This is a genomic window from Streptomyces sp. CB01249, assembly GCF_001905735.1.
Classification (GTDB): Bacteria; Actinomycetota; Actinomycetes; order Streptomycetales; family Streptomycetaceae; genus Streptomyces.
Genome location: NZ_LISW01000004.1, coordinates 397,379 through 454,304 on the forward strand (window position 1 = coordinate 397,379; position 56,926 = coordinate 454,304).

Genomic DNA, 56,926 nt, shown 5'->3' on the forward strand with positions numbered 1-56,926 from the left:
CCGAGTCTCCGGTGCACTTCTCGTCGCCGCCCATGATCGCGAACTTGACGCCCGCGATGTGCAGCAGCTCCGCGAAGGCCTTGGTGGTCTTCTTGGCGCGGTCCTCCAGGGCACCGGCGCAGCCGACCCAGTAGAGGTAGTCGACCTCGGTGAGGTCCTCGACGTCCTTGCCGACGACCGGGACCTCGAAGTCGACCTCCTTGGTCCACTCGACGCGCTGCTTCTTGGCGAGCCCCCAGGGGTTGCCCTTCTTCTCCAGGTTCTTGAGCATGGTCCCCGCCTCGGACGGGAACGCGGACTCGATCATCACCTGGTAGCGGCGCATGTCCACGATGTGGTCGACGTGCTCGATGTCGACCGGGCACTGCTCCACACACGCACCGCAGGTGGTGCAGGACCAGAGGACGTCCGGGTCGATGACGCCGTTCTCCTCGACCGTGCCGATCAGCGGGCGCTCGGCCTCCGCGAGGGCGGCCGCGGGAACGTCCTTCAGCTGCTCCTCGGTGGCCTTCTCCTCGCCCTCCATGTCCTTGCCGCCGCCGGCCAGCAGGTAGGGGGCCTTGGCGTGCGCGTGGTCGCGCAGGGACATGATCAGGAGCTTCGGCGAGAGCGGCTTGCCGGTGTTCCAGGCGGGGCACTGCGACTGGCAGCGGCCGCACTCGGTGCAGGTGGAGAAGTCGAGGATGCCCTTCCAGGAGAACTGCTCGACCTGGGAGACGCCGAACACGGCGTCGTCGGCCGGGTCCTCCCAGTCGATCTCCTTGCCGCCGGTCGTCATCGGCTGGAGGGCGCCCAGCGCCACCGCGCCGTCGGCGTTCCGCTTGAACCAGATGTTCGGGAAGCCGAGGAAGCGGTGCCAGGCGACACCCATGTTGGTGTTCAGCGACACCGTGATCATCCAGATCAGCGAGGTGCCGATCTTGATCATCGCGACGAAGTAGATGAGGTTCTGGAGGGTGCCGAGGGCCAGTCCCTTGAAGGCGAGGACCAGCGGGTACGAGACGAAGTACGCGGCCTCGTAGCCGTCGACGTGGTGGATCGCGCCCTCGAGACCGCGCAGGGAGAGGATCGCCAGGCCGATGATGAGGATGACGTACTCGACGAAGTACGCCTGCCACGCCTTGGAGCCCGCGAAGCGGGACTTGCGGCCCGCCCGGGACGGGAGGTTCAGCAGCCGGATGGCGATCAGCACGAGAATGCCGACCGTCGTCATCAGGCCGATGAACTCGATGTACAGCTCGAACGGGAGCCATTCGCCGATGATCGGCAGCACCCAGTCGGCCTTGAACAGCTGCCCGTACGCCTGGAGCAGCGTCGGCGGCAGGGTCAGGAAGCCGATGGCGACGAACCAGTGGGCGAAGCCGACGATCCCCCACCGGTTCATCCGGGTGTGGCCGAGGAATTCCCTGACCAGGGTGATCGTGCGCTGCTTGGGGTTGTCGGTGCGGCTGCCGGCCGGGACCGGCTGTCCGAGCGTGACGAACCGGTAGATCTGCGCGACGGCTCGGGCGATGAGCGCAACGCCGACCACGGTCAGCACCAGCGACACGATGATCGCGGCGAGTTGCATTGGGGGCTCCTCGGGCCTGCGAGGTGGGATCGATCCAGCGTCTAAGGGCGAGTACTGCGTCTCCAGTGACCACTGGGACTACGAGTATCGCTACTACTAAGCAGTAACTTAATCAGTCTGTGCCGACACTACCCACTTATTCCGCCGTGCTGTAGCCGGGCAGGCGGTGATCTGTGTCGCTCAGGCGTGCCTTGCCGGGCCGCGGCAAGGTGTGGGCCGCCTCGCGCAGGGGTACGCGTACGGCCTCGGCGAGCACCGCGAGGTCCAGCCGCAGCCCCTGGTGCTCGGCGTAGTGCTGGTCCAGGAGGTCCGCCTCGTCCCAGGGCATCGCCGACCGGTGCCGCACCTGGGCCAGACCGGTCAGCCCGGGCTTCAGCTCCTGCCGCCAGTGCCGGGCGCCCCCGGTGCCGTTCCGTGCGTCGCCCGGGGCGAGCGGCGCGGGCCCGACGAGGGAGAGCTCGCCGCGTACCACGTGGTGCAGGCGCGAAACCACGTCGAGCTTCAGCCACCGGGTGTCCAGGTAGTACAGGACGAAGGGGCTGCCGTGCAGGCCGGTGCGCGGGGAGCGGCGCGTCACGCGGCGGCCCTGTGCGGCCAGCGCCAGGGCGGCGGCCGCCAGTAAAGGGGACGCGAGGAGCAGCAGGGCCGAACCGAGGAGCAGGTCGAGGGTGCGTTTGGCGCTCGGGCGGGGGAGCCGGGGCGGGCGCCGGAGGCGCGGCAAGAGCCCGCCTCCCCACTGTTTCTGCGTACGCATCGTTCGCACCTGCCTGCACTCGGCGGATCGAATGCCGCTTTTGTGCTGCTCACGGCATTTTGTGACAGAACGATCCCATGCGGCCATGATGGGGGAGGGCTGTGCGGCGCATGGGGCGCCAGGTGTCGCCGATGGCGCGTATAGGGAGCACCTAAGTTGAGTCGAGCCGACTCAGGTCTGTTGACTCCGGGAGGGGAGTCGTGCATCCTTGAGTCAGATCCACTCAAGTAGTCAGTTGGAGGAATCGAAATGGCACGTGCGGTCGGCATCGACCTGGGCACGACTAACTCCGTCGTCAGCGTTCTCGAAGGCGGCGAGCCCACCGTCATCACCAACGCAGAGGGCGCCAGGACCACGCCGTCCGTCGTCGCCTTCGCGAAGAACGGCGAGGTGCTGGTCGGCGAGGTCGCCAAGCGCCAGGCTGTGACCAACGTCGACAGGACCATCCGCTCCGTCAAGCGCCACATGGGCACTGACTGGAAGATCGACCTGGACGGCAAGAGCTTCAACCCGCAGCAGATGAGCGCCTTCATCCTGCAGAAGCTGAAGCGCGACGCGGAGTCCTACCTGGGCGAGAAGGTCACCGACGCGGTGATCACCGTCCCGGCGTACTTCAACGACTCCGAGCGTCAGGCGACCAAGGAGGCCGGCGAGATCGCGGGCCTGAACGTCCTGCGCATCGTCAACGAGCCGACCGCCGCCGCGCTGGCGTACGGGCTCGACAAGGACGACCAGACGATCCTCGTCTTCGACCTCGGTGGCGGCACCTTCGACGTGTCGCTCCTGGAGATCGGCGACGGCGTGGTCGAGGTCAAGGCCACCAACGGTGACAACCACCTCGGTGGTGACGACTGGGACCAGCGCGTCGTCGACTACCTGGTGAAGCAGTTCGCCAACGGCCACGGCGTGGACCTGTCCAAGGACAAGATGGCTCTCCAGCGTCTCCGCGAGGCCGCGGAGAAGGCGAAGATCGAGCTGTCCTCCTCGACGGAGACCACGATCAACCTGCCGTACATCACGGCGTCGGCCGAGGGCCCGCTGCACCTGGACGAGAAGCTCACGCGCTCGCAGTTCCAGCAGCTCACCGCGGACCTCCTGGACCGCTGCAAGACCCCGTTCCACAACGTCATCAAGGACGCGGGCATCCAGCTCTCCGAGATCGACCACGTCGTTCTCGTCGGTGGCTCCACCCGCATGCCGGCCGTCGCCGAGCTCGTCAAGGAGCTGACCGGAGGCCAGGAGGCCAACAAGGGTGTGAACCCGGACGAGGTCGTCGCCATCGGCGCCTCGCTCCAGGCCGGTGTCCTCAAGGGCGAGGTCAAGGACGTCCTGCTCCTCGACGTCACCCCGCTGTCCCTCGGTATCGAGACCAAGGGCGGCATCATGACCAAGCTCATCGAGCGCAACACCACGATCCCGACCAAGCGGTCCGAGATCTTCACGACGGCCGAGGACAACCAGCCGTCCGTGCAGATCCAGGTCTACCAGGGCGAGCGCGAGATCGCGGCGTACAACAAGAAGCTCGGGATGTTCGAGCTGACCGGTCTGCCGCCGGCCCCGCGCGGTGTCCCGCAGATCGAGGTCTCCTTCGACATCGACGCCAACGGCATCATGCACGTGACGGCCAAGGACCTCGGCACCGGCAAGGAGCAGAAGATGACCGTCACCGGCGGCTCCTCGCTGCCGAAGGACGAGGTCAACCGGATGCGTGAGGAGGCCGAGAAGTACGCGGAGGAGGACCACGCCCGCCGCGAGGCCGCCGAGTCGCGCAACCAGGGCGAGCAGCTCGTCTACCAGACCGAGAAGTTCCTCAAGGACAACGAGGACAAGGTCCCGGCCGACGTGAAGACGGAGGTGGAGACCGCGGTCACCGAGCTGAAGGAGAAGCTCAAGGGCGAGGACTCCGCCGAGATCCGCACGGCCACCGAGAAGGTCGCGGCCGTCTCCCAGAAGCTGGGCCAGGCGATGTACGCCAACGCCCAGGCCGAGGGTGGCCCGCAGGCCGACGCGCAGCCGGGTGCCGAGCAGGCCCAGGGCGACGCCCAGGACGATGTCGTCGACGCCGAGATCGTGGACGACGAGAAGGACTCCAAGGGCGGTGCGGCGTGACCGAGGAGACTCCGGGCTTCGAGGAGAAGCCCGACGTCCCCTCCGGCGCCACCTCTGACGACGCCGAGCCGAAGGCCGCCACCCCCTCCGAGGAGGAGGCGGCGGCCCCGGCCGGGGACGCGAACGAGAACACGGCCCTGACCGCGCAGCTGGACCAGGTCCGCACGGCGCTCAGCGAGCGCACCGGCGACCTCCAGCGACTTCAGGCCGAGTACCAGAACTACCGCCGCCGGGTGGAGCGGGACCGGGTCACGGTCAAGGAGATCGCCGTCGCGAACCTCCTGTCCGAGCTGCTGCCCGTCCTGGACGACGTCGGCCGGGCCCGGGAGCACGGCGAGCTCGTGGGCGGGTTCAAGTCGGTGGCCGAATCGCTGGAGACGGTCGTCGCGAAGCTGGGCCTCCAGCAGTTCGGCAAGGAGGGCGAGCCCTTCGACCCGACGGTCCACGAGGCCCTGATGCACAGCTACGCGCCGGACGTCACGGAGACGACCTGCGTGGCGATCCTGCAGCCCGGCTACCGGATCGGCGAGCGCACCATCCGCCCCGCGCGGGTCGCGGTCGCCGAACCCCAGCCGGGGGCGGCTCCCGCGGCCGCGAAGGAAGAGAAGGCAGACGACGAGGAGAGCGGTGGCGGCGAGGAGGTCTGACATCCTGTCCGATCACCTGGCAGCACACCGCCCGGCCACCAGGGCCTCGCGTCCGGTCGGTGCCAGGGCCTACGGGCCCGGCGCCGACCGGACGGGGGGCTTCCGGCCGGTCGTCCGGAAGGAGGGACGTCGATGAGTACGAAGGACTTCGTCGAGAAGGACTACTACAAGGTTCTCGGCGTCCCCAAGGACGCCACCGACGCCGAGATCAAGAAGGCGTACCGGAAGCTCGCCCGCGAGTTCCACCCGGACGCCAACAAGGGCGACGACAAGGCGGAGGAGCGCTTCAAGGAGATCTCCGAGGCGAATGACGTCCTCGGTGACGCCAAGAGGCGCAAGGAGTACGACGAGGCGCGCGCCCTCTTCGGCAACGGCGGCTTCCGCGCCGGGCCCGGCGGCGCCCAGGGCAACTTCAACTTCGACCTGGGGGACCTCTTCGGAGGCGCCCAGGGCGGCAGCCAGGGCGGCGCCGGCGGTTTCGGCGGCGGCGGCCTCGGCGACGTGTTCGGCGGCCTCTTCAACCGCGGCGGCGGCGCCGGTACGAGGGTGCAGCCGCGGCGCGGCCAGGACATCGAGTCCGAGGTGACGCTCAGCTTCACCGAGGCGGTGGACGGGGCCACGGTCCCGCTCCGGATGTCCAGCCAGGCGCCCTGCAAGGCGTGCTCCGGCACCGGTGACAAGAACGGCACGCCCAGGGTCTGCCCGACCTGTGTCGGCACCGGTCAGGTCTCGCGCGGCAGCGGCGGCGGCTTCTCGCTCACCGACCCGTGCGTGGACTGCAAGGGCCGCGGCCTCATCGCCCAGGACCCCTGCGACGTCTGCAAGGGCAGCGGCCGGGCTCGCTCCTCGAAGACCATGCAGGTGCGCATCCCGGCGGGCGTCTCGGACGGGCAGCGCATCCGGCTGCGCGGCAAGGGCGCCCCGGGCGAGCGCGGCGGACCGGCCGGCGATCTGTACGTCGTGGTCCACGTCGATGCCCACCCGGTCTTCGGCCGCAAGGGCGACAACCTCACCGTCACGGTGCCCGTCACCTTCACGGAGGCGGCGCTCGGCGGCGAGGTGAAGGTGCCGACGCTCGGCGGCCCCTCCGTGACCCTCAAGCTACCGGCCGGTACGCCGAATGGGCGTACGATGCGGGCCCGTGGCAAGGGCGCGGTCCGCAAGGACGGCACCCGGGGCGACCTCCTGGTCACCGTCGAGGTGACCGTGCCCACCGACCTCGGCACCGAGGCCAGGGACGCGCTGGAGGCATACCGCAAGGCGACCGCGGGGCATGACCCGAGGGCGGAGCTGTTCCAGGCGGCGAAGGGAGCTTGAGGTGGACGGCCGACGGCGTAATCCTTACGAACTGACCGACGAGTCCCCGGTGTACGTGATCTCGATCGCGGCCCAGCTCTCGGGCCTGCATCCGCAGACACTGCGCCAGTACGATCGCCTCGGCCTGGTCTCGCCCGACCGCACGGCCGGACGCGGCCGGCGCTACTCGGCCCGCGACATCGAGCTGCTGCGTACGGTGCAGCAGCTGTCGCAGGACGAGGGCATCAACCTCGCCGGTATCAAGCGCATCATCGAGCTGGAGAACCAGGTCGCGGCGCTCCAGCAGCGCGTCGCCGAACTCTCGGCGGCCGTGGACGGAGCCGCGGCGGCCATGCAACAGCGCGAGGCCCAGGTCCACGCGTCGTACCGGCGCGACCTGGTCCCCTACCAGGACGTGCAGCAGACCAGCGCCCTGGTGGTCTGGCGCCCCAAGCGCCCCAAGGACTGACCCCGCGCCCAGAGGCGGCCCGTCACCCCGGATTTCCGGGCGTGGCGGGCCGTTTCGCGTATTCCGGCGGTACGGGACCGGCGGGGCCCTCCGCGAGGCCGGAGCGGATGAGGAGGGCGCCGAGGTGGGTGCGGCTGGTGGCGTTGAGGGTGTGCATGAGTTTGGCGATGTGGGCGCGGCAGGTGCGGACGCTGATGCCGAGTTTTTCGGCTGCGGTCTGGTCGGTGCAGCCGTCGATGAGGAGGCGGGCGATGCTTTGCTGGACGGCGGTGACGGGAGCGCCGGGGAGTGCGGTGGGGAGGTGTTCGGTGAAGGGGGTGGCTCCGGCCCACAGCGTTTCGTAGATGCCCGCGAGGTAGCGGACGAGGGCGGGGTGGCGGATCTCCAGGGCGGCGTTGCCGTCGGGGTCGGCGGGGAGGTAGGCGACGGCCCGGTCGAAGATGATGAGGCGGTCGATGGCCCGCTCCACGGTGCGGACCTCCAGGAGTCCGCTGGGCAGTTGGGCCACGTAGGCCTTGAGGCCGGTGCTGTAGCGCGCGGAGTGCTGGTAGATGTGCCGGACGCGGACGCCCCGCGCGACCGTGGGCAATGTCCCTGACAGTGCGATCTGGAGCTGTTCCGGTGTACGGGTGCTGCCGGGCTGGATGGTCAGGATCTCGTCCCGGACCTCGCGGGCGGAGCCGTTGATGGACGCCTGGATGGTCGACAGCCCGTGGAGCGTGGCGAGGGAGATGGGCTCCTGGTCCGCCGAGGTGAGGGGGACGAGGGACTTCGCCAGCAGGTCGATCGCGCGTACCTGGTCGAGGACTTGGCGGGCCAGCGGATGCAGCAGGTGCGCCAGCCCGGCGGTGGGCGGTACGGGGCGCAACCGGAGGCTGTCGTGCGGGTCGGGGACGAGCAGGGCGCCGTCGGCGACGCAGGGGACGTGCGCGGCGGCGGACCGGGCGATGCTGCCCTGGGTGAGCGCCTGCGTGTAGAGGCCGACCGCTTCGTCGCACAGCTCGCCTTCGCCGTGGCGGTGTTCGGTGGGCAGGGTCATCGGGTGGGCTCCGCGAGGCGGGACTGGACGAGCAGGGCGCCGAGGTGGGTGCGGCTGGTGGCGTTGAGCGTGTGCATCAACTTGGCGATGTGGGCGCGGCAGGTGCGGACGCTGATGCCGAGTTTTTCGGCGGCGGTTTGGTCGGTGCAGCCGTCGATGAGGAGGCGGGCGATGCTCTGTTGGACGGCCGTGACGGGGGCGCCGGGGGTGGCGGCGGGGAGCGAGTCGCCGAAGGGTGTGGCGTGGGCCCAGAGTACGTCGTACAGCTGCGCCAGGTAGCGGACGAGGCCGGGGTGGCGGATCTCCAGGGCGGCGCTGCGGTCGGGGTTGGCCGGGAGGTAGGCGACCTTGCGGTCGAAGATCATCAGGCGGTCGGTCGCGCGCTCCATCGTGCGGACCTGGAGCAGGTCGTCGGGCAGTTGGGCCAGATACCCCTTGAGCCCGGAACCGTAGCGTGCCGAGTGCTGGTAGATGTGGCGCAGCCGGACGTTCCGCCTGACGACCGGCAGCGTGCTGGCCAGGGCCACCCGGATGATCTCCGGCGAGCGGGTGCTGCCGGGCTGGACGGTGAGGACTTCGTCGTTCGCCTCGCGCAGGGAGGCGTCGATGGCCGCCTGGATGGCGGACTGCCCGGCGACGACCCTGATGGCGAGATCCGCGGGCTCGTCGGCGAGTGCGCTCAGCGTGTCAAGGGTCCTGGCCAGGAGGTCGGCGGTACGCACTTGGTCCAGGATGTCCCGGGCCAGCGGATGCAGCAGCCGGGCCAGGGCGGACGTGGGCGGTACGGGCCGCAGCCACGCGTTGTCGCGCGGGTCGGCGGTGAGCAGGGCGTGCTCGGCGAGACAGGGCACCTCACGGGCGGTGGCCCGGGCGATGCGGCCCTGGGCCAGGGCCTGCGTGTAGAGGTCCACCGCTTCGTCGCACAGCGCGTGTCCGCTGTGGCGGTGTTCGGTGGGCTGGGTCATCGGGTGGGTTCCGCGAGGCGTGACTGTATGAGGAGGGCGCCGAGGTGGGTGCGGCTGGTGGCGTTGAGCGTGTGCATGAGCTTGGCGATGTGGGCACGGCAGGTGCGGACGCTGATGCCGAGTTTTTCGGCGGCGGTTTGGTCGGTGCAGCCGTCGATGAGGAGGCGGGCGATGCTTTGCTGGACGGCGGTGACGGGGGCGCCGGGGAGTGCGGTGGGGAGGTGTTCGGTGAAGGGGGTGGCTCCGGCCCACAGCGTTTCGTAGATGCCGGCCAGGTAGCGGACGAGGGCGGGGTGGCGGATCTCCAGGGCGGCGTTGCCGTCGGGGTCGGCGGGGAGGTAGGCGACGGCCCGGTCGAAGACGAGCATGCGGCCCACGCTCTGCTCCATGGTGCGGATCTGGAGGCGGCCGGACGGGATCTTCGCCAGGTACTCCTTGAGCCGGGGGCTGTAGCGCGCCGAGTGCTGGTAGAGGTGCCGGAGCCGGCCGCCCGATGCGAGGACGAACTCCGCGTTCGTCCGGCCCTGGCGCATGTTGTGGACCAGGCGGTTGCCGCCGGGCTGGGCGGTCAGGACCTCCTCCCGGGCCGACTGCGAGGCGTCGCGGAGCGCCGCGCGGATCCGGTCGGGCCCTTCGATCACGGTGATCGAATGGTTCGGGTCCTCGTCGGCGCCCGCGAGCAACGGCAGCAGGGACCGGGTCAGCGCGGTGGTCAGCCGGAGCCGTGCGTCGATCTCGCGGCTGAGGGGGCTGAGCAGTTGCCCCAGGACCGCGGACGGCGGCACGGGGCGCAGCCACGCCTCGTCCTGCGGGTCGGGGAGGAGCAGGCCGAGTGCGGTGAGGCAGGGGGCGGGCTCCGCGGCGCTGCGGGCGATGCGGCCGGCGGCGAGGGCGTCCCCGTAGAGGGCGAGGGCGGCTTCGCAGAGCTCCCGATCGCTGTGGGGGTGCGTCGCCGAAACGTTCATTCCCCGGCGCCTTCCGCGGTGTCCTCCCCGGTGCCGTCCTCGGTGGCCTCCACGACGCCGGACTGGACGAGCAGGGCGCCGAGATGGGTGCGGCTGGTGGCGCCGAGGGCGTGCATCAGCTTGGCGATGTGGGCGCGACAGGTGCGGACGCTGATGGCCAGTTTGCGGGCCACGATCTGGTCGGCGTTCCCCTCGACGAGGAGGCGCGCGACGCTCAGCTGGGTGGCGGTGATCGGGGTGTCGTGCGCGGGGGCCTGGAGGGGAGAGGTCAGCGGCTTGGCCTGGGCCCACAGCACCTCGTACACCTGGATCAGGTAGCGCACGAGGGCGGGGTGGCGGATCTCCAGGGCGGTGTCGCGTCGTGGACTGGCGGGGATGAACGCGACGGTGCGATCGAAGACGAAGAGACGCTCGACCGTCTGCTCGATGGTGCGCACCTGGATGAAGCCCGACGGCATATCGTCCACGTACGCCTTGATGGCCGGGCTGTAGCGGGCGGGGTGCTGGTAGATGTGGCGGAGCGTCACGCCTCGCTCGGCCACGTCGAGCGCGAGGGCCAGCGCCTTCTTGAGCTGGTCCACGGGCCTGTTGCCGCTGGGCTGCAGGGTGAGGATCTCGTCCTGCGCGCCGTCCGTGGCGTTCTGGATGGCGGCCTCGATCAGTGGCATGCCTTCAAGGACGGTGATGGCGAGGTTGGGGTCGGTGCTGGCGACGGAGGCCAGGGGTGCCAGGGAGTCGGCCAGGGCGGCGGAGAGCCGGATGCGTTCGTGTATTTCCCGGGTGACGGGCTGGAGTAGATGAGCGAGAGCCGAGGACGGTGGCACCGGCCGGATCCAGCCATCATCCTGCGGGTCGGGATGGACAAGCGCCAACTCGGTGAGGCAAGGAACGGGTTCGAGCGCGGAGCGGGGGAGCCGACCCACCTTGAGTGCTTCGGTGTACGTCCTGACACCGGCCTCGCACAGCTCCAGATCACCGTGTGGCTGGTGCGATATGCCCTCGTCCTTGCCCATTCGTGACCCCCCTCTTTTGGCAATGCAGCAAGATGACGGTGGTGCCAGCCTAGTTCCCGGGCCAGTGTGGAGGTGTCGGGGGAGCCGGGAACTCCCCCGGCTGATCTAGGGCGTGGCCATGCTCTCCCCCATTGCGTGGCACGCCCGTCCGGCCCGGGGGGTGGGGATCTTTGGGGCCGGCCGGTCAGGAATCCTGGTCCAGGATTCCTGACCGGGCGATCAGATAACCGAGTTGGGCACGGCTGGTGCTGCCGAGTGCGGCGCTGAGCTTGGCGACGTGGGCGCGGCAGGTGCGTACGTTCATGCCCAGACGACGGGCGATCGCCTCGTCGACGTAACCCTCGACCAGGAGTTTCGCTATGGACCGCTGGACGCCGGTGATCCCGTCGTTCGGCGGAGTGTACGGGGCCTCTTCGCCGAGTGGGGTGGCCAACTGCCAGAACTGGTCGAACACGGAGACCAGGTACTCGACAAGTCCCGGATGGCGCAGTTCGAGGGCCACTTGCCTGTCGCGGCGCGCCGGTATGACGGCCATGGAGCGGTCGAAGATGATCATGCGGTCGATCAGCTCTTCGAGTGTCCTGATTTCGACGTTTCCCGCGTGGAGGCGTTCCAGGTAGGCGAAGACGCCTGCGCCGTGACGAGCCGTGTGCTGGTAGAGAGTCCGCAGTCGTACGCCGCGGCTGAGCGGACCCTCCACGCGCTCCAGTGACTGGGTGAGCACGTCGGGGTTCCGGACCCCGCCCGGCTGGATCGTCAGGATCTCCTTGGTGCACTGGGCGGTGGCGACGTCCAGCGTCGCGTTGATCGCCTGGAGCCCCTCCAGCACGGTGATCGCGTGCGTGGTCGCCGCGGGCTGCGTGCTGATCGCCATAAACGGCTCGAATGTATCGGTCAGTTCGATCGTCGTGCGTCGCCGGTCACGGATTTCACGCTCCAGGGGCTGCAGGCGCTGGGCGAGTACGGCCGAAGGCGGAACTGGCCGCAGCCAACTCGCGTCGTCCGGGTCGGGGCGCAGGAGCCCGAACTCCAGGAGGCAGGGCGCCGGGCCCGTTTCCGAGCGGGCGATGCGGCCGGCACCCAGGGCGCTGCCGTACAGCCGGGCCCCCTCGTCGCAGAGTTCCGTGATGAGGTGAGGATGCGTAGGTTTCACGCTTGTTGTGAGCAAATCTCCGCCCCCCAGGGTCCTGAACGTACAGGAACATGATGCATCGCTTCTGTGGCCTGGACGTGCTCCCTTGCGACATGGTCTTGGTAGAGCCGGGGGAGAGGGACTACCAAGTGAGGACGAAGCCGACCATGTACAACAAATTGCTTCGCTCGGTTCTCGCCGTCGCCTTTGCTGCTACGGCGTTTGCCGTGGCGACTCAGACGAATGTTTCGGGTTCTGGCGGAGGCGATGTGTCCTGGAACAACACATCGGCGGCCAAGCTCGGAACGGCGGACGTGTCGTGGGACGTGTCGCCCGCACGTAAGGCCGCAGACGCATGACCACTCCCCCGGACGACCGGACCTTCCGGCGTGAGATGGCGACCGCCTACCGGTCAGGGTGGCATTTCATCGATCTCGTCACGGCACTGCCCCACCGTGGCGACTCGTTGATGGTCACTCTGTTCGGCGACCCGGTCGTCGTCGCCCGCGAGGACGACGGTGAAGTCCGCGCCTACCGGTGCCTCCGCAAGCCGAGGGGTGCGCCGCAGCCGGTGCGCTGTGCCATCCGGTACGACATGATCTTCGTGAATCTCGCACAGCGTGACCATCAGCTGTTCGAACCAGAAACCATTGCCGCCACCCCCCACAGTGCCTGAGCGATCCCCCGTCGTTCCACGTCGCTCAGTCACTTCCCCCACACAACGGCGCCACCGTGACCTGAACACGGTGGCGCCGTTGTGCTGTGCCGGCGGGCGGCGCCCTCAGCCGCGGCCGAGCGCCCGGTCCAGGGTGATCTCGATGACGACCCGGTCCGGGTTGGGCGAGGGCACCCGGTCGTAGCGCTCCGTGTGGCGGCGTACGGCCTCCGCGACCCGCTCCGGGTCCGTGCTGATCCGGGCCACGCCCTCCAGGGTCGCCCAGCGGCGCCTGTGCACCTGGCACGCCGCGACCCGGGCGCCGTCCGGGCCCGCGGCCAGGATGTTGGCCACCTTGCGGCTGTGCTTGTTGGTGATGACCCGGGCGAGGCCGGCCTCGGGGTCGTACGTCACGCACACCGGGACCACGTGCGGCGTGCCGTCGGGCCGGGGCGTGGTGAGCGTGCACACGTGGCTCTCGCGCCAGAAGGCGAGGTACTCGGGGCTCGGCTGGTGTACGTCGACTGCCATGGGCCCCAGCGTATGCGGGTGGGAGCGGCCTGCGGTGGCGGGTGCCCGCGACGGCCGGTTCACTCGGAGGAGGGGCGGGGCGACGTTTCGCCTTGAGTGGAATGCGCTCAACTTTCGGCGCGCCCAGCCTTGAGTGGAATAGACTCAACTTTGTACACGTTGACCGTGTCAGTAGTGGGGAACGGACCAGTCGTCGCAAGGAGGAGACAGCGCACGTGGACGCCGAGCTGACCAACAGGAGCAGGGACGCCATCAACGCGGCCACCAGCAGGGCCGTGAAGGACGGGCATCCCGATCTGACCCCGGGGCATCTGCTGCTTGCGCTGCTCTCGGGCGAGGACAACGAGAATCTGGTCGATCTGCTGGCCGCCGTCGAGGCCGACCAGATCGCCGTACGCACCGAGACGGAACGGCTCCTGGCCGCGCAGCCCAGCGTGACCGGGTCGACCGTCGCCCCGCCCCAGCCCAACCGCGAGCTGCTGGCCGTCATCGCGGACGCCGCGCAGCGCGCCCAGGAGCTGGGCGACGACTTCGTCTCCACCGAGCACCTGCTGATCGGGATCGCCGCGAAGGGCGGCCGTGCCGGTGAGATCCTCGACGGGCAGGGGGCCAGTGCGAAGAAGCTGCTGGACGCGTTCGAGAAGAGCAGGGGAGGGCGCCGGGTGACCACTCCCGACCCGGAGGGCCAGTACAAGGCCCTGGAGAAATTCGGCACGGACTTCACCGCCGCCGCGCGCGAGGGCAAGCTCGACCCGGTCATCGGCCGGGACCAGGAGATCCGCCGCGTCGTCCAGGTGCTCTCGCGGCGCACCAAGAACAACCCGGTGCTCATCGGTGAGCCGGGCGTCGGCAAGACCGCCGTGGTCGAGGGGCTCGCCCAGCGCATCGTGAAGGGCGACGTTCCCGAATCCCTCAAGGACAAACGGCTCGTCTCGCTCGACCTGGGTGCCATGGTCGCGGGCGCGAAGTACCGCGGCGAGTTCGAGGAGCGCCTGAAGACCGTCCTCTCCGAGATCAAGGAGAGCGACGGCCAGATCATCACGTTCATCGACGAGCTGCACACCGTCGTGGGCGCGGGCGCCGGCGGCGACTCCGCGATGGACGCGGGGAACATGCTCAAGCCGATGCTGGCCCGCGGCGAGCTGCGGATGGTCGGCGCGACCACGCTGGACGAGTACCGCGAGCGGATCGAGAAGGACCCCGCCCTGGAGCGCCGCTTCCAGCAGGTGCTGGTCGCCGAGCCGTCCGTCGAGGACACCATCGCGATCCTCCGCGGCCTCAAGGGGCGTTACGAGGCTCACCACAAGGTCCAGATCGCGGACGCGTCCCTGGTCGCCGCGGCCACCCTGTCCGACCGCTACATCACCTCCCGCTTCCTGCCCGACAAGGCCATCGACCTCGTGGACGAGGCGGCCTCCCGGCTGCGCATGGAGATCGACTCCTCGCCCGTCGAGATCGATGAGCTCCAGCGCTCCGTCGACCGGCTGCACATGGAGGAGCTGGCCCTCAGGAACGAGACCGACGCCGCCTCCAAGCAGCGCCTGGAGAAGCTGCGCCGCGACCTCGCCGACAAGGAGGAGGAGCTGCGCGGCCTCAACGCCCGCTGGGAGAAGGAGAAGCAGGGCCTCAACCGGGTCGGTGAGCTGAAGGAACGCCTGGACGACCTGCGCGGCCAGGCCGAACGCGCCCAGCGTGACGGCGACTTCGACACCGCGTCGAAGCTGCTGTACGGGGAGATCCCCGGCCTGGAACGCGAGCTGGCCGAGGCCGACGAGGCCGAGCAGGAGGCTGCCCGCGAGCCCAAGGAGACCCTGGTCAAGGAGGAGGTCGGGCCGGACGACATCGCCGATGTCGTGGGCGCCTGGACCGGCATCCCGGCCGGCCGCCTCCTGGAGGGCGAGACGCAGAAGCTGCTGCGCATGGAGTCGGAGCTGGGCAAGCGCCTGATCGGGCAGACCGAGGCCGTGCAGGCCGTCTCGGACGCGGTACGCCGCACCCGCGCCGGCATCGCCGACCCCGACCGCCCGACCGGCTCGTTCCTGTTCCTCGGCCCGACCGGGGTCGGCAAGACCGAGCTGGCGAAGGCCCTCGCGGACTTCCTCTTCGACGACGAGCGGGCCATGGTCCGCATCGACATGAGCGAGTACAGCGAGAAGCACAGTGTCGCCCGGCTGGTCGGCGCCCCGCCCGGTTACGTCGGTTACGAGGAGGGCGGCCAGCTCACCGAGGCGGTCCGCCGCCGCCCGTACACCGTCGTCCTGCTGGACGAGGTCGAGAAGGCCCACCCCGAGGTCTTCGACATCCTGCTCCAGGTCCTGGACGACGGCCGGCTCACCGACGGACAGGGCCGGACGGTGGACTTCCGGAACACCATCCTGATCCTGACGTCCAACCTCGGCAGCCAGTACCTGACCGATCCGCTGACCAAACCGGAAGAGAAGAAGCGCCAGGTTCTGGAGGTCGTCCGGGCCTCCTTCAAGCCGGAGTTCCTGAACCGGCTGGACGACCTGGTGGTCTTCTCCGCCCTGTCCGGCGACGAGCTGGCGCACATCGCGGGCCTCCAGATCGACCGGCTCGCGAGGCGCCTGGCCGACCGCCGGCTCACCCTGGAGGTCACCCCGGAGGCCCTGGCCTGGCTGGCAGAGGAGGGCAACGACCCGGCGTACGGCGCCCGGCCGCTGCGCCGCCTCATCCAGACGGCGATCGGCGACCGGCTCGCGAAGGAGATCCTGGCGGGCGAGATCAGGGACGGCGACACGGTCCGCGTGGACCGCTTCGAGGACGGCCTGATCGTCGGAGCGGCGAGCTGAGCGCGGCCGCCGACGCGATAAGCGGAATCCGTACGGCGTAATCGGAACGCCCCGGCCCCGTTCCCCACCGGCTGAATATCAGCTTGTGGCGGATCGGGGCCTTCCGGGCTTGCCATGCCCCGCCCGGCATAAGAGAGGATGGCAGCCAACCGCACGAAGGGAAATAACGGTGAGCATCGATCCGTCCTCGATTCCTAACTTCGGGGCTCAGCCCGAACCGCAGGCGGCAGGACCGGAGGGCCCCGTCGTCCCTGACCAGGACCTCGTCAAGCAGCTGCTGGACCAGATGGAGCTGAAGTACGTCGTCGACGACGAGGGCGACCTCGCCGCGCCGTGGGAGGAATTCCGCACGTACTTCATGTTCCGCGGCGAGGGCGAGCAGCAGGTCTTCTCGGTCCGTACGTTCTACGACCGCCCGCACGCCACGGACCAGCGCCCGGTCCTCCTCGACGCGATCGACGACTGGAACCGCCGCACCCTGTGGCCCAAGGTCTACACGCACACCCACGAGCCCGAGGAGGGCGAGGAGGGCGGCCCCTCGGTCCGCCTGATCGGTGAGGCGCAGATGCTCATCGGCACCGGCGTCTCCCTGGAGCACTTCGTCTCCTCGACGGTCAGCTGGGTGCGCGCCTCCATCGAGTTCGACAAGTGGCTGCTGGAGCGCCTGGGCCTGGCCCCGGCCGAGCAGAAGGCCGAGGACGGCTCGGAGGCTCCGGACGCCTGAGTCCGCTCCGCACGCATCGCATGAAGAGGCCCGGCCGGGGGAACCCGCGCCGGGCCTCTTCATGTGTCAGAGCCGCTTCAGCCGGGAAACGGCCTCCTGGAGCACGTCCGTACGTTTGCAGAACGTGAAGCGGACGAAGGGGGCGCCCTGGTCGCGGTGGTCGTAGAAGACGGCGTTGGGGACCGCCACCACTCCGCAGCGTTCCGGCAGGGCCCGGCAGAACGCGATGCCGTCGCCGGTCGCGTCGAGCGGGCGGATGTCGGTGGTGACGAAGTACGTGCCGGCCGGGCGGTAGACCGCGAAACCGGCCTCGGCGAGGCCCGCGCAGAGCAGGTCCCGCTTGGCGTGCAGGTCCGCGCGCAGCTCCTCGTAGAAGCTGTCGGGCAGCCGCAGCGCCTCGGCGACGGCGTACTGGAGGGGGCCGCCGGAGACGTACGTCAGGTACTGCTTCGCCGAGCGCACCGCCGTCACCAGCTCGGCGCTGCCGGTGACCCAGCCGATCTTCCAGCCGGTGTACGAGAACGTCTTGCCGGCCGAAGAGATGGTGACCGTGCGCTCGCGCATGCCGGGGAAGCCCGCCAGCGGCAGGTGCTCGCCCTCGAAGACCAGGTGCTCGTAGACCTCGTCGGTGACGACGAGCAGGTCGTGCTCGCAGGCCAGTTCCGCGATGGCGCCCAGTTCCTCGCGGCTCAGCACCGTGCCGGTCGGGTTGTGCGGGGTGTTGATCAGCAGCAGCCGGGTACGGCGGGTGACCGCCGCGCGCAGTTCGTCGAGATCCAGCCGATAGGTGCCGGCGGAGGTGTCGGGGCGCAGCGTGACGGGAACGCGCGTCGCGCCCGCCATCGCGATGCAGGCGGCGTACGAGTCGTAGTACGGCTCCAGCGCGATGACCTCGTCGCCGGGCTCCAGGAGCGCCAGGAGCGAGGCGGCGATGGCCTCGGTGGCGCCCGCGGTGACCAGCACCTCCGTGTCGGGGTCGTACGCCAGGCCGTAGCGCCGCTGCTGGTGGCCGGTGATCGCGGTGCGCAGCTCGGGGACGCCGGGGCCGGGCGGGTACTGGTTTCCCTGCCCGGCGCGCAGGGCACGCACCGCGGCCTCGCGGATCTCCTCGGGGCCGTCGGTGTCGGGAAAGCCCTGGCCGAGATTGATGGCTCCGGTGCGGACGGCCAGCGCGGACATCTCCGCGAAGATCGTCGTGCCGAACTCGGCGAGGCGGCGGTTGAGCAGCGGTCGTCCGTGTGTCATGGCCGCCATCCTGCGCGCAAGCTCTGGACTTGCTCAAGTCTGCTTTGGGCCTGCGGCGGCAGGGGCATCTCCCCTGCACGCCGGAAGGGCGCGGAGCGGGGGGCCTCGCTTCGGGGGAAGGAAGGACGTGAGGTCATGGTCGGTGTGCTGGTCGGTGTGTTTCTGGTCGTGCTGGTCCTGGTCCTCGCCGCGAAGGCGGCGCGGCCCGGCGGGCGGGGGCGTGCGCCGGCGCGCAGCAGGCGGCGCGGTACGGCGGGCGGCTCGGCCGCCGGGGGCAGCTGGTGGGTCGGGGACAGCGGCGGCGGACACTCCGGTGGGCACTCGTGCGGCGGCGGGCACTCGGGCGGCCACTCCTGCGGCGGTGGGTCGTCGTGCGGCGGGGGCTCCTCCTGCGGTGGAGGCGGATGCGGCGGAGGCAGCTGACACGGGGCAGTTGGCCCGCGAGGGTGTGTCAGCAGACATGCCTCGGGGCCCGGCGGGAGGCGCGACGCACGCGCCAAGTCCCGCCGGGCTCCTTTTTGTTGGGGTCTCTCATGGGTCTGCGGTGAACAGGTGAGCGGAAGGCCCCCCGAGGGGGATGGAAACCCCGGCAAGTTGGGCAAAAACGCTGTGAGTGCGGCGTAGTTCGTGATTCCCTCGTTGGAGAGAACATTCAGCCCTCGGACCCCAGTTGGACCTGATCGGGCGCTTCCCACCTCCCACGCGCACGACGCGGGGGCGTCCCCTGTCCATGTGTCCATGCGTGTTTGCGGAGCCGACCCATGCTCACGACCCTTCATACGGCCTATTCCGATACCCGTGCCGCCGATCTGGCCTGGGCGCTGGGGCGCGAGCCGCTCCCCGCGCTGGCCGTCCTCGACCTCGAACTCGCCGGCGCCACCCTGCAGCTGCGGCTGCTCGGCGCCTCCCACCAGGTGCTTCTGGAGGAGGAGCAGGGCAGCTGTTCCGAGACGGTGGCCTGCATGCCCGGCAGCAGCACCCCGCTGCCGCTGGGCGTCGCCAAGCGGATCGGTGGCTGGGAGTACGAGTTCGCGGCCCGCGTCGAGACGCTGAGCGCGGGCTCCTTCGCCGGGCGCGCGCAGGAACTGCTGGCGCTCGTCTCCGATCACCCGCACGGTCTGGCCGGAACGTTTCCGGGCAGCCCGCACGCCTTCACGGCCATGCTCGCCCAGCGGACCGAGGGCCAGGTGCGGTGGCGCACCTGGCACGCGTACCCGCAGGAGGGCCAGCTCGTCGTGACGCGGACCCGGGTGGGCGTGCGGGTACCCGCGGTGGCGCTGTGACGCACACCCGCCGCGCCTCGGGTACGCCAGTTACACCCTTGTGGGTGACAAACGGCAAGCGATCGGTGACGTAGCGTTCGCGGCATGATCGACCAGCAGGTGTCGCTGCGAGGGGGCGCGGCGCGGCTTCCCGTCCGACCGAGGACCGGTCGGTATCTCGTGCTGGCCGCCGTCTTCGTCTGTGCCGCCTGCGGTCTGGTGTACGAGCTCGAACTGGTGGCGCTCGCTTCCTATTTGATCGGCGACTCGGTCACCCAGGCGTCCGTGGTGCTCTCCGTGATGGTGTTCGCGATGGGGATCGGCTCGCTGCTCGCGAAACGTTTACGCAACCGGGCCGCGGTGGGCTTCGGGCTGATCGAGGCGGCCCTCGCCCTGGTGGGCGGCTTCTCGGCGCTGGTGCTCTACGCGTCGTTCGCCTGGTTCGGCGAATCGCGGTACGCGCTGGTCGGCTTCTCGCTGACGATCGGTATCCTGATCGGCGCGGAGATCCCCCTGCTGATGACGCTGATCCAGCGGGTGGACCGGCAGGACGCGGGCGGGGCCGTCGCCGATCTGTTCGCGGCGGACTACGTGGGCGCGCTCGTCGGCGGCCTCGCCTTCCCGTTCCTGCTGCTGCCGATGCTCGGCCAGCTCACCGGCGCGCTGCTGACCGGCGCGGTGAACGCGGCGGCGGGCGGGGCGCTGGTGCTGTGGGTGTTCCGGCGGGACGTGACCCCCAGGGCGCGATGGCTGCTGATCGCCGCCAACGTCACGGTGATCGCGGTGCTGGCCGCGGCCGCGCTGCTGGCCGACGACTTCGAGCGGGCGGCGCGGCGCGCGGTGTACGGGGACCAGGTGCGGGTCGCCGTGCAGACCGATGTGCAGGAGGTCGTGCTGACCGGGGCCGGCCGCAGCTCCCTGGACCTCTATCTGGACGGGCGGCTGCGGGTCAGCTCCCGCGACGAGTACCGCTACCACGAGGCGCTGGTGCACCCCGCGATGAACGGGGCGCGCGCCCGGGTGCTGATCCTGGGCGGCGGGGACGGGCTGGCGGCGCGGGAGGTGCTGCGCTACGCGGACGTGCGGAGCCTGACCCTGGTCGAGCTGGACCCGGCCGTCACCCGACTGGCCCGTACGGACCACGCGCTCTCCGCGCTGAACGCGCACGCGCTGGACGACCCCCGCGTGACGACGGTGACCGGCGACGCGTTCACCTGGCTGCGGACCGCCCGCGGCCGCTACGACGTGGTGATCTCCGACCTCCCCGACCCCGGGATCTCCGCCAGTACGAAGCTCTACTCGGCGGAGTTCTACGGCCTGGTCGCCGAGGCCCTCGCCCCGGACGGACGGCTCGCGGTGCACGCGGGGCCGGCCGTCGTCCGGCCGCGCACCTTCTGGACGGTCGAGGCCTCCATGCGGGCCGCCGGGCTGTGTCCGCGCCCCTATCGGATCAGCGGGCGCCAGTCGGGCTTCGCGGCCGGCCCCGACCGGTCCGGCGGCGGCACGGACGGGGACGGCGGCTGGGGGTTCCTGCTGGCCGGGAGGGAGGCGACGCCCACGCTCGGCCTGGCCCCGGCCGCGCCCGCGCTGCGCTCGCTGAGCGTGCCGGGGCTGCTCGACGCGGGGCGCACGGCGGAGGCCGGGCGGCTGAGCGGCCTCGCGCCCTCGACGCTGGTGCACCCGCGCTACTGGGAGGAGCGGTGAGGCGCGGCGTGCGGGCTGCCGCGGGTGAGCGCGGCGCCGGGGTGCGGGGGCGGTCGCGGACGCGGAAGCGCTGACGGGACGGCCGGGGCTGAGTAGGCTCGTTCACCATGGAGCATGAGGTGTTCGTTCCGGTTCCGGTCCCGGCCCTGCGGCGGACGCTGGGTGACCCCGTCCGGGTCGCCCGCTGTGTACCGGGGTTCCAGCAGGACGCCGACGCGTCGGCGGGCCCCCTGACGGGCCGGCTCAGAATCCGGGCGGGCGGCCACACCATCACGTACCGGGGCGCCCTGCGCCTCACACCGTTGCCGGGCGACCCGGACGTGGACTCCGTGCACGCCGTCCTGGTGGAGGGCGAGGGCGCGGAGGCCCGGGGCGGCGGCTCGGCGAAGCTGTCCCTGACCATCCGGCTGACGGAGGGCGACGAGGGCACGTCGATCTCCTTCGAGGGCGGGGCGAGCGGTGACGGCCGCCTGCGGGACCTGGAGCCGGCGGCAGCGCTGTCGACGGCCCACCGCCTGCTGGACCGGTTCGCCCAACAGCTCGTGACGGAGTCGCTGGCCGCCCAGGGCGAGGGCGCGGCCGACGAGGCGTGGGGCGGCGGGGCGGCGGGCGACGTTGCTTCCGCCGACGGGTCCTCCACCGACGGGTCCTCCGCCGACGGGGCTTCCGCCGACGGGGCTTCCGCCGGTACGCCGGAGACGCCGGGCGCTGCCGAGGTCAGCGCCGACGAGCTGGCCGTCGGGGAGGCCGTGGAGAAGGCGCTCGAAGAGGCCGCCGAGGACGCGGACCAGACCGGCCCCGAGCCCTCGGCCGGCTCCCCGCTCAGCGCCTCCGGACCCCGCAGCGACGCCGACGAGTCGCTGCCGACGCACGAGGCCGCCCCCGACGAGGCGCCGGGCGCGGAGCAGCCGGGGGAGCGGGGCGCGGAGCAGGACGGGAAGCCGGACGCGGAGCCGTCGCAGGAGGGGGAGTCGCTGTTCGACGCGCCCATCCCGCCGTCGTCGCTGGACCCGGTCGCCGGGATCGAGTTCACCGTGCCGGACGGGCCTCCGGCCGAGGCCGCGCATGCCCGGCGCACCATGATCGGGCGCAGCGCGGAGGAGGTCGACCACTCCCCGCCGCGCGGCCGGTACGCCCCCGTGCCCACGCCGGAATCGGGCGGGGCGGGCGCGACGCTGCGCTGGGTCGCCCCGGCGGCCGCGCTGGCCCTCGCCTCGGCGGTGGTCGTCAGCCGGGCGTTGCGGCGCCGGAGGTAGCGGCGCCAGTAGGGTCGTCCCGTGAGCAGTAGCGAGAAGGACGTCCGGCTCTCCGTCGGCGACACAGAGTTGACCGTGAACCCCGCCAACGGCTGCCGGATCAGCAGCCTGCGGATCGGCGGTACCGAGCTGCTGCGGCAGGGGGAGCGGTACGGCTGCTTCCCGATGGTGCCGTGGTGCGGGCGGACCGAGAACGGGCAGTTCCGCGACGGCGGCGTCCTCCACCAGCTGCCGCTGACCGCTCCGCCGCACGCCATCCACGGCACGGGCCGCGACACGGCGTGGCACACCGCCCTGGAGAGCGGGACCCAGGCGTCGTTCTACTACGACCTGGCCGACCCCTGGCCGTATCCGGGCCGGGTGACCCAGACCTTCGAACTGGCCGAGGACTCCCTCACATTGGCCTTCGGCATCGAGACGTACGGGGACTCCTTCCCGGCCCAGGCGGGCTGGCACCCGTGGTTCCGCCGCCGCCTCGACACCGGCGAGGAGGTCCGTATCGACTTCGACGCCGCCTGGCAGGAGGAGCGCGGCGAGAACCACCTGCCGACCGGCCGCCGGATTCCGCCGCTGCCCGGCCCGTGGGACGACTGCTTCGGGATGCCGGACGGCGTCGACGTCACCCTCACCTGGCCGGAGCGGCTGGAGCTGACGGTGAAGAGCCGGTCCGAGTGGGTCGTGATCTACGACGAGCAGGACGAGGCGGTCTGCGTGGAACCGCAGTCGGGCCCGCCGAACGGGCTGAACACGGACCCGCGCTATGTCACCCCGATCGAGCCGCTGGAGATCGCCACCACCTGGAGCTGGCGCCGGCTCTGAGCGCGAGGAGCCGGCGGCTGGGCTGCGGCCGGCGGGCTGCCGCGGAAAACGCGCGCCTTATCCTCGTAGCCATGACTGACGTACGTGCTGAGCTTCTCCAGCAGATCAAGGACAAGGCCGTGGTCCACGGCAAGGTGACGCTCTCCTCCGGCCTGGAGGCCGACTGGTACATCGATCTGCGCCGCATCACGCTGGACGGCAAGGCCGCCCCGATGGTCGGTCAGGTCATGCTCGACGCGACGGCCGAGCTGGACTACGACTGCGTGGGCGGGCTGACGCTCGGCGCCGACCCGGTCGCCACGTCGATGCTGCACGCCTCCGCGGCCCGTGGCCAGGAGCTGGACGCCTTCGTCGTCCGCAAGGCGCAGAAGGCCCACGGGATGCAGCGCCGGATCGAGGGCGCGGACGTGAAGGGCCGTCGCTGCCTCGTCGTCGAGGACACCTCGACCACCGGCGGCTCGCCGCTGACCGCCGTCGAGGCCGTGCGCGAGGCCGGTGGCGAGGTCGTGGCCGTGGCCGTGATCGTGGAGCGCGGTGCCGCTCCGGCCATCGCCGAGGCGGGCCTTCCGTACGTCCACGTGTACACGGTCCCGGACCTCGACCTCGCCTGACCTGGTGGTTTGCCCGAAGGCGGTCGGTTTCACGTGAAACCGACCGCCTTCGGCGTACGCCGGAGAGCAGGGACCCTCCGAGCTCGGAGGCACCGCCGGGTGGAGCCGGAACCAGAGTCTGGGAAGATGGGGGCGACGATGACGTCGCCCCCAGGTCAGGGACCCAGCACGCACACCCGCACATCCCAAGGAGCGGACAGATGCCCATCGCAACCCCCGAGGCATACGCCGAGATGCTCGACCGGGCGAAGGCAGGCAAGTTCGCCTACCCGGCCATCAACGTGACGTCGACCCAGACCCTGCACGCCGCCCTGCGCGGCTTCGCGGAGGCCGAGAGCGACGGCATCGTGCAGATCTCGACCGGCGGCGCGGAGTTCCTGGGCGGCCAGTACAACAAGGACATGGTCACGGGCGCCGTCGCCCTCGCCGAGTTCGCGCACATCGTCGCCGCCAAGTACGACATCACCGTCGCGTTGCACACCGACCACTGCCCCAAGGACAAGCTGGACACGTACGTCCGTCCGCTGATCGACGTCTCCGCGGAGCGCGTCGCCAAGGGTCTGAACCCGCTGTTCCAGTCGCACATGTGGGACGGCTCGGCCGAGACGCTGGCCGACAACCTGGCCATCGGCCAGGAGCTGCTGGCCAAGGCCGCCGCCGCCAAGATCATCCTTGAGGTCGAGATCACCCCGACCGGTGGCGAGGAGGACGGCGTCACCCACGAGATCAACGACGAGCTCTACACGACCGTGGACGACGCGCTGCGTACCGCCGAGGCGCTGGGTCTGGGCGAGAAGGGCCGCTACCTGCTGGCCGCCTCCTTCGGCAACGTGCACGGCGTCTACAAGCCGGGCAACGTCGTCCTGCGCCCGGAGCTTCTCAAGGACCTCCAGGAGGGCGTCGGCGCCAAGTACGGCAAGACGTCGCCGTTCGACTTCGTCTTCCACGGCGGCTCCGGCTCCACCGCCGAGGAGATCGCCACCGCGCTGGAGAACGGCGTCGTGAAGATGAACCTCGACACCGACACCCAGTACGCCTTCACCCGCCCGATCGTGGACCACATGTTCCGCAACTACGACGGCGTGCTGAAGGTCGACGGCGAGGTCGGCAACAAGAAGGTCTACGACCCGCGCAGCTGGGGCAAGTCCGCCGAGGGCGGCATGGCCAAGCGCGTCACGGAGGCGTGCGCCAACCTGCGCTCCACCGGCACCAAGCTGAAGTAATCCGGTACGGATGTGTGGCGTGGGCCCGTCACCCCTCGGGGTGCCGGGCCCACGGCATGTCCGGACCCGTCACGTACGACCCGAGGGAACAGCTGTGAGTACGTCCTACGACTTCGACACCGTGATCGACCGCCGCGGAACCTGGTGCGTCCAGTGGGACGGGGTCGCGGACCGCTTCGGGGTGGACGGGCTGCTGCCGTTCACCATCTCCGACATGGACTTCGAGACCGCCCCCGAGGTGCTGGCCGCCCTGCGGGCCCGGCTCGAACACGGAGTGCTCGGCTACACGGACTGGCGGCTGGGCGACTTCCGGGCGGCCATCGCCCACTGGTACGCGACGCGGTACGGCACCGAGATCGACACCGGGAGCCTGGTGTACGGGCCGTCCGTGCTCAGCCAGCTCTCGCAGCTGCTCCAGATGTGGACGGCCGAGGGCGACGGCGTGGTCCTGCACACGCCCACGTACGACGGCTTCCGCAAGGCGATCCACGGACTCGGGCGCGAGCTGCGGGGCGTGCCGCTGGGAGACACGGACGCGCTGGAGCGGGAGCTCGCGCGGCCGGACAGCAAGGTCCTGCTGGTCTGCTCCCCGCACAACCCGTCCGGGCGGGTGTGGACGGAGGCGGAGCTCGCCGGGATGGCCGAGCTCGCCGCGCGCCACGGTGTCGCCGTGATCAGCGACGAGATCCACGCGGACTTCGTGCACGACGGGCTCCCGCACGTGCCGTGGAGCCGGGTGGGCGGCGATGCGCGCTGGGCGGTCATCACCTCGGCCTCGAAGTCGTTCAACTTCCCGGCGCTGACCGGTTCGTACGGCCTCATCGGGCGGCCGGAGGACCGGACCGAGTATCTGCGCCGGATGGAGACGGCGGAGGGCCTCGCCTCACCGGCGGTGCTCTCGCTCACCGCGCACATCGCCGCGTACCGGGAGGGCGGGCCGTGGCTGGACGCGGTACGCGCGTACGTCGTGGAGAACCTGGCCCTGGTCGCCGAGCGGCTGAACACCGCGTTCCCCGCCCTGGAGTGGCAGCCGCCGCAGGCCGGGTACCTGGCCTGGATCGATCTGCGGCGCGCGGGCGTCCAGGACGACGAGGCGTTGCAGCGGGTGCTGATCGAGCGGGAGCGCGTCGCGGTGATGCCCGGCAGCACGTACGGGGCCGACGGCTTCGTGCGGCTGAACGTGGGGTGCGCGCGGAGCAAGGTCGAGGCGGGGCTCGATGCGCTGATCCGGGGCATCGAGGCGGTACGGGTCACCGGCTGAGGGCTCCCGGTGGCCCTTCGGCCGGGGGCCGACGATGCTGAGGCCATGGAGAAGAGCGAGCCGGACGGGCCCGCGATCCGGGTGGCCTCCGCCGCCGGGCGCTGGGTCGTCCTGACGACGGTGCTCGGGTCGAGCATGGCCATGCTCGACTCCACCGTCATCAACGTCGCCCTGCCCCGCATCGGCGACGACCTGGGCACCGACCTGGCCGCGCTCCAGTGGACCGTCAACGCCTACATGCTGACCCTCGCGGGGCTGATCCTGCTCGGCGGGGCGCTAGGCGACCGCTACGGGCGCAGGCGGGTCTTCGTGGTCGGCGTCATCTGGTTCGCCGCCGCCTCGCTGGTCTGCGGGCTCGCGCCGAACGCCCCCGTGCTCATCGCCGCCCGTGCCCTCCAAGGCGTCGGCGGCGCGCTGCTGACGCCCGGCTCGCTGGCCCTGATCCAGGCGAGCTTCCATCCCGACGACCGGGCCCGCGCGGTCGGGCTGTGGTCCGGGTTCGGCGGGGTCGGCGCCGCCGTGGGGCCGTTCCTGGGTGGCTGGCTGGTCGACGGGCCGGGCTGGCGCTGGGCGTTCCTGCTCAACCTGCCGCTCGCCGCCGTCTGCGTGCCCGTCGCGCTGCGCCACGTACCGGAGTCCCGGGATCCGAACGCCGAGGGGCGCTTCGACGTCGCCGGAGCGGCCCTCGGCGCCCTCGCGCTCGCACTGGTGACGTACGCGCTGATCGCGGCGCCGGGGGAGGGCGCGTCCCCGGCCGTGATCGGGTCGGCGGTGGGCGGGGTGCTCCTCGGGGCCGCCTTCGTCCAGCTGGAGCGGCGGCGGGCTCATCCGATGCTGCCGCCGTCGGTGTTCGCGTCCCGGCAGTTCACCGCCGTCAACGTCGTCACCCTGTGCGTGTACGCGGCGCTGGGCGGCTACTTCTTCCTCTCCGCGATCCAGCTTCAGGTCGTCGCCGGCTACTCGGCACTGGGCGCCGGCACCGCGCTGCTGCCGACCACCCTCCTGATGCTGCTGTTCTCGGCCGCTTCGGGCGAGCTGGGCCAGCGCATCGGCCCGCGCATCCCGCTCACCGTCGGACCGCTGACGGCCGCCGCCGGCATGCTGCTGATGCTGCGCGTGGGGCCGGGCTCGAACTCCGTCACCGGGTACCTGACCGACGTACTGCCCGCCGTGGCCGTCCTCGGCGTCGGTCTCGTCACCGTCGTGGCCCCCCTCACCGCGACCGTCCTGGCCTCCGTCGACACGGGCCGGGCCGGGCTCGCCAGCGGCATCAACAACGCCGCCGCCCGCGCCGCCGGCCTCATCGCGGTGGCCGCGTTGCCGCTGCTCGCCGGCATGGGGCCGGAGGCGTACCGGGACGCCGGGGAGTTCGCCGCGACCTTCCGGCGGGCGATGCCGATGTGTGCCGGACTGCTGGTGCTGGGTGCGCTGATCGCCTGGGCGACCGTACGCACACCCGCGCCCGTGGACGACACCGCGCGGCCCGAGTGCGCGGTGCACTGCGGCGTCACGAGTCCGCCGCTGGAACCCGCACCGGAGGCCGCCCGTCCGGACACCACCGGCTGACGGGCGCGGGCTGTTCCCCGGCCGCACGGGCCGGGGGCCGGAATCGTGCCCACCGGGTCCTCGGCCGGTCCCGTGCCAGGCACACTGGGAGCATGTCGATCCACGAGAACCTGCTCGGGGGCCCGCCCCCGACCCACCTGCCCGACGACCCGGAGCCGCGCGAACTGCTCGCCGCCGGCACCGCGCCCGCCGATGTCGCCGCGAAGTACCCGACCTCCTCGCTGGCCTGGGCGCAGCTCGCCGACGAGGCGTTCGAGGGCGGCCGGGTCGTCGAGTCGTACGCCTACGCCCGCACCGGCTACCACCGCGGCCTCGACGCGCTGCGCCGCGCCGGCTGGAAGGGCCACGGCCCCGTGCCGTTCGAGCACGAGCCGAACCGCGGCTTCCTCCGCGCCCTGCACGCCCTCGCCCGGGCCGCGCAGGCCATCGGCGAGCAGGAGGAGTACGAGCGCTGCTCGTCGTTCCTGCGCGACTCCTCGCCGACCGCCGCCGAGACCCTCGGCTAGCAGACGCCCTACCGCAGGCCCCGCAGCTCCGCATCCGCGACTGCGGGGCCTGCGCGTGTCCGGAGCAGGCGTTTAGTATGCGAACAGGGGACCGGGGCTCCACTTCCGAGGGGAAGGGGCGGACCGCTACCCGGAAGCTCGTGTCGAGGAGACAGCGATGTCGACGATTCACCCCGACCCCGAAGCCACCGGTGCGGCGACCCCGCACCTCGACTTCGCGGGCACGACTCCGTACGAGGACTATGTCCAGGCGGATGTCCTGACCCACCTCCAGCACCTCCGCTCGGACGATCCCGGCGAGATGGTCTTCCTGGTCACCACCCAGGTCATGGAGCTGTGGTTCACCGTCATCGTCCATGAGTGGGAGACCGCCGCGCACGCGATGCGCGAGGACCGCCTGGACGTCGCGCAGGACGCGCTGAAGCGGTCGCTGCGGGAGCTGGAGGCCCTGAACGCCTCCTGGACGCCGCTCGCCCAGCTCACCCCCGCCCAGTTCAACTCCTACCGTTCCTCGCTCGGCGAGGGTTCCGGTTTCCAGTCGGCGATGTACCGGCGGATGGAGTTCCTGCTCGGCGACAAGTCCGCGTCCATGCTGGTGCCGCACCGGGGCGCGCCCCGGGTCCACGCGGAGCTGGAGAAGGCCCTCGCGGAGCCCGGCCTGTACGACGAGGCCCTGGCCCTGCTCGCCCGGCGCGGGCACGCGATCCCGGAGTCCGTGCTCGGCCGGGACCTGACCCGGAAGTACGAACCGTCGCCCGAGGTCGAAGCCGTCTGGGCGGAGATCTACGCCAACCCGGACCAGAACGACGAGCTGGTCCGCCTCGGCGAGGTGCTCACCGATGTGGGCGAACTGGTGTGGCGATGGCGCAACGACCATCTCCTCGCGACCCGGCGGGCCATGGGCTCCAAGACCGGAACCGGCGGCTCGGCGGGCGTGGCCTGGCTGGAGAAGCGCGCCACGAAGAACGTGTTCCCCGAGCTCTGGACGGCCCGCAGCCATGTCTGACCTGCAGGAGCGCGCACAGGCGCTCGACACCGAGGACGCCCTCGCACCGCTGCGCGAGCTGTTCACCCTGGACGACACCGTCTACCTGGACGGCAACTCGCTCGGCGCGCTGCCCCGCCACGTGCCCGCCCGGGTGCAGGAGGTCCTTACCCGCGAGTGGGGCGAGCTGCGCATCCGGTCCTGGGGCGAGAGCGGCTGGTGGACGGCGCCGGAACGGATCGGTGACCGCATCGCCCCGATCGTCGGCGCGGCGGCCGGGCAGATCGTCGTCGGGGACTCGACCAGCGTGAACGTCTTCAAGGCCCTCGTCGCCGCGACCCGGCTGGCGCCGGAGGGCCGCGACGAGATCCTGGTCGACGCGCAGACGTTCCCCACCGACGGCTACATCGCCGCTTCGGCGGCCCGGATGACCGGTCACCGGATCGTCCCGGTCGCTCCCGCGGACGTGCCGGACGCGCTCGGTCCGCGGACCGCCGCCGTGCTGCTCAACCACGTCGACTACCGCTCGGGCCGGCTGCACGACCTGCCGGGGCTGACCGCCGCGGTGCGGGCCGCGGGCGCGATCGCCGTCTGGGACCTGTGCCACAGCGCGGGCGCGCTCCCCGTCGGCCTGGACGAGCACGGTGTGGACCTGGCCGTCGGCTGCACGTACAAGTACCTCAACGGCGGCCCCGGTTCGCCCGCCTACCTGTACGTCGCCGAGCGCCACCAGGCGTCCTTCGACTCGCCCCTGCCGGGGTGGACGTCGCACGCCGACCCGTTCGCGATGACGCCCGGCTACACCCCGGCGGACGGCGCGGTCCGGGGCCGGGTCGGCACGCCGGACATCCTGTCCATGCTGGCCCTGGAGGCGTCCCTCGACGTCTGGGACGGGGTCGGGATCGAGGCGGTCCGGGCCAAGTCCCTGGCCCTGACGGACTTCTTCCTGGAGTGCGTCGAGGCGTACGCCCCCGAGGGGCGGGTCACCTCCGTCACCCCGGCCGCCCACGCGGAACGGGGCAGCCAGGTCGCGCTGCGGTGCGACGACGCCGAGCCCGTGATGGCCGAGCTGATCGCGCGCGGTGTCGTCGGGGACCTGCGCCGTCCCGATGTGCTGCGGTTCGGTTTCACACCGCTGTACGTGGGGTTCGCGGACGCGGAACGCGCGGCGCGGGTGCTCGCGGAGGTTCTGGGCGCTCCGGCGGCGTAGGCTGCCGCATCCGTCCGGTGACCGGCTCGCCCCGGTCACCGGACGGCGCCGTGCGGGTGCTCGCGCGGGACGGGTCCGGCGCGGTGTGCGGGCTGCCGATTCCCGGTGGGCGGGGTGGTCCGCCGTACTGGTACCGTCCCCGCAGGTCAGGCCAGTTGGGCCGGACGACAGGGAGGGTGGAGCAGGATGTCGGATTCCGCCGCGCGCGAGCGGGACGCCGCCGAGACCGAGTCTGCCTTCTCGCATCCGGCCGTCGCCCCCGACGCGTCCGCCGCCTACGGCAGCCACCCCGACCAGGTCATCGACTTCTACGCCCCGCGCGGGGGCCGCACCGGTGCGCCGGTCGTGGTCGTGCTGCACGGGGGCGCGTGGCGGGCTCCGTACGACCGGGCGCACGTGTCGCCGTTCGCGGACTTCCTGGCCCGGCACGGATTCGCCGTGGCCAGTGTGGAGTACCGGCGCGGCAGCGAGCTTCCGCAGCAGCGCGGGACCGGACCGGTCGCCGGGCGCTGGCCGGAGACCTTCGACGACGTCGCCGCCGCGATGGACGCGCTGCCGGAGCTGCTGGCGCGGGAGCTGCCCGCGGCGGACGTCCGCCGGATCGTCGTCACGGGGCACTCGGCGGGCGGACAGCTGGCGCTGTGGGCCGCCGCCCGGCACGTACTGCCGGAGGGGTCGCCGTGGCGGCTCCCTAGGCCGCCCGCGCTGCGGGGCGTGGTGGCGCTGGCACCGATCGCGGACTTCGGCTCGGCGGTCGCGCTCGACGTGTGCTCGGGGGCGATCGGCCAGCTCCTGGGGGCCGCGGAGGACTTCGCCGAGCGGAGCGCGCACGCCGATCCGTCCCGGTTGCTGCCCACAGGCATCGCGACCGCGGTCGTCCAGGGCACGACGGACCTCACGGTCCCGGCGGCCGTCTCCGAGGCGTTCGTGGACGCGGCGGCGAAGGAGGGCGAGACGGTGGGGCTGACCCTGCTGCCGGACGTCGGCCACTTCCCGCTGATCGACCCGGCCGCCGACGCGTGCGCGGTGGTCGCGGAGGAGATCGCCCAGCTCGCCTGGTAGACGTGTGGTGGCGGGCGCGTAGTACTTGCGACGGACGGCCGGGAATCCGCAACACTGCTGACGACCCGGCCCGTCGCCCCGCCTACCGTGGAGGCGTGACCGAGACCAAGACCAGAAGCCCCGAGCTACGGCTCGCCGCGCGTGCGATGGACGACCTCTGGGAAGACCTCTTCGAGGACGCCTTCGCCTACCGGCCGATGTCAGCGATGCGTACGGACGGGGCCCTGACCAGGCGGTTGCCGCGCCGCCTCGCGGCGCGGGCCGCGTGGCTCCCGCACGCGGCGGTGCTGGGCGTCGCGCTGATCATCTTCATGGCGGGGTTCGCCGTCACCGGCAACGCCGGCGTCCTGCTGGCCGGGCTGCTGCCCGCGGCCTGTGTGGCGATGACGCTGATCAGGCCGGTCGGGGCGTTCTGGATGTCGATGGTCCTGATGCCGGTGAGCGTGGTGGTGGGCGGCTACGAACCGTGGTCGGCCACCGTCTTCGTCTGCCACCTGGTGGTGCTGTTCGTGGTCGCGGCCAGGACCCGGCCGCGCACCGCCGCCTGGATGTGGGTGCTCACGCTGCTGCTGGGCCTCGTCGTGGAGGGCGTCGTCACCGGCGGGGCCGGTGGGCCGAACACCGCGGGCATGGCGGTGGTCTCGGCGTTCGCGCTGCTCGTGGTGAGCATGGTCCAGGTCCGGCGGGAGGCGCAGCGCGAGGTCACAGTGCAGCGCACCGTCACCGCCGTCGAGCGCGACCGGCGCACGCTGCTGGAGGAGCGCAGCACGATCGCCCGGGAGCTCCACGACGTGGTCGCTCACCACATGTCCGTCGTCGCCATCCAGGCCGAGGCCGCCCCGTACCGGGTGGAGAACCCGCCGCCGGAGCTGGAGCAGGCCTTCGTCACGATCCGGGAGAACGCCGTGGCCGCGCTCACCGAACTGCGCCGGGTGCTCGGCGTCGTCCGGGCCGACGACTACGAGGCACCGGACGCGCCGCAGCCCACCCTCGCCGACCTCGACCGGCTGCTCACCAACGTCGGGGACGCGGGCCTGGTGACGGAGAAGGCGGTGACCGGGGCGGTCCGCGAACTGCCCCAAGGCGTCGAGCTGTCGGCGTACCGGATCATCCAGGAGGCGCTCAGCAACAGCCTGCGGCACGCCCCGGGTGCCACGGCCAGGGTCGAGATCGGCTACGTCCTCGGCGGGCTCGGCCTGCGCGTGGTCAACGGACCGCCCACCGCTCCGGTGAAGCCGTCGCCGGGGGCCGGGCACGGGATCACCGGGATGCGGGAGCGCGTCGCGATGCTGAACGGCGAGATGACCGCCGAGCCCACCGAGGAGGGCGGCTACGAGGTCACGGCCTTCATCCCGGCCCAGCAGACGGCGCCCGGTGCGACCGGCGCCCTCAAGGAGCAGGCATGACGACGCAGCCCGCCGCCCCGCCGATCCGGGTCCTGATCGTGGACGACCAGATGATGGTCCGCGAGGGCTTCTCGGTCCTGCTCAACGCCATGCCGGGCATCGAGGTCGTCGGCGAGGCGGTAAACGGCCGCGAGGCCGTCTCCCAGGTCACCGCGCTCCGCCCCGACGTGGTGCTGATGGACATCCGCATGCCGGAGCTCAACGGCATCGAGGCGACCCGCGAGATCGTCGCCGCGGACGCGGATGCGAAGGTCCTGGTCCTCACCACCTTCGACCTGGACGAATACGTCTACCAGGCCCTGCGCGCGGGGGCCTCCGGCTTCCTCCTCAAGGACGCCTCGGCCCGCCAGCTGGCCGACGGGGTACGGGTGGTCGCCTCCGGAGAGGCGCTGCTGGCCCCCACCGTGACCCGGCGCCTGATCACCGAGTTCTCCAAGCTCGCCTCCGCTCCCCGCCCTCCGGCCCTGGCCCGGGTCGGCGACCTCACCGAGCGCGAGACCGAAGTGCTCGTCCTCATTGCCCAGGGCCTGTCGAACGCGGAGATCGCCGGACATCTCGTCGTCGCCGAGTCGACCATCAAGACCCATGTGAGCCGCATCCTGGTCAAACTCGGCCTCCGCGACCGCACCCAGGCCGCCGTCTTCGCCTACGAGGCCCGCTTGGTCACCCCTTCCTGAGCACCGTGGTCTAGCGTCGGCCCATGGACCAGCCCAGCACATCCCCCGCCCCGTTCGACCCCTGGTCGGCGGCGTTCGTCGCCGACCCGTACCCCGCCTACGCCGAGCTGCGGGCCACCGGCCGGGCGCACTACTTCGAGGCCACCGACCAATGGCTCGTCCCGCACTACGCCGACGTGTCCGCCCTGCTGCGGGACCGGCGGCTGGGGCGCACCTACCTCCACCGGTTCACGCACGAGGAGTTCGGCCGGACGCCGCCGCCCCCGGAGCACGAGCCGTTCGAGACGCTCAACGGACAAGGGCTGCTGGACCTCGAACCGCCGGACCACACCCGCATCCGACGCCTGGTGTCCAAGGCGTTCACCCCGCGCACCGTCGAACAACTCGTCCCCACGGTCCAGCGGTTGGCTGCCGGACTCGTGGACGACTTCGTGGAGCAGGGCGGGGGCGACCTGCTGGCGGCCGTCGCCGAGCCGCTGCCCGTCGCCGTGATCGCCGAGATGCTCGGTATCCCGGAGTCCGACCGGGCTCCCCTGCGGCCCTGGTCCGCGGCGATCTGCGGGATGTTCGAACTCAACCCGTCCGAGGACACCGCCCGCGCCGCCGTCCGCGCCTCCCTCGAATTCTCCGCGTATCTGCGCGAGCTGATCGCCGAGCGGCGCGCGCATCCGGGCACCGACCTCATTTCCGCCCTCGTCGCCGCCCACGACGAGGGCGAGCGGCTGACCGAGCAGGAGATGGTCTCCACCTGCGTCCTCCTCCTGAATGCCGGGCACGAGGCGACCGTCAACACCACGGTCAACGGCTGGTGGACGCTGCTGCGCCACCCCGAGCAACTGGCCGCCCTCCGCGCCGACCACGGGCTGCTGCCCACGGCGCTGGAGGAGCTGATGCGGTACGACACCCCCCTTCAGATGTTCGAGCGCTGGGTCCTGGACGACATCGAGATCGACGGCACCGTCATTCCGCGGGGCTCCGAGGTGGCCCTGCTCTTCGGCTCGGCCAACCGCGACCCCGCCCGCTTCGCGGCTCCGGACACCCTGGACCTCGCCCGGCGGGAGAACCCGCACATCACCTTCGGCGCCGGCATCCACTTCTGCCTGGGCGCCCCGCTCGCCCGGGTCGAACTGGCCGCCTCCTTCGGTGAGCTGCTGCGCAAGGCACCCGGCCTGCAACTGGCCGCCGAGCCCGAATGGAACCCGGGCTACGTCATCAGGGGCCTGAAGGAGCTGCGGGTCGAGGTGTGAGGCCGTGGGCGGGCGGCCCTCCCGTGCGCCGCCCGCCCCACCTCAGGTCACCAGGTCCCGGCGGCGCAACGCCGCCAGGGCCGCGGCCACCAGAACCGCCGACAGCGCGGTGAGGAGCGTCACCGGCCCCCACTCCATCCCCGCCCCCGGCAGCTTCGGCAGGTGCGTGAACGGCGACGCGTCCATCACCGGCTGCGGCAGGTCCAGGGCGGGCCCGATCCAGCCGAGCGCCAGGCAGAGCCCCACCACCCCCCAGCTCGCCGGGGCCGCCTTCGGTATCGCCCCGTGGAGCAGGGCCGTGATCCCGCCGAGCAGCCAGACGGCGGGCAGCTGCACCAGACAGGCGCCGAGCACGGCCGGAAGCGCGTGACCGTATCCCGCCGCCAGGCCGAGACCGCCGACCGCCATGATCAGGGCCGCCCCGCCGAAGGCGATGAGCAGATGGCCCCCCGCCCAGCGGAGCCGGCCGACCGCCCCCGCGAGCACCGGCTCCGCGCGGCCGGCGGTCTCCTCCCCGTGCAGCCGGAGCACCGACGCGGCGATGTACAGAGCGGCGACCGTGCCGAGCACGGAGACCATCGAGGCGAGGAACGCGTCGGTGAGACCGGACTGCCCGCCCATCCGCTCGAAGATCTCGCGGGCCTTCTCGTTGTCCCCGACCAGGTCCGCCGCCCCGCCGGCCAGTCCGCCGAAGACGAAGCCGACCACGGCGAAGGACACCGCCCACCCCAGGAGCGCACCGCGTTGCAGCCGTATCGCGAGGCCCCAGGCGGTGGACGTCCGGCCCCGCGCAGGCCCCGGACGCGCCGCCAGGAAGCTCATGCCGACGTCCCGGCGCCCGGTCAGCGCGTACGCCACGAGGCACTGCACCACCACCGCGCCCGCGATCAGGAGCAGCACCCACCAGCGCTCGTCCGCGTACGGCCGGACGTTCTCCGCCCAGCCGAGCGGGGAGAGCCAGGTGAGGAGGGACGAGCGGTCGTCCGTGGCCGAGTCGCCCGCCGCCTTCAGGACGAACGCGGCACCCACCACCGCCGCCGTCACCCCCTTCGCGAGGCGGCCGCTCTCGGTGAACTGCGCGGTGATCGCAGCGGTGCAGGCGAACAGGACACCGACTCCGGCGACGGCCGTCGCGAGCGCCACCGCCCCCGCGCCCCCCGCGCCCGAGCCGGCCATTCCGACGGTGATCACCAGGGCCAGACCGGCATTGGCGATCAGCGCCGCGAGCAGTGCGGCCGTGAGCGGGGCGCGACGCCCGACCACCGCCGAGGAAAGCATCTCCTGACGACCCGTCTCCTCTTCCTCCCGGGTGTGGCGCACGACGACGACCAGGCTCATCACCGCTGCCAGCGCCGCACCGAAGGCGAGCATGCGCCAGCTGACGAGCCCTCCGACGGAGTCGCCGAACACGGGCCCGTACATTGCCCGCACGGAGCTGTTGGCGTTCATCGACGCGGCGAGCTCGGCCCGTTGGGACGGCGTCTCGTAGAGCGAGGAGATGGACGTACCGACGGAGGAGAAGGAGCCGCCGAGGACGAGTACCCAGACGGGGATGACGATGCGGTCGCGTCGCAGGGCGAGTCGCAGCAGGGCACCGGTCCCGGTGAGCGAGCCGGTGGACGCGCGGCGCCGCACACCCGCCTTCGTCGCGAGGGGCACGGCGGTCATCGCGCCACCACCCCCGACGGCTGCTGCGCGTCCGCCGTGTAGTGGCGGAGGAACAGTTCCTCCAGCGTGGGCGGGGTGCACGTCAGCGAGCGGACGCCGGACGCGGACAGGGACGTGAGGACGGCGTCCAGCCGGTCCGTGTCCACCTGGAGCGAGACCCGCCGCCCTTCGACGTCGAGGTCATGGACCCCGGGGAGCCGTGTCAGGCCGTCCGGCTCGCGTATCAGCTCGGCGCTGATGTGTGTCCGCGTCAGATGACGCATGTCCGCGAGTGATCCGGTCTCCACCGTCCGGCCCTGGCGGATGATGCTGACCCGGTCGCAGAGCGATTCGACCTCGCTCAGGATGTGGCTGGAGAGCAGCACCGTCCGGCCGCGCTCACGCTCCTCGGCCACGCAGCTCTGGAAGACCTCCTCCATCAGCGGGTCGAGCCCGCTGGTCGGCTCGTCCAGGATCAGCAGGTCGACGTCCGACGCGAAGGCGGCGACCAGGGCCACCTTCTGCCGGTTGCCCTTGGAGTACGTCCGCCCCTTCTTCGTCGGGTCGAGCTCGAAGCGGTCCACGAGGTCCGCGCGCCGGCCCTCGTCGAGCCCGCCGCGCAGCCGTCCGTACAGGTCGATCACCTCGCCGCCGGAGAGGTTGCGCCACAGCGTGACGTCCCCGGGGACGTATGCCACGCGCCGGTGCAGCTCGACCGCGTCGCGCCAGGGGTCGCCGCCGAGCAGCTGGGCGGCGCCGGAGTCGGCTCTGAGCAGCCCCAGCAGGACCCGGATGGTGGTGGACTTCCCCGACCCGTTCGGACCGAGGAATCCGTGGACCTCACCGGTCTCGACGGCCAGGTCGAGCCCGTCCAGCGCCTGCGTCCGGCCGAACGATTTGCACAGTCCGGCCACGGTGATTGCCTTCGTCATGATTTTGAACGTACGCTACTTTCACAAAATTGTGAAGTTAAGGAACCATATAAACTCGAAGGAGTGACATGCAGTGGCGCACCGAGGAAGAGGAGCGGGATGAGCGGCGAATCCGCGGAGGAGAGTGCGGCCGAGGGCGCGGTCCGGGGCCCCGGGGACCGGGACGCCGAGGCCGTCGCGCGGTTTGTCGAGCGGTTTGCGTCCGAGATGACCGAGGCGGGGATGCAGCGCATGGCCTCGCGGGTCTTCGCCGCCCTGCTCGCGGACGACGACGCCTCGATGACCTCGGCGGAGCTCGCCCTGGCCCTGCAGATCAGCCCCGCCGCCGTATCCGGCGCGATCAACTACCTCACGCAGGTCAGCATGGTCGGCCGCGAGCGCGAACCGGGCTCGCGCCGCGACCGGTACCGCCTGCACAACGAGATCTGGTACACCACCTTCGCCAGCCGCGACCAGGTCCTCACCCGCTGGGAGCGCACGCTCAAGGAAGGCGCGCGCACGCTCGGCGAGCACACCCCGGCCGGCGCCCGGATCGCCGAGACGGCGGCGTTCTTCGAGTTCCTGCAGTCGGAGCTGGAGGGGCTGATGGGGCGCTGGGAGGAGCACCGCAAGGCCCTCGACCTGCCGACGGGCAGGTCCGGCGCGGGCGCCTGACCGCCCGCGCCCGCTACCCCGCCGGGAGCATCAGCCCCCAGGCCCCCGCCCGTACCGTCCACGTACGCGTCCGCACCGGCCCCGCGACCTGTATGTCCGCCCGGTAGCGGAAGTCCGCCCCCGAGACCGTGACGGCCTTGGCCTCCGTGGTGACCGGGGCGGTGTCCGGCGCGTCGATCGTCACGGCGGCCAGGCCGTCGTCGCCGCAGCCCGACGTCACCGTCACGGAGGCGACCGGGCGGTCGAGGTCGTTCAGCACGACGCCGTCGGCCTCCACGCGCAGCCGGTGCGTCGGCGGCACGGCGGCCGGTTCCGGAGGCGCGGGGCGCACCAGGGTGCGGACCAGGGAGCGGCAGGCGTCCCAGACGGAGGACACACCCGGCCGGTCGGCCGCGGTGCCGGGGGCTCCGTTCAGCGCGGGGATGCGCAGCGCGCCCAGGACCACGCCGTCGCTGTCGTCCACGAGGAGGTCGAGGCGGCGCACCGCCCCGTCCAGCGCCGTGCGCGCCGCCGCCACGGCGCCGTTCGGCACGCCGAGCGAGTGGGCGAGTTCCAGCGCGCCCGACGCGCCGACGGGGACGAGCGACAGCGCGCTCATGGCGGGCTCCCGCTCCCGGTGCAGCAGGGACACGGCGCGCCGCAGCGCGTGATCGTCGCCGATCACCACCGGGCGCCGGCCGCCCCGGCGGGACAGGGCCCGGGCGAATTCCCCGGGGCTGTCCGGGAGGCAGATCTTGGCGTGCGAGCCGGCGCTCAGCACGTCCTTCGCGATGCGGACGGACTCGCCGTCCGTCCGGCGGGCGACCGGATCGATCACCACCAGCAGGTGGGGCGCACCGTTACCGGGGGGCTGGGCAGCCGACACCTCGGTCCTTCCTCGGGTAGCATCTTGGTGCAAGAGCCCCTTGCGCTATTGCGCCAGGGGTTTCGTCTATTCCGGGGCACCCGGTTCGACGGTTCGGACTGTGCCGTACAACGACGTACGGCATGTACGGCGTTTTCGTACGCCCCCTGACCTTGGACATGCCCCGCCCGGAAGGGGTGTACGCCTGTGCCCGCACTTGTGCTGCTCGGTGCTCAGTGGGGTGACGAGGGCAAGGGAAAGGCCACCGACCTCCTCGGTGGATCCGTGGACTATGTGGTGCGCTACCAGGGCGGCAACAACGCCGGCCACACGGTGGTCGTCGGTGACCAGAAGTACGCACTGCATCTCCTCCCCTCCGGCATCCTGTCACCGGGATGTACCCCGGTCATCGGTAATGGTGTCGTCGTCGACCCGGCGGTCCTGCTCTCCGAGCTGAGTGGGCTGAACGACCGCGGCGTGGACACGTCGAAGCTGCTGATCAGCGGCAACGCTCATTTGATCACCCCGTACAACGTCACCGTCGACAAGGTGACGGAACGGTTCCTCGGGACGCGCAAGATCGGCACCACCGGCCGCGGCATCGGCCCGACGTACGCCGACAAGATCAACCGGGTCGGCATCCGCGTCCAGGACCTCTACGACGAGTCGATCCTGGAGCAGAAGGTCGAGGCGGCCCTGGAGCAGAAGAACCAGCTTCTGGCCAAGGTCTTCAACCGGCGCGCCATCGAGGCCGGCAAGGTCGTCGAGGACATGCTCCAGTACGCGGAGCAGCTCAGGCCCTACGTGGCCGACACGACGCTCGTCCTGAACAACGCCATCGACGAGGGCAAGGTCGTCCTGTTCGAGGGCGGCCAGGGCACGCTGCTCGACGTCGACCACGGCACGTACCCTTTCGTGACCTCCTCGAACCCGACCGCGGGCGGCGCCTGCACCGGTGCCGGGGTCGGTCCGACCAAGATCAGCCGGGTCATCGGCATCCTCAAGGCGTACACGACCCGTGTCGGCGCCGGTCCGTTCCCGACGGAGCTGCACGACGAGGACGGCGAGGCGCTGCGGCGGATCGGCGGCGAGCGCGGTGTCACCACCGGCCGTGACCGCCGGTGCGGCTGGTTCGACGCGGTCATCGCGCGGTACGCGACCCGGGTCAACGGCCTCACCGACTTCTTCCTCACCAAGCTGGACGTGCTGACCGGCTGGGAGCAGATCCCGGTGTGCGTCGCGTACGAGATCGACGGCAAGCGCGTCGAGGAGCTGCCGTACAGCCAGACCGACTTCCACCACGCGAAGCCGGTCTACGAGATGCTTCCGGGCTGGTCCGAGGACATCACCAAGGCGAAGACGTTCGCCGACCTGCCGAAGAACGCGCAGGCGTACGTGAAGGCGCTGGAGGAGATGTCCGGCGCCCCGATCTCCGCGATCGGCGTCGGCCCCGGCCGTACCGAGACCATCGAGATCAACTCGTTCCTGTAGTCGTACGGGAGCGCAGGAGGGCCGGGGCGGCGGATCAGCCCCGGCCCTCCGGCATGTGCGCGCCCAGCGGGGTCGTCTGGTCTAGACCTTGACAGGTTCAGACCAGCGACGGTTGGGTGCAGGGATGCCCGCACGGCCCGCCCGCCGAGGTGTGCGGCGCACCGTGCCCGTCCTCGCAGAAGGAGTGAGCAGCGCTGAACCGCATCAAGAGCATCCTGACCGTACTGAGCGCGGTCGTCGCCACGGCGGCCTTCCTGCCCGGCGCCGCCAACGCCGCACCGGCCGCCTCGGACACCGCAGGCTCCGCGTCGTGCGCACCCCTGTGGAACTCCTCGACCGCCTACACGGCCGGCGGCACGGTCTCGCACCACGGCCGCAACTGGACGGCGAAGTGGTGGACGCAGAACGAGAACCCGGGCGCCACCACCGTCTGGGCGGACGAGGGCGCCTGTGCGGGAGGGGTCTCCGACTTCGTCATCAGCGAGGCGGAGTTCGACGCGATCTTCCCCGAGCGCGACCCCTTCTACACCTACCAGGGGCTGATCGACGCGCTGCACGCGTATCCCCGCTTCGCCAACATCGGGACCGAGGAGACCAGGAGCCGGGAGGCCGCGGCGTTCCTGACGCACGCCGACTTCGAGTCGGTCGGGCTGCAGTACGTGAAGGAGATCAACGAGGCCAACTACTGGATCAAGTGCGACTACAGCCAGCCGTTCGGCTGCCCGGCCGGCCAGTCCGCCTACTACGGGCGCGGCCCGATCATGTTCAGCTGGAACTTCAACTACAAGGCGGCCGGAGACGCGCTCGGTCTCGATCTGCTCAACGATCCGTGGCTGGTGGAGCGCGACCCGTCCGTCGCCTGGCAGACCGCGCTCTGGTACTGGAACACCCAGAACGGTCCCGGAACCATGACCTCCCACGACGCCATGGTCGGTGGGGCCGGCTTCGGCGAGACCATCCGCTCGCTCAACGGCTCGCTCGAGTGCAACGGCGGAAACCCTGAGTCGGTCCAGGCCCGGGCGGCCAAGTACGAGCACATCACGGATGTCATCGGCGTCGACCCGGGTTCGCACCTCACCTGCTGACGCCGCCTCGAACCCCGGTGCCCCTGCGGTCTTCGTGCCGCGGGAGGGCCCCGGGGTTCTCGCGGCGGAAGAGGTTCCGTTTTTTGGTCTAGACCTTGACAGGTCCAGACCAACCGCGCTTGAGTGGCGGCAACCCCCCACGGCGGTGCGCCGCGACGATCGGTGCGCCGCGACGAAGGAGTGTGCAGATGTTCCGTCGCATCATGGGCCTGCTCGCCGCGCTGGGCGCGGTCGTCGCAGGGCTCGTCGTACTCCCCGCCACCACCGCGTCGGCCGCCGACTGCGCGGCCGCCTGGAACGCCTCGTCCGTGTACACGGGCGGCGGCTCCGCCTCGTACAACGGGCACAACTGGACCGCCAAGTGGTGGACTCAGAACGAGACGCCGGGCAGCTCGGACGTCTGGGCCGACCAGGGCGCCTGCGGAAACGGAGGCGGCACGGACCCGGGTGACCCGGGCTCGTCCTCCGGTTTCGTGGTCAGCGAGGCGCAGTTCAACCAGATGTTCCCCGGCCGCAGTTCCTTCTACACGTACAGCGGGCTGGTCGCCGCGCTGGACGCGTACCCGGGCTTCGCCAACACCGGCAGTGACACCGTCAAGAAGCAGGAGGCCGCGGCCTTCCTCGCCAACGTCAGCCACGAGACCGGCGGACTGGTGTACATCGTCGAGCAGAACACCGCCAACTACCCGCACTACTGCGACAGCAGCCAGCCCTATGGCTGCCCGGCGGGCCAGGCCGCGTACTACGGGCGCGGCCCGATCCAGCTCAGCTGGAACTTCAACTACAAGGCCGCGGGCGACGCGCTCGGCATCGACCTGCTGGGCAACCCCTACCTGGTCGAGCAGGACGCCGCGGTGGCCTGGAAGACCGGCCTCTGGTACTGGAACACCCAGAACGGCCCCGGCTCCATGACGGCCCACAACGCCATGGTGAACGGCGCCGGATTCGGTGAGACGATCCGCTCCATCAACGGCTCGATCGAGTGCAACGGCGGCAACCCCGCCCAGGTCCAGAGCCGCATCGACAAGTACCAGGCGTTCGTGCAGATCCTCGGAACCACGCCTGGTTCCAACTTGAGCTGCTGACCAGGGCTTTCGCCCGGCAACTTCACTCGTGTGGGGGACGCCTCCGGCCTCGTGGCCGGAGGCGTCCCCCTCTCGTTGTCAGTGGTCGCCTCTAACGTCGAAAGCGTCGGGACCGCAGGCGGTCGGCGCATGAGGAGAGGGCATCACGATGGAGTTCCGGATCGAACGAAGCGAGCTGACGGACGCCGTCTCCTGGGCCGCCCGCGTTCTGCCCACCAGGTCGCCCGTGCCCGTCCTGGGCGGGCTGCTGCTGGAGGCGGCGGACGACAGACTGAGCATCTCCGGCCTGGACTACGAGGCGTCCGCCCGCATCGAGGTCGCGGCGCGGACCGAGCGGCCCGGGAAGGTCCTGGTCATGGGCCGCCGCCTGCTGGACGTGTGCAAGGTGCTGCCCGAGGGACCGGTGGAATGCGCGGTCGAGGGCTCACGGTTCACGGTGACGGGCGGCGGCGCCGGGTTCGGCCTGTCCGTCCTGCCGCTGGACGACTACCCCGCGCTGCCGCCGCTGCCGGAGATACTGGGCGAGGTGGACGGGCAGGAGTTCGCGGCAGCCGTCGCCGACGTCTCGGTGGCCGCCGGCCGGGACGACACCCTCCCCACGCTCACCGGAATCCGCCTGGCGCTCGACGGCGAGCGGATGACCCTCGCGGCCACCGACCGCTACCGCTTCGCCGTCCGCACGCTCGACTGGCGGCCCACGGGCCACGGCGTCACGGCCGACGTCGTCGTCTCGGCCCGTCGGCTCACCGAGATCGCCCGCTCGGTCGGCAGCCGCCCCGGTACGGTCCGACTCGCCCTGGACGGCGGTTCGGCGGGCTTCGAACGGGAGGGCATGCGCACCACGGTCCGCCTGCTCGACGGCCGCCTCCCGCGCCACGACAAGCTGTTCGTGCTGAGCGGGCCGGTCACGGCAGTGACCGAGCGCGAACCGCTGGTCGAGGCGGTGAAGCGGGTCGCGGTCGTGGCGGACGGCGACAGCCCGCTCCAGTTCGCCTTCACCGGGGACTCCGTCCTGCTCCAGGCCGGGTACGAGGACGACGTGGCCTCCCAGCGCCTGCCCGCCGGGCTCCTGGGCGCCGAGGAGATCACCGTGGGGTTCAACCCCTCCTACCTGATGGACGCGCTGGCCACATTCGACGCCCCGGTGGTCCGGTTCCAGCTCATGGGTCAGGGCCAGCGCGCCATGATCACCGGGCACCGGGACCACGAGGAGGCGGCGGCAGCGGCGGACGGGGTGGGGGACACGATCCACCAGCACCTGCTCATGTCGCTCCGGCCGCTGGTCCAGTGAGTCCGACGGCGGGGCAGCCGTGTGCGCTCATGGGCGGCCTCGCCCGGACCGGAGGGTCAGCCAGACTTCGTGTACGTGAGCTTCTCGCCGCTCGACGTGTTCTCACGGCTCAGGGTGCCGTCCGGGAGCAGGGTGAGCGTGGTCGGAGCCCCCGGAGTGCAGGAAGCCGCCGGTTCGCCCTCCGTGACGGTGGAGGGGCCGATGCGGACGGACTCGCCGTCAGCGGCCTCGGCGCTCAGGGTCGCCTCGAAGACGCAGCGGTAGGTGCCGCCGCTCGCGAGGGGGCCCTCGGCGGTCAGGGTGAGGATCGTGTCGCCCACCTCGCCCTGACGGATGACGAGTTCACGGGTGGAGTGGCCGGTGGCGTTGTCGATGCTGCCCGACCAGGAGCCCAGGTAGCCGTCGGGGACGGCGCCCTCCTCGCCGTTGGCCCCGTCATCGGGCGAGGGGTCCGGGGAGACGTCGGGAGTGGGGGAGTTGTCGATGGCCTGCGACGGGGAGGGACCTGCCGAGCGGGTGGGCTTGGCCGTGGGCGTCCCGCCCTTGTCGCTCATGAGCGCGTAGACGGACCCGCCCGCGCCTATGGCGACCAGTACGGCGACGAGGATCAGCGCGATGGTCGAACCGCTGCTCCTGCGGGCCGGTTCGGGAGCGGGGGCCGGATGCTGGGTGCCCGTGGGGTACCCGGGGCCGTACGGGGGAGTGGCGCCCTGGCCGGGCTGCTGCGGGTAGCCGTACGGGTAGCCGTGGTCCGGGCTCGGCTGCTGGGGGTAGCCGTATGCCTGGCCTTGGCCGGGATGCTGTGGATAGCCGTACCCCTGGCCGGGGTTGGGCTGCTGCGGGTGGCCGTAGCCCTGGGCCTGCTGCGGCTGGGCGGCCTGGTGCGGGTAGCCGTAGCCGGGAGGCGGGGTGGCCGGGGGCGGCCCGCTCGGCGGCGTGGCGGCGGCACCGGCCGCGCCGGCGGCCGCGGTGGGGAGCGCGTGGACGGGCCCGGGCCCGGGCTGCACGGGGGACGGGAGCGGGGCGGGCGGACCGGCGGGGGCGTCGAGGACCGCGGTCTCCGGCTCCGCGGGCGGCTCGGCACCCGGTCCGGACGGGGCGCCGACGGGAGCATCGGACGGGCCGCCGGGGACAGCGTCCGACGGGGCGCCGCTCGCCGCGTCGGCGGGGGCGCCCGGCTTGGTGAGCGGGACCGCGCCCTGCAGCTTCCCGCCGACCGGGGCGGGGGCGGCGCTCGGGGTGCGGTCCGGGTCCGGCACCGCGTCCGCCGGTGCGGCGTCACGGGGCCCCGCATCGGCGGGCGCCGTGCCACCCGGCGCCACTGCGTCGGCCGGCACCGCGTCCTCGGGGTCCTCCGAGTCGAGCAGTTCCACGGCGTGGCGGCCGAGTTGGGCGAGAAGCGCACCCGGGAGCCAGGGCTCCGGGCTGTTGTCGCCGTCGGCCAGGAGCGCCAGGATGTCGTCCGTGGACGGCCGGGCCTGCGGGTCCTTGTGGAGGCAGCCGCGGATCAGGTCGTCGAGCCCCGGCGTGACCCCGGTCAGGTCCGGGTCCTCCTGCGCGATGCGGAACAGCAGGGCGTGCATCTCGTTGGCCGCGGCGCCGAAGGGAAGCCGGCCGGTCAGGGCGTACGTCAGCACAGAGCCCAGGCAGAACACGTCGCTGGCCGCGCTCACCCGCTCGCCCCGCACCTGCTCCGGAGACATGAATCCGGGCGTGCCGACCAGCGCGCCCGTGCGGGTGAGGCCGCCGTCGGTGATGGTGTCCAGGGCCCTGGCTATCCCGAAGTCGATGACGCGCGGGCCGTCGATCGTGAGCAGGATGTTGGAGGGCTTCAGGTCCCGGTGGATCAGGCCGGCCGTGTGGATGGCCTTCAGGGCGTGCGCCAGCCCGGAGCCGAGAATGCGGACGGACCGCTCCGGCAGGGGACCGTAGGCGCCGGGGGCCGGACCGGACGCGGTGCCCGGCCTGCCCGAGACGGTGGCGTGAAGGGAGGGGCCGGCCACATACCCGGTGGCGACCCACGGGACGTCGGCCTCGGTGTCGGCGTCCAGGACGGGCGCGGTCCACGTGGAACCCACCCGCCGGGCGGCCCGCACCTCCTGGCGGAACCGGTCGCGGAATTCCTGCTGCGCGGCCAGCTCCTCGCGTACCAGCTTGAGCGCGACCGTGCGGCCGCGGTCGGACCGGGCCAGATAGACCTGCCCCATCCCGCCCACGCCGAGGCGCCCCAGCAGCCGGTAGGCGCCGATGCGCTGTGGATCGGTGGACCCGAGCTTCTCCATGGTGTGCGGCCTCCCCCGTACGACAACACGCCGGACGGGGACGAGAATAGCGGCGTGGATCGTCCGACCGGGCCCCTCCGGGGCTCAGGGGCGGTACGACCCCGGTCTAAGGTGACCCGGAACCGAATGGGGGAGGGGCGCCATGTGCCCGAGCGGAGCCGTCACCCGCAGCACCCTGCGACAGCAGATCGCGGACGCGCTGCGTGACGAGGTGCTCGCCGGGCGTCTACTGCCGGGGCGCGAGTTCACCGTCAAGCAGATCGCCGAGCAGTACGGGGTGTCCGCGACGCCCGTCCGCGAGGCGCTGTTCGACCTGTCCGCGCAGGGCCTGCTCGAATCCGACCAGCACCGCGGATTCCGGGTGCACCAGTTCACGGTCGCGGACTACCGGGCGATGGTGGAGGCCCGCGCCCTGGTCATGGACGGGGTCATCCGGGGCGTCTTCCACGAACCGGTCCCGGACCGGCGGGCCGACTACCGGGACGCGCTCGTCTCCGTACGCCGCCGGGCCGAGGAGGCCGCCCGCGCGGCGCGCGGCGGCGACCTGGACATCCTCATCGGCTACGACCTGCGCTTCTGGCGCGAGCTCGGCGGGCTCATCGGCAACGGCTACATCAGCGACTTCCTGCACCGGCTGCGCGTCCAGGCCTGGGTGTTCGCCGTGCCGTACCTGCGGGGCGACGCCGATCTGCGGGACTGGCTGTGGAACGGCCACGCCGAACTGGTCGCCGCCATCACGCACCGGGACCGCGAGGCCCTGCGCGCGGTGATAGACGGTTACAACGGCCATGCGCTGAGCTGGGCCGACCGCCTGGCCGGGCTGGGGCCGTCCGGGGCGGGGACCGAGGAGCCGGTCTGAGCCCCCGGCACCGTCGTCGCCCCTCTGCGCCCCGGGCCGGTCGTGAGTGACCACTGTGCGCGCGCTGCCGGTCGCATTACGCTGTCCCGACCACCGCACGCCCCCGTTGGAGAGCGAGACTTCGTGGCCTGTGACCTGTGGCTGGTCCCCCTCGTCGATGTGCTGTGCCACAGCCCCGACAACCCCTTCGCCGAAGAGATCGCCCTCTACGACAAGGCCCTGGGCGAGGCCGGACTGCCGCCCGTCCCCGTCTACGCCTACATGCCGGGACTGACCGGAGACGTCGCCCCGGTCGCGGGCTTCGACTACGACGCCCTGCACTTCCTCCGCCGCGCCTATCTGCTCCAGCTCAGCGGCCTCGCCGTCACGCCGGTCGGTGAGCTGGGCGGGGACTACGAGCAGCTGCTGGAGATGTTCGAGTCCACGGCCCGGCAGTCGCACCTGGTGTGGCACTTCGACCACGCGGGGGCGTACGTGCCCCTCGACTTCGCCGCGCCCGTCTCCACCGACGACCTGCTGGCGGCGGGCGGACCGCTCGGTTCCGCGCACGGGCTGCTGCGAGAGTTGGAGTTCGTCGCCCCGGCCATCGGAATCGACCCGGCGAACCCGCCGGCCGCCCCCCTGCCGCCCGCCGCCCCCACCGAGCTGGAGGAACCGGCGACCTCCGTCCCGTACGACGACAACCCCTTCGCCCGGGAGCGCCACGTCTGGCTCGGCCTGCACGCCGCGGCCACCCGCAGCCTCGCCCAGGGATCGATGATCGTCTTCAGCTGACGCGTCCCCGGCGTCCCGCGCCGGAGCCCCGCACCGGCCGGCCAACGGTCAGCGCGGGGACTCCGGCGGGCGCTGCCGGGGCATGTTCGGCCGCCCCATCGACTGCAGCGGGAAGCGTCCGGGCGCAGCGCCCGGCTCCGGGCGCCCGTTCCCGGAGCCGCCGGAGACCAGGGCCTGCATCCCCAGGGGCGCGGGACCGGCCCGGAACTCCACCATCCAGTCGGCGGTCTCCGACCGTACGAGCTCCGTGATGTCCTCGGAGAAGCGCCGCAGCACGCCCAGGCACCGCTCGGTCGCCTCGCTCGCCGTGCCCTCGGCCGGGCCGAGCACCTCCCGTACGCACTCCGACGCCCAGTCGAACCGGAGCACCTGGAGCCTGCGCTGCACGGCCTGCGCGGTCGCGAGGTTCCTTATCCAGCCCGAAGTCAGGCCGAAGTAGCGGTCGCACGCCATGCACGCGGCACCGAGCAGCAGCGACAGATAGCCCCAGCCGGCCGCGCCGTGCAGCGCGCCCGTCAGGTCGAGCAGGGGCAGGGCGGCGCCCGCGACCGCCCCGGCGGCGGTGCCGATCCGCAGCGCCCTGGCGCCGCGCCGCTTCCACAGCCGGTCGTTCAGATACCAGTCGGCGGTGCGCAGCGCGTCCGCCTCCAGCCACCGGTAGAGATCGTCCAGCCGCTGGGACGGCTCTCCCCAGTCGCCCAGCGGGAACGGCTCCCCGGTCAGGTCACGGGCCCGCCCCGCACGGTCCTCGGAGTCCGTACCGGAGGGAGCGGCCGCACCCGCCGGGCCGGACGTGCCGGACTTGCGGGGCGGCACTTCGGGCTGCATCTCCGGCTGACTCACCGGGGTACTCCTCTGCATGCTGCATAGCGACGCGTGCTCTCGACCGCGTACTCGACGACGGGGCGGATCTCTGCTCTGCTCCCGGTCCCTTGACGCGACGGGCAGTCCCCCATGCGTAACCATGCGTGACGAGGGGTAGGCGCGTGCGTGCCGGGACGCATGCCCTTCCTACCGCCGAATGGTGGGGCGTGGGGTCGAAATCGCGGTATTCCCGGGTGCGCACGGCCTCTGGTCAGGTATAGGAGTCCCGGCACCGCTCCCCCGATCTCACTCGAAAGAGTTGCTCCTCGGCGGGTGGGGCGCGCCGCCCGGGGACAACGTAGGCTCGGCGTACCGAAACATTTGTCGTCGAAATGCCTGGAGTGACCGTGATTCCCGGTGGTGGTCAGCCCAATATGCAGCAGCTGCTGCAGCAGGCCCAGAAGATGCAGCAGGACCTCGCTCAGGCCCAGGAAGAGCTTGCCAGGACCGAGGTCGACGGTCAGGCGGGCGGCGGCCTGGTCAAGGCGACGGTCAACGGCTCGGGCGAGCTGCGCTCCCTGGTGATCGACCCGAAGGCGGTGGACCCGGAGGACACCGAGACCCTCGCGGACCTCGTCGTCGCGGCGGTCCAGGCGGCCAATGAGAACGCCCAGCAGCTCCAGCAGCAGAAGCTGGGCCCGCTGACCCAGGGCCTGGGCGGTGGCATGCCCGGCCTGCCGTTCTGACCGGCCGCATACCCAAGACCCTACGTACCCCCTACGGTACGTACCACGACTCAGCCGACTCAGTCAGGAAGGCGTTCCGTTGTACGAAGGCGTGGTTCAGGACCTCATCGACGAACTGGGCAGGCTGCCCGGCGTCGGTCCCAAGAGCGCGCAGCGGATCGCCTTCCACGTGCTGCAGGCGGAGCCCACGGACGTGCGGCGCCTGGCCCACGCCCTCCTGGAGGTCAAGGACAAGGTCCGCTTCTGCGCGGTCTGCGGAAACGTGGCCCAGGAGGAGGAGTGCGGGATCTGCCGCGACCAGCGCCGCGACCGGTCGGTCATCTGCGTGGTCGAGGAGCCCAAGGACGTCGTCGCGATCGAGCGGACCCGTGAGTTCCGGGGGCGTTACCACGTGCTGGGCGGGGCCATCAGCCCCATCGAGGGCGTCGGTCCGGACGACCTGCGCATCCGCGAGCTCCTCGCCCGCCTCGCCGACGGCTCCATCACCGAGCTGATCCTGGCGACCGACCCCAACCTGGAGGGCGAGGCCACCGCGACGTACCTGGCGCGGATGGTCAAGCCGATGGGCCTGCGCGTCACCCGGCTCGCCAGCGGCCTGCCGGTGGGCGGCGACCTGGAGTACGCGGACGAGGTCACGCTCGGCCGCGCCTTCGAGGGGAGGCGGCTGCTCGATGTCTGACGGTCGCGTTTCCGCATCTCACGGCGGCTTTACGTTCAGCGCGGTTATCTTCTACTCACCGTCTCCGACCGTGCACACGGGAGGTCTCCTCGATGTCTGACGCCACGTTGAACACCGTCACGCAGGACCCCGGCGATTTCGCGGTCCAGATCGCGGACCAGATCAAGACGTTCATTGTCGCGGTCACCGAGGTGTCCAAGGTCGAGGAGCCGGAAGAGGCCGTTCCGGTCCTGCTCCTCCAGGTCTCCCAGCTCCTGCTGGCCGGCGGCCGGCTCGGCGCGTACGAGGACATCCTCCCCGACGAGCGCTACGAGCCCGATCTGGGCGCCGAACCGGACGCGGACGGCCTGCGCGAGCGCTTCGCCGCCCTCCTGGAGCCGATCGACGTCTACTCCGAGGTCTTCGACCCGTACGAGCCCCGCAAGGCCCCGGTCGCCTCCCGCATCTCCGACGACCTGGCCGACCTCGTCACCGACCTGCGCCACGGCTTGGCCCACTACGAGGAGGAGCGCACCACCGAGGCCCTGTGGTGGTGGCAGTTCTCCTACTTCTCCAACTGGGGCTCCACCGCTTCCGCCACGCTCCGCGCCCTTCAGTCCCTGATCGCCCACATCCGCCTCAACCAGCCCCTCCAGGAGCTGGACGGCCTGGACACCGACCAGGACGCCGGCGACGACGACCTCGCCGAGGAGGCGGGCCGCGTCATGTTCGAGGAGATCGCGGGCCCGCTGGGCCTGCGCCCGGCGAAGTAGCGGCCCCATGTGGTCCGGCTCGTGTGTGGGCTGGGCCACAAAGGGGAATGCGTACGTGTTCGGTGGGCAGCAGGCCGGTACGAGCAGTTCGGATGCGACATGCCGATGATCACGTGGTGAGCGGGACATCTCACCATGTGGTATCAGCGGGGCGTTTCCGGGCTGCTCGTTAAACTGAGCCGACCGCAGTAATGGACTGAGCGAGGAGCGCACGTGGGCCTTGTCGTGCAGAAGTACGGAGGCTCCTCCGTAGCCGATGCCGAGGGCATCAAGCGCGTCGCCAAGCGAATCGTCGATGCCAAGAAGAACGGCAACCAGGTGGTTGTCGTGGTGTCCGCGATGGGCGACACGACGGACGAGTTGATCGATCTCGCCGAGCAGGTATCCCCGATACCGGCCGGGCGTGAGTTCGACATGCTGCTGACCGCGGGAGAGCGGATCTCCATGGCGCTGCTGGCCATGGCGATCAAAAACCTGGGCCACGAGGCCCAGTCGTTCACCGGCAGCCAGGCAGGCGTCATCACCGACTCGGTCCACAACAAAGCGCGCATCATCGATGTGACGCCGGGCCGTATCCGTACGGCGCTGGACGAGGGGAACATCGCGATCGTCGCGGGGTTCCAGGGTGTGTCCCAGGACAAGAAGGACATCACCACCCTCGGCCGCGGCGGGTCCGACACCACGGCCGTCGCGCTCGCGGCCGCGTTGGACGCCGAGGTCTGCGAGATCTACACCGACGTGGACGGCGTGTTCACCGCCGACCCGCGGGTCGTCAAGAAGGCCCGTAAGATCGACTGGATCTCCTTCGAGGACATGCTGGAGCTGGCCGCGTCCGGCTCCAAGGTGCTGCTGCACCGCTGCGTCGAGTACGCACGCCGATACAACATCCCGATCCACGTCCGCTCGTCCTTCTCCGGACTGCGCGGCACCTGGGTCAGCAACGAGCCGCAAGGGGACCAGAAGGTGGAGCACGCGATCATCTCCGGAGTCGCCCATGACGTCTCCGAGGCCAAGATCACCGTCGTCGGCGTGCCCGACAAGCCGGGCGAGGCCGCCGCGATCTTCCGTACGATCGCGAACGCCGAGGTCAACATCGACATGGTGGTGCAGAACGTCTCCGCCGCGTCGACCGGTCTGACGGACATCTCGTTCACGCTCCCGAAGGCCGAGGGCCGCAAGGCCATCGACGCCCTGGAGCGCAACCGCGGCGTGATCGGCTTCGACTCGCTGCGCTACGATGACCAGATCGCCAAGATCTCCCTGGTCGGCGCGGGTATGAAGACGAACCCCGGGGTCACCGCGGGCTTCTTCGAGGCGCTGTCCGACGCCGGCGTCAACATCGAGCTGATCTCGACATCCGAGATCCGCATCTCGGTGGTCACCCGCGCCGACGACGTCAACGAGGCCGTGCGCGCCGTGCACACCGCCTTCGGTCTCGACAGCGACTCCGACGAGGCCGTCGTGTACGGGGGCACCGGCCGATGACCGCACGCCGCCCTTCGCTCGCGGTCGTCGGTGCGACCGGGGCGATCGGTGGCGTCATGCTCCAGATCCTCTCGCAGCACGCGGACGTCTGGGGCGAGGTCAGACTCGTCGCCTCACCGCGCTCGGCCGGCCGCAAGCTGGTCGTACGCGGTGAGGAGTGCGAGGTCCTCGAACTCACCGAGGACGTCTTCGAGGGCATCGACGTGGCACTGTTCCTGGTGCCCGCCGAGGTCTCCGCGCGGTGGGCCCCGCTCGCCGCGTCCAAGGGCGCGGTCGTCATCGACGACTCCGCCGCCTTCCGGACCGACGACGACGTTCCGCTCGTCGTGCCCGAGATCAACCCGCATGCCGTACGGATGAGACCGCGCGGCATCGTCGCGAACCCGAACTGCACCACGCTGGCGCTGATCGTCGCCATCGGCGCCCTGCACGCCGAGTTCGGTCTGCGGGAGCTCGTCGTCTCCTCGTACCAGGCCGTCAGCGGCGCCGGCCGCGACGGGGTCGCCGCACTGCGCGAACAGCTGTCGATGGTGGCCGGCACCGAACTCGGTACGAAACCGGGCGACGTGCGCCGCGTCGTGGGCGATACGCACGGCGGCCCGTTCGCCGCTCCGGTCGCGCTCAACGTCGTCCCGTGGGCCGGGACGGACGCCGGTGACGGCTGGTCGTCGGAGGAGCTGGCCATCCGCGAGGAGTGCCGCAAGATCCTCGGCCTGCCGAGCCTGCGGGTGTCGGCGACCTGCGTGTACGTACCCGTCGTCGCCACGCACTCGATGTCCGTGCACGCCCGCTTCGAGAACGAGGTCGCGGTCGACCGGGCCCACGAGATCCTGGCGACCGCTCCCGGAGTGGTGCTGTACGACAGCCCGGGCGCCGGCGACTTCCCCACCCCGTCCGACGTGGTCGGCACCGACCCCACCTGGGTCGGCCGGGTCCGGCGCTCGCTGGACGACCCGCAGGCGCTGGAGCTCTTCGTCTGCGGCGACAACCTCCGCAAGGGGGCGGCGCTCAACGTGGCGCAGATCGCCGAGTCGGTGGCCGCCGAATTTCCCCGGTCCTGAGCGATCGTGATCATGAGGTCCGGATCGAACCCCTTTTGCACTTTCTGTGAACGATCTGTGAGCAACTCGCTGGTCTGAACCTCTTGAGCTGGGCAGTCGCGGTGACCGACGATGACCTTTCGGTTCGTTGCAACCGCGGGTCGGGCGCCAGGCGTCTAAGCGGTCACTTCTTGCGCGGCGGGGCGCATGTGCGGGGCATCTGGAGAAGAGCGGGTACGTATGAAGGCATATCGCAGGGCCTCAAACGCTGTGCCGTATGCGTACAACCCTGACGGGGGGAAGCGTGTCCAACTGGCGTGGCAGAGGTTCTCGATATCACAGTGGTGGGCCCCTTGCGCGGCGCTTCGGTGCGACCGCTCCGACGGGCCCGTGCAGCCGGTGGCATGCCGGTGATCGCGCCCATGCCCGCCGCGCGTCAGACGGGGCTGCCGGCGCAGCGCGAGGGTGCTGAAGAGAGCGTGGCAGCCGGAACGACCGTCGACCATCTCACCGAAACCTACCGCGCCCACTACCGTTCGCTGCTCGGCCTCGCGGCCCTGCTGCTGGACGACACGGCGTCCTGCGAGGACGTCGTGCAGGAGGCGTTCATCCGCGTGCACTCCGCGCGCAACCGGGTCCGCGAGCCCGAGAAGACCCTCGCGTACCTGCGCCAGACCGTCGTCAACCTCTCCCGCTCCGCCCTGCGCCGCCGCATCCTCGGGCTGAAGCTCCTCTCGAAGCCGATGCCGGACATGGCGAGCGCGGAGGAGGGGGCGTACGACCAGCTGGAGCGGGACGCGCTGATCAAGGCGATGCGCGGCCTCCAGAGGCGCCAGCGCGAGGTGCTGGTGCTGCGCTACTTCGCGGACATGACCGAGGCTCAGGTGGCCGAGACGCTCGGGATATCCCTGGGCTCGGTGAAGGCGTACGGGTCACGCGGTATCGCGGCCCTGCGCGTGGTGATGGAGGCGCAGGTATGACCCGGCGCGGTGAGCACCACGATCACGACCATGAACAGGACCCGCGGCCGGGGGGCCGTAACGGATTCCGGCGCGGTCCCTCGCGCGGGTTCCCGCTGGACCGGACTGGGAACGGAACTGTGAACCACGGGCCGGAGAACGCTCCGCACGCGGACCGCGACGACGACACCCTGGGCCTGGCGGCCACGGCCGGCCTGTTCGGCGGGGGAGGCTCGTCCGGCGGGGGCTTCGGCGACGACGGTGACGAGGATGCGCTGCGCCGCATGATGCGCGGTGTCGTGCAGGGCCTGGAGCCGAGCGAGGGCAGCCTCGACCGGCTGCAGCGCGCGGTGCCCGCCCGGCGGGCCCGCCGACGGCAGGCCCTGGTGGGCGCCGCCGCGGCGGCACTGCTCATCGGCACCGCGATCCCCGCGTTCGTGCACGTCGCCAACTCGGACGGCTCCAGCACGGCCAGCCCCGCCATCGCCGGCCACGGCGAGCAGGCCCAGGGCGGCAGCGGCGACGACTCCGGCGCGGACTCCGGCAACGGTGGTGGCGGCGAGAGCGGTGGCGGTCACCCCAACGGCGGCCAGGGTCTTCCGGAGAGCACCATGAGCCCGTCCGACAGCAGCGGCCAGGGCCAGGAGGGCGACCCGGCCGGGGCTTCCGCCGACCCCTCCAGAAGCGCGGTGGACGCCATGCGCCCGTGCGACCCGGGACAGCTCGGCGTGGAGTCGGCCAGGACCGGCGCGGCGGGTGCCGACGGCACGGTGTACGGGGCCTTCCGCATCGCCAACGTGTCCGGCGAGAACTGCGCGGTGCGGAGCAGCGGCACGGTGGGCTTCGAGGCGATGGGCGCGGCCGACCCGACCCGGATCGAGGTCGTGCGGCACACCCAGGGCGATCCCGCGTCGGGCCTGCCCGACCCCGCCGCCGAAGAGCCCGTCGTCGTGCTGAAGCCGGACGCGGTGTACGAGGTGCAGTTCGCCTGGGTTCCCAAGGACACCTGTCCGTCCACCGGTGGTTCGCCCTCCCCGACGCCGACCGAGGGCGCGGCCGGGACCGCCGGCGGCGGTGCGGCCGGATCCGGGGCGGCCGGCGGCAGCGGGGAGAGCGAGACGGGTACGGAGACGCAGTTCGGCGCCGACGGTGGCACCCCCGCCCAGGGCAGCATCTCCGTGCAGCACACCCCCGAGCCGGGGGCTCCGGTCGCCGCCGCGAAGATCGACAACGCCTGCGCGGGAACGATCTACCGGACGGGCGTCCTGGAACCGTCGTCGTAGGAGCGAGGGTGGCCCGTACCGCCGGGCCACCCGCTCACGTCCCCGAGCGGACCTCCGCCTCGGGAACCGACGGGGAGGCGGGCTCCGCGTCCGGGATCAAGCCGAGCCGCACGTCCCGGGCGGCCTCGGCCTCGCGCCGGAGCAGCCGGAACCACATGAAGACCACGAACCCGGCGAAGACGAACCACTCACCGGTGTAGCCGAGGTTCTGGAACGCCTTGAGATCGAGGCCGCCACCCTCCGGCGCGGTGGCCGGCACCGGGCGCAGCGCGGTCGCCTCGGACCGGGCGGCACCGCCTGCGTCCCCCGAGGCGCCCGCGGCCTTCTCGGAGCCGCCCGCACCGCTCGACGGGAGCGTCACCCAGGCGTCGTACACCTGGTACGGCACCAGGTTGACGAGCGACGCCGCGCTGATCATGCCGACCTGGCCGTCCGGCAGCCCGCCCGTCGCACCGATCCCCGCGGTGCCCGCGTTCTCCGAAGCCTGGAGGTCGCCGGTCACCGTGACCCGGCCGGACGGCGCGGGCGGCACCCGGGTCTGTCCGGGCTTCCCGGGCAGCCAGCCGCGTACCACCGGCAGGGCCTTGCCGCTGTCCGTCCGCAGCATGTCCAGGACGTAGAAGCCCTTCCGGTCGTCCAGCTCACGGCCGGGCACCAGGAAGCGGTCCGCGTACCGGCCGGTCGCGGTGGCGGGCCGGCCGGAGGTCTCCGTGTCGACGGGCAGCAGCTCGTCGAGCGGTTTGGCGGCCCTGGCGCCCGGTGCGGGCTGCTTCTCGGCGGCCTCGTGCGTGTGCACGCGGTCCTCGAAGCGGCCGAGCTGCCAGGTGCCCATGAACACGCAGAACGGGATCGCCAGCACGACGAAGAGGTTGATCCCCCACCATCGCGGGGTCAGCAGGAACCGGTACACCCCTCCACGGTACGGTCCCCGCTCCGGCCGACTGGCGCGGGGGCACCCGGAAAGCGGCCCTTTATCCGTCCCCTACGCACCGGCCGCCGCCTCCCTTACGCGCCCCTGGCCGGTACCTCCTCTACGCGCCCCCGGCCGGCGCCTCCTCGCCCTGGCCGACCGGGTCCCCGGGCCCCGCCGGCGACACCCCGGACAGGTGCCGGCGGGCGAAGTCGAGCTCCAGCCGGACCTGCTTGATCCGCTCCTCCACGACGAGCGAGCCGTGCCCCGCGTCGTACCGGTAGACCTCGTGCACGGCGGCCCGGTCCTTCAGCCGGTCCACGTAGTTCTCCACCTGGCGGATCGGGCAGCGCGGGTCGTTGACCCCGGCGGAGATGTAGACCGGGGCGCGCACGGCGTCGACGTACGTCAGGGGCGACGATGCCTCGAACCGTTCGGGCACTTCCTCCGGCGTCCCGCCCAGCAGCGTGCGGTCCATCGCCTTCAGGGCCTCCATCTCGTCGTGATACGCCGTGACGTAGTCCGCGACGGGGACCGCGGCCAGCCCGAGCGCCCAGTCGCCGGGCTGCGTACCGAGGCCGAGCAGCGTGAGATAGCCGCCCCAG

The 56,926-nt window shown here is 71.5% G+C and carries 52 protein-coding genes (2 of these 52 cut by a window edge); 36 read left to right on the forward strand and 16 right to left on the reverse strand.

Annotated features, from left to right (window positions below; translation table 11 throughout):
- Both AMK18_RS21445 and AMK18_RS21450 read right to left on the reverse strand, forming a co-directional pair.
- On the reverse strand, positions 1-1,570 hold the 5' portion of the coding sequence (locus AMK18_RS21445) for a (Fe-S)-binding protein (RefSeq protein ID WP_073863971.1). It extends 698 nt beyond the left edge of the window; 1,570 of the gene's 2,268 nt are visible here — the first part of the coding sequence; it begins with the start codon at positions 1,568-1,570; its stop codon lies off the left edge, out of view.
- Between the two features lie 136 nt (positions 1,571-1,706).
- A complete protein-coding gene (locus AMK18_RS21450) occupies positions 1,707-2,324 on the reverse strand; it encodes a sugar transferase (protein ID WP_073863973.1) in 618 nt (205 codons plus the stop codon).
- A 249-nt stretch (positions 2,325-2,573) separates the two neighbouring features.
- Here AMK18_RS21450 and dnaK point away from each other — a divergent pair, with 249 nt between their 5' ends.
- From dnaK to AMK18_RS21470, 4 genes are all read left to right on the forward strand, one after another.
- Positions 2,574-4,433 carry a molecular chaperone DnaK gene (gene dnaK, locus AMK18_RS21455; RefSeq protein ID WP_018102075.1) on the forward strand — a complete coding sequence of 620 codons (1,860 nt, stop codon included), beginning with the start codon at positions 2,574-2,576 and terminating at the stop codon, positions 4,431-4,433.
- A complete protein-coding gene (gene grpE, locus AMK18_RS21460) occupies positions 4,430-5,080 on the forward strand; it encodes a nucleotide exchange factor GrpE (protein WP_018102076.1) in 651 nt (216 codons plus the stop codon). The genes dnaK and grpE overlap by 4 nt, the downstream gene beginning before the upstream one ends.
- A gap of 132 nt (positions 5,081-5,212) precedes the next feature.
- Complete coding sequence (gene dnaJ, locus AMK18_RS21465; protein ID WP_018102077.1) at positions 5,213-6,397, forward strand: molecular chaperone DnaJ; 1,185 nt, start codon at positions 5,213-5,215, stop codon at positions 6,395-6,397.
- Position 6,398: 1 nt separating this feature from the next.
- Positions 6,399-6,845, forward strand: a complete 447-nt coding sequence (locus AMK18_RS21470) for a heat shock protein transcriptional repressor HspR (RefSeq protein ID WP_018522258.1) — start codon at positions 6,399-6,401, stop codon at positions 6,843-6,845.
- A 22-nt stretch (positions 6,846-6,867) separates the two neighbouring features.
- Here AMK18_RS21470 and AMK18_RS21475 read toward each other — a convergent pair whose 3' ends face one another.
- From AMK18_RS21475 to AMK18_RS21495, 5 genes are all read right to left on the reverse strand, one after another.
- Positions 6,868-7,884, reverse strand: coding sequence for a helix-turn-helix transcriptional regulator (locus AMK18_RS21475; protein WP_073863975.1), 1,017 nt, complete (start codon positions 7,882-7,884; stop codon positions 6,868-6,870).
- Positions 7,881-8,849: a helix-turn-helix transcriptional regulator gene (locus AMK18_RS21480; RefSeq protein ID WP_073863977.1), complete on the reverse strand. Its 969-nt coding sequence runs from the start codon at positions 8,847-8,849 to the stop codon at positions 7,881-7,883. Before AMK18_RS21480 ends, AMK18_RS21475 begins: the two co-directional genes overlap by 4 nt.
- Entirely contained in the window at positions 8,846-9,814 is a 969-nt protein-coding gene (locus tag AMK18_RS21485; RefSeq protein ID WP_073863979.1) for a helix-turn-helix transcriptional regulator, read from the reverse strand. Before AMK18_RS21485 ends, AMK18_RS21480 begins: the two co-directional genes overlap by 4 nt.
- Positions 9,811-10,827, reverse strand: coding sequence for a LuxR C-terminal-related transcriptional regulator (locus AMK18_RS21490; RefSeq protein WP_073863980.1), 1,017 nt, complete (start codon positions 10,825-10,827; stop codon positions 9,811-9,813). Before AMK18_RS21490 ends, AMK18_RS21485 begins: the two co-directional genes overlap by 4 nt.
- A gap of 184 nt (positions 10,828-11,011) precedes the next feature.
- Positions 11,012-11,980 (reverse strand): helix-turn-helix transcriptional regulator, encoded by a 969-nt coding sequence (locus AMK18_RS21495; protein WP_241836611.1) that lies wholly within the window; start codon positions 11,978-11,980, stop codon positions 11,012-11,014.
- Positions 11,981-12,314: 334 nt separating this feature from the next.
- On the opposite strand from AMK18_RS21495, the gene AMK18_RS21505 reads away from it, so the two are divergent.
- On the forward strand, positions 12,315-12,635 hold the full coding sequence (locus AMK18_RS21505) for a hypothetical protein (protein WP_018102083.1): 321 nt from the start codon (positions 12,315-12,317) through the stop codon (positions 12,633-12,635).
- A 105-nt stretch (positions 12,636-12,740) separates the two neighbouring features.
- Here the strand turns inward: AMK18_RS21505 and AMK18_RS21510 are convergent, their stop codons facing one another.
- The gene (locus AMK18_RS21510; protein ID WP_018102084.1) at positions 12,741-13,145 is read right to left on the reverse strand and encodes a pyridoxamine 5'-phosphate oxidase family protein; all 405 of its coding nucleotides are present in this window, start codon (positions 13,143-13,145) and stop codon (positions 12,741-12,743) included.
- Between the two features lie 215 nt (positions 13,146-13,360).
- On the opposite strand from AMK18_RS21510, the gene clpB reads away from it, so the two are divergent.
- The gene (gene clpB, locus AMK18_RS21515) at positions 13,361-15,955 is read left to right on the forward strand and encodes an ATP-dependent chaperone ClpB (protein ID WP_073863983.1); all 2,595 of its coding nucleotides are present in this window, start codon (positions 13,361-13,363) and stop codon (positions 15,953-15,955) included.
- Positions 15,956-16,124: 169 nt separating this feature from the next.
- Positions 16,125-16,679 carry a YbjN domain-containing protein gene (locus tag AMK18_RS21520; RefSeq protein ID WP_073863985.1) on the forward strand — a complete coding sequence of 185 codons (555 nt, stop codon included), beginning with the start codon at positions 16,125-16,127 and terminating at the stop codon, positions 16,677-16,679.
- Positions 16,680-16,745: 66 nt separating this feature from the next.
- Here the strand turns inward: AMK18_RS21520 and AMK18_RS21525 are convergent, their stop codons facing one another.
- The gene (locus tag AMK18_RS21525; RefSeq protein WP_073863986.1) at positions 16,746-17,924 is read right to left on the reverse strand and encodes a pyridoxal phosphate-dependent aminotransferase; all 1,179 of its coding nucleotides are present in this window, start codon (positions 17,922-17,924) and stop codon (positions 16,746-16,748) included.
- Between the two features lie 761 nt (positions 17,925-18,685).
- Between AMK18_RS21525 and AMK18_RS21535 the strand changes: the two genes are divergently transcribed.
- The 15 genes from AMK18_RS21535 (at position 18,686) to AMK18_RS21605 (ending at position 34,719) form a co-directional block, all read left to right on the forward strand.
- Complete coding sequence (locus AMK18_RS21535) at positions 18,686-19,207, forward strand: DUF2617 family protein (RefSeq protein ID WP_018102088.1); 522 nt, start codon at positions 18,686-18,688, stop codon at positions 19,205-19,207.
- An 84-nt stretch (positions 19,208-19,291) separates the two neighbouring features.
- Positions 19,292-20,890 carry a polyamine aminopropyltransferase gene (locus tag AMK18_RS21540; RefSeq protein ID WP_073863988.1) on the forward strand — a complete coding sequence of 533 codons (1,599 nt, stop codon included), beginning with the start codon at positions 19,292-19,294 and terminating at the stop codon, positions 20,888-20,890.
- Positions 20,891-21,009: 119 nt separating this feature from the next.
- Positions 21,010-22,146 carry an SRPBCC domain-containing protein gene (locus AMK18_RS21545; RefSeq protein WP_073863989.1) on the forward strand — a complete coding sequence of 379 codons (1,137 nt, stop codon included), beginning with the start codon at positions 21,010-21,012 and terminating at the stop codon, positions 22,144-22,146.
- Between the two features lie 21 nt (positions 22,147-22,167).
- Positions 22,168-22,965, forward strand: a complete 798-nt coding sequence (locus AMK18_RS21550) for an aldose epimerase family protein (RefSeq protein ID WP_018102091.1) — start codon at positions 22,168-22,170, stop codon at positions 22,963-22,965.
- A 71-nt stretch (positions 22,966-23,036) separates the two neighbouring features.
- The gene (gene pyrE / locus AMK18_RS21555) at positions 23,037-23,576 is read left to right on the forward strand and encodes an orotate phosphoribosyltransferase (RefSeq protein WP_018102092.1); all 540 of its coding nucleotides are present in this window, start codon (positions 23,037-23,039) and stop codon (positions 23,574-23,576) included.
- 200 nt (positions 23,577-23,776) lie between these two features.
- Positions 23,777-24,799, forward strand: a complete 1,023-nt coding sequence (gene fbaA, locus AMK18_RS21560) for a class II fructose-bisphosphate aldolase (protein ID WP_018102093.1) — start codon at positions 23,777-23,779, stop codon at positions 24,797-24,799.
- Positions 24,800-24,893: 94 nt separating this feature from the next.
- Entirely contained in the window at positions 24,894-26,060 is a 1,167-nt protein-coding gene (locus tag AMK18_RS21565) for a MalY/PatB family protein (RefSeq protein WP_073863991.1), read from the forward strand.
- 45 nt (positions 26,061-26,105) lie between these two features.
- The gene (locus tag AMK18_RS21570; protein ID WP_073863992.1) at positions 26,106-27,626 is read left to right on the forward strand and encodes an MFS transporter; all 1,521 of its coding nucleotides are present in this window, start codon (positions 26,106-26,108) and stop codon (positions 27,624-27,626) included.
- Positions 27,627-27,718: 92 nt separating this feature from the next.
- Positions 27,719-28,132, forward strand: a complete 414-nt coding sequence (locus AMK18_RS21575) for a DUF3151 domain-containing protein (protein WP_018102096.1) — start codon at positions 27,719-27,721, stop codon at positions 28,130-28,132.
- 157 nt (positions 28,133-28,289) lie between these two features.
- Positions 28,290-29,138: a tryptophan 2,3-dioxygenase family protein gene (locus AMK18_RS21580; RefSeq protein ID WP_073863994.1), complete on the forward strand. Its 849-nt coding sequence runs from the start codon at positions 28,290-28,292 to the stop codon at positions 29,136-29,138.
- Positions 29,131-30,327, forward strand: a complete 1,197-nt coding sequence (kynU, locus tag AMK18_RS21585) for a kynureninase (RefSeq protein ID WP_073863996.1) — start codon at positions 29,131-29,133, stop codon at positions 30,325-30,327. The genes AMK18_RS21580 and kynU overlap by 8 nt, the downstream gene beginning before the upstream one ends.
- A 186-nt stretch (positions 30,328-30,513) precedes the next feature.
- The gene (locus AMK18_RS21590; protein ID WP_073863998.1) at positions 30,514-31,389 is read left to right on the forward strand and encodes an alpha/beta hydrolase family protein; all 876 of its coding nucleotides are present in this window, start codon (positions 30,514-30,516) and stop codon (positions 31,387-31,389) included.
- A 146-nt stretch (positions 31,390-31,535) separates the two neighbouring features.
- On the forward strand, positions 31,536-32,795 hold the full coding sequence (locus tag AMK18_RS21595; protein WP_079199332.1) for a histidine kinase: 1,260 nt from the start codon (positions 31,536-31,538) through the stop codon (positions 32,793-32,795).
- Positions 32,792-33,472 (forward strand): response regulator, encoded by a 681-nt coding sequence (locus tag AMK18_RS21600; RefSeq protein WP_018102101.1) that lies wholly within the window; start codon positions 32,792-32,794, stop codon positions 33,470-33,472. The genes AMK18_RS21595 and AMK18_RS21600 overlap by 4 nt, the downstream gene beginning before the upstream one ends.
- Before the next feature lie 23 nt (positions 33,473-33,495).
- The gene (locus AMK18_RS21605) at positions 33,496-34,719 is read left to right on the forward strand and encodes a cytochrome P450 (protein WP_073864000.1); all 1,224 of its coding nucleotides are present in this window, start codon (positions 33,496-33,498) and stop codon (positions 34,717-34,719) included.
- A gap of 42 nt (positions 34,720-34,761) precedes the next feature.
- Here AMK18_RS21605 and AMK18_RS21610 read toward each other — a convergent pair whose 3' ends face one another.
- Entirely contained in the window at positions 34,762-36,387 is a 1,626-nt protein-coding gene (locus AMK18_RS21610; protein WP_073864002.1) for an ABC transporter permease, read from the reverse strand.
- Complete coding sequence (locus AMK18_RS21615; protein ID WP_073864003.1) at positions 36,384-37,298, reverse strand: ABC transporter ATP-binding protein; 915 nt, start codon at positions 37,296-37,298, stop codon at positions 36,384-36,386. Before AMK18_RS21615 ends, AMK18_RS21610 begins: the two co-directional genes overlap by 4 nt.
- 99 nt (positions 37,299-37,397) lie before the next feature.
- Between AMK18_RS21615 and AMK18_RS21620 the strand changes: the two genes are divergently transcribed.
- A complete protein-coding gene (locus AMK18_RS21620) occupies positions 37,398-37,952 on the forward strand; it encodes a GbsR/MarR family transcriptional regulator (protein ID WP_073864005.1) in 555 nt (184 codons plus the stop codon).
- Positions 37,953-37,965: 13 nt separating this feature from the next.
- Here AMK18_RS21620 and AMK18_RS21625 read toward each other — a convergent pair whose 3' ends face one another.
- Positions 37,966-38,817, reverse strand: coding sequence for a diacylglycerol kinase (locus AMK18_RS21625; RefSeq protein ID WP_073864006.1), 852 nt, complete (start codon positions 38,815-38,817; stop codon positions 37,966-37,968).
- 186 nt (positions 38,818-39,003) lie between these two features.
- On the opposite strand from AMK18_RS21625, the gene AMK18_RS21630 reads away from it, so the two are divergent.
- The 4 genes from AMK18_RS21630 to dnaN all read left to right on the forward strand — a co-directional run bounded on the left by AMK18_RS21630 (position 39,004) and on the right by dnaN (position 43,748).
- Positions 39,004-40,287: an adenylosuccinate synthase gene (locus AMK18_RS21630; protein WP_026171388.1), complete on the forward strand. Its 1,284-nt coding sequence runs from the start codon at positions 39,004-39,006 to the stop codon at positions 40,285-40,287.
- A gap of 212 nt (positions 40,288-40,499) precedes the next feature.
- Positions 40,500-41,372, forward strand: a complete 873-nt coding sequence (locus AMK18_RS21640) for a glycoside hydrolase family 19 protein (RefSeq protein WP_443333230.1) — start codon at positions 40,500-40,502, stop codon at positions 41,370-41,372.
- Between the two features lie 188 nt (positions 41,373-41,560).
- On the forward strand, positions 41,561-42,457 hold the full coding sequence (locus tag AMK18_RS21645; protein ID WP_018102110.1) for a glycoside hydrolase family 19 protein: 897 nt from the start codon (positions 41,561-41,563) through the stop codon (positions 42,455-42,457).
- Positions 42,458-42,605: 148 nt separating this feature from the next.
- A complete protein-coding gene (dnaN, locus tag AMK18_RS21650; RefSeq protein WP_073864011.1) occupies positions 42,606-43,748 on the forward strand; it encodes a DNA polymerase III subunit beta in 1,143 nt (380 codons plus the stop codon).
- A gap of 56 nt (positions 43,749-43,804) precedes the next feature.
- Here dnaN and AMK18_RS21655 read toward each other — a convergent pair whose 3' ends face one another.
- Entirely contained in the window at positions 43,805-46,030 is a 2,226-nt protein-coding gene (locus AMK18_RS21655; RefSeq protein ID WP_073864013.1) for a serine/threonine-protein kinase, read from the reverse strand.
- Positions 46,031-46,172: 142 nt separating this feature from the next.
- Here AMK18_RS21655 and AMK18_RS21660 point away from each other — a divergent pair, with 142 nt between their 5' ends.
- A complete protein-coding gene (locus tag AMK18_RS21660; protein ID WP_073864015.1) occupies positions 46,173-46,889 on the forward strand; it encodes a GntR family transcriptional regulator in 717 nt (238 codons plus the stop codon).
- Between the two features lie 123 nt (positions 46,890-47,012).
- Positions 47,013-47,663, forward strand: coding sequence for a hypothetical protein (locus tag AMK18_RS21665; protein WP_018102114.1), 651 nt, complete (start codon positions 47,013-47,015; stop codon positions 47,661-47,663).
- Positions 47,664-47,711: 48 nt separating this feature from the next.
- Here AMK18_RS21665 and AMK18_RS21670 read toward each other — a convergent pair whose 3' ends face one another.
- Complete coding sequence (locus AMK18_RS21670) at positions 47,712-48,491, reverse strand: SLATT domain-containing protein (protein ID WP_018102115.1); 780 nt, start codon at positions 48,489-48,491, stop codon at positions 47,712-47,714.
- Positions 48,492-48,874: 383 nt separating this feature from the next.
- On the opposite strand from AMK18_RS21670, the gene AMK18_RS21675 reads away from it, so the two are divergent.
- The 7 genes from AMK18_RS21675 (at position 48,875) to AMK18_RS21705 (ending at position 55,411) form a co-directional block, all read left to right on the forward strand.
- Positions 48,875-49,213, forward strand: a complete 339-nt coding sequence (locus tag AMK18_RS21675; RefSeq protein ID WP_026171391.1) for a YbaB/EbfC family nucleoid-associated protein — start codon at positions 48,875-48,877, stop codon at positions 49,211-49,213.
- Positions 49,214-49,292: 79 nt separating this feature from the next.
- Positions 49,293-49,892 (forward strand): recombination mediator RecR, encoded by a 600-nt coding sequence (recR, locus tag AMK18_RS21680; protein WP_018102117.1) that lies wholly within the window; start codon positions 49,293-49,295, stop codon positions 49,890-49,892.
- Positions 49,893-49,984: 92 nt separating this feature from the next.
- Entirely contained in the window at positions 49,985-50,644 is a 660-nt protein-coding gene (locus AMK18_RS21685; RefSeq protein ID WP_018102118.1) for a DUF5063 domain-containing protein, read from the forward strand.
- 213 nt (positions 50,645-50,857) lie between these two features.
- Positions 50,858-52,129, forward strand: coding sequence for an aspartate kinase (locus AMK18_RS21690; protein ID WP_018102119.1), 1,272 nt, complete (start codon positions 50,858-50,860; stop codon positions 52,127-52,129).
- Positions 52,126-53,190 carry an aspartate-semialdehyde dehydrogenase gene (locus AMK18_RS21695; protein WP_073864018.1) on the forward strand — a complete coding sequence of 355 codons (1,065 nt, stop codon included), beginning with the start codon at positions 52,126-52,128 and terminating at the stop codon, positions 53,188-53,190. The genes AMK18_RS21690 and AMK18_RS21695 overlap by 4 nt, the downstream gene beginning before the upstream one ends.
- A 383-nt stretch (positions 53,191-53,573) precedes the next feature.
- On the forward strand, positions 53,574-54,149 hold the full coding sequence (locus AMK18_RS21700) for a SigE family RNA polymerase sigma factor (protein ID WP_018102121.1): 576 nt from the start codon (positions 53,574-53,576) through the stop codon (positions 54,147-54,149).
- The gene (locus AMK18_RS21705) at positions 54,146-55,411 is read left to right on the forward strand and encodes a hypothetical protein (protein WP_420707085.1); all 1,266 of its coding nucleotides are present in this window, start codon (positions 54,146-54,148) and stop codon (positions 55,409-55,411) included. The genes AMK18_RS21700 and AMK18_RS21705 overlap by 4 nt, the downstream gene beginning before the upstream one ends.
- Before the next feature lie 34 nt (positions 55,412-55,445).
- Here the strand turns inward: AMK18_RS21705 and AMK18_RS21710 are convergent, their stop codons facing one another.
- Both AMK18_RS21710 and AMK18_RS21715 read right to left on the reverse strand, forming a co-directional pair.
- Positions 55,446-56,321: an SURF1 family protein gene (locus tag AMK18_RS21710; protein ID WP_073864020.1), complete on the reverse strand. Its 876-nt coding sequence runs from the start codon at positions 56,319-56,321 to the stop codon at positions 55,446-55,448.
- Positions 56,322-56,442: 121 nt separating this feature from the next.
- Positions 56,443-56,926, reverse strand: the final stretch of a protein-coding gene (locus AMK18_RS21715; RefSeq protein WP_198957053.1) for a S9 family peptidase. It continues 1,403 nt past the right edge of the window; 484 of the gene's 1,887 nt are visible here — the last part of the coding sequence; its start codon lies beyond the right edge, outside the window; its stop codon occupies positions 56,443-56,445.

Excerpts from the sequence above, each read along its gene's own strand:
- AMK18_RS21700 (WP_018102121.1), top strand. The coding sequence starts at position 53,574 with ATGCCGGTGATCGCGCCCATGCCCGCCGCGCGTCAGACGGGGCTGCCG.
- AMK18_RS21685 (WP_018102118.1), top strand. The coding sequence starts at position 49,985 with ATGTCTGACGCCACGTTGAACACCGTCACGCAGGACCCCGGCGATTTC.
- fbaA (WP_018102093.1), top strand. The coding sequence starts at position 23,777 with ATGCCCATCGCAACCCCCGAGGCATACGCCGAGATGCTCGACCGGGCG.
- AMK18_RS21660 (WP_073864015.1), top strand. The coding sequence starts at position 46,173 with ATGTGCCCGAGCGGAGCCGTCACCCGCAGCACCCTGCGACAGCAGATC.
- dnaN (WP_073864011.1), top strand. The coding sequence starts at position 42,606 with ATGGAGTTCCGGATCGAACGAAGCGAGCTGACGGACGCCGTCTCCTGG.
- dnaJ (WP_018102077.1), top strand. The coding sequence starts at position 5,213 with ATGAGTACGAAGGACTTCGTCGAGAAGGACTACTACAAGGTTCTCGGC.
- AMK18_RS21535 (WP_018102088.1), top strand. The coding sequence starts at position 18,686 with ATGCTCACGACCCTTCATACGGCCTATTCCGATACCCGTGCCGCCGAT.
- AMK18_RS21600 (WP_018102101.1), top strand. The coding sequence starts at position 32,792 with ATGACGACGCAGCCCGCCGCCCCGCCGATCCGGGTCCTGATCGTGGAC.
- AMK18_RS21655 (WP_073864013.1), bottom strand. The coding sequence starts at position 46,030 with ATGGAGAAGCTCGGGTCCACCGATCCACAGCGCATCGGCGCCTACCGG.
- AMK18_RS21590 (WP_073863998.1), top strand. The coding sequence starts at position 30,514 with ATGTCGGATTCCGCCGCGCGCGAGCGGGACGCCGCCGAGACCGAGTCT.
- AMK18_RS21490 (WP_073863980.1), bottom strand. The coding sequence starts at position 10,827 with ATGGGCAAGGACGAGGGCATATCGCACCAGCCACACGGTGATCTGGAG.
- kynU (WP_073863996.1), top strand. The coding sequence starts at position 29,131 with ATGTCTGACCTGCAGGAGCGCGCACAGGCGCTCGACACCGAGGACGCC.
- AMK18_RS21575 (WP_018102096.1), top strand. The coding sequence starts at position 27,719 with ATGTCGATCCACGAGAACCTGCTCGGGGGCCCGCCCCCGACCCACCTG.
- AMK18_RS21610 (WP_073864002.1), bottom strand. The coding sequence starts at position 36,387 with ATGACCGCCGTGCCCCTCGCGACGAAGGCGGGTGTGCGGCGCCGCGCG.
- AMK18_RS21485 (WP_073863979.1), bottom strand. The coding sequence starts at position 9,814 with ATGAACGTTTCGGCGACGCACCCCCACAGCGATCGGGAGCTCTGCGAA.
- dnaK (WP_018102075.1), top strand. The coding sequence starts at position 2,574 with ATGGCACGTGCGGTCGGCATCGACCTGGGCACGACTAACTCCGTCGTC.
- AMK18_RS21510 (WP_018102084.1), bottom strand. The coding sequence starts at position 13,145 with ATGGCAGTCGACGTACACCAGCCGAGCCCCGAGTACCTCGCCTTCTGG.
- AMK18_RS21475 (WP_073863975.1), bottom strand. The coding sequence starts at position 7,884 with ATGACCCTGCCCACCGAACACCGCCACGGCGAAGGCGAGCTGTGCGAC.
- AMK18_RS21695 (WP_073864018.1), top strand. The coding sequence starts at position 52,126 with ATGACCGCACGCCGCCCTTCGCTCGCGGTCGTCGGTGCGACCGGGGCG.
- AMK18_RS21480 (WP_073863977.1), bottom strand. The coding sequence starts at position 8,849 with ATGACCCAGCCCACCGAACACCGCCACAGCGGACACGCGCTGTGCGAC.
- AMK18_RS21570 (WP_073863992.1), top strand. The coding sequence starts at position 26,106 with ATGGAGAAGAGCGAGCCGGACGGGCCCGCGATCCGGGTGGCCTCCGCC.
- AMK18_RS21540 (WP_073863988.1), top strand. The coding sequence starts at position 19,292 with ATGATCGACCAGCAGGTGTCGCTGCGAGGGGGCGCGGCGCGGCTTCCC.
- AMK18_RS21450 (WP_073863973.1), bottom strand. The coding sequence starts at position 2,324 with ATGCGTACGCAGAAACAGTGGGGAGGCGGGCTCTTGCCGCGCCTCCGG.
- AMK18_RS21605 (WP_073864000.1), top strand. The coding sequence starts at position 33,496 with ATGGACCAGCCCAGCACATCCCCCGCCCCGTTCGACCCCTGGTCGGCG.
- AMK18_RS21705 (WP_420707085.1), top strand. The coding sequence starts at position 54,146 with ATGACCCGGCGCGGTGAGCACCACGATCACGACCATGAACAGGACCCG.
- AMK18_RS21645 (WP_018102110.1), top strand. The coding sequence starts at position 41,561 with ATGTTCCGTCGCATCATGGGCCTGCTCGCCGCGCTGGGCGCGGTCGTC.
- AMK18_RS21525 (WP_073863986.1), bottom strand. The coding sequence starts at position 17,924 with ATGACACACGGACGACCGCTGCTCAACCGCCGCCTCGCCGAGTTCGGC.
- AMK18_RS21580 (WP_073863994.1), top strand. The coding sequence starts at position 28,290 with ATGTCGACGATTCACCCCGACCCCGAAGCCACCGGTGCGGCGACCCCG.
- pyrE (WP_018102092.1), top strand. The coding sequence starts at position 23,037 with ATGACTGACGTACGTGCTGAGCTTCTCCAGCAGATCAAGGACAAGGCC.
- AMK18_RS21670 (WP_018102115.1), bottom strand. The coding sequence starts at position 48,491 with ATGCAGCCCGAAGTGCCGCCCCGCAAGTCCGGCACGTCCGGCCCGGCG.
- AMK18_RS21505 (WP_018102083.1), top strand. The coding sequence starts at position 12,315 with ATGACCACTCCCCCGGACGACCGGACCTTCCGGCGTGAGATGGCGACC.
- AMK18_RS21595 (WP_079199332.1), top strand. The coding sequence starts at position 31,536 with ATGGACGACCTCTGGGAAGACCTCTTCGAGGACGCCTTCGCCTACCGG.
- AMK18_RS21615 (WP_073864003.1), bottom strand. The coding sequence starts at position 37,298 with ATGACGAAGGCAATCACCGTGGCCGGACTGTGCAAATCGTTCGGCCGG.
- AMK18_RS21620 (WP_073864005.1), top strand. The coding sequence starts at position 37,398 with ATGAGCGGCGAATCCGCGGAGGAGAGTGCGGCCGAGGGCGCGGTCCGG.